Origin of the sequence: Methylobacterium sp. GXS13 (assembly GCF_001455965.1) — a bacterium.
GTDB lineage: Bacteria > Pseudomonadota > Alphaproteobacteria > Rhizobiales > Beijerinckiaceae > Methylobacterium.
On sequence record NZ_LKKO01000042.1, the window covers coordinates 1 to 54,612 of the forward strand.

General features: G+C 67.2%; 50 protein-coding genes, 1 tRNA gene and 5 pseudogenes. 25 read left to right on the forward strand and 31 right to left on the reverse strand.

Going from position 1 to position 54,612, the window contains the following annotated elements; translation table 11 throughout:
- Together AO398_RS15805 and AO398_RS15810 are read right to left on the reverse strand one after the other, a co-directional pair.
- Window positions 1–397: pseudogene (locus AO398_RS15805) on the reverse strand (peptidoglycan-binding protein); the annotation flags it as partial.
- 27 nt (window positions 398–424) lie between these two features.
- The gene (locus AO398_RS15810) at window positions 425–2,299 is read right to left on the reverse strand and encodes a PAS domain-containing sensor histidine kinase (RefSeq protein WP_058193083.1); all 1,875 of its coding nucleotides are present in this window, start codon (window positions 2,297–2,299) and stop codon (window positions 425–427) included.
- A gap of 263 nt (window positions 2,300–2,562) precedes the next feature.
- On the opposite strand from AO398_RS15810, the gene AO398_RS15815 reads away from it, so the two are divergent.
- The gene (locus AO398_RS15815; protein WP_058193084.1) at window positions 2,563–2,877 is read left to right on the forward strand and encodes a hypothetical protein; all 315 of its coding nucleotides are present in this window, start codon (window positions 2,563–2,565) and stop codon (window positions 2,875–2,877) included.
- Between the two features lie 62 nt (window positions 2,878–2,939).
- Here AO398_RS15815 and AO398_RS15820 read toward each other — a convergent pair whose 3' ends face one another.
- The 4 genes from AO398_RS15820 to AO398_RS15835 form a co-directional block, all read right to left on the reverse strand.
- Window positions 2,940–4,070, reverse strand: coding sequence for a hypothetical protein (locus AO398_RS15820; protein ID WP_058193085.1), 1,131 nt, complete (start codon window positions 4,068–4,070; stop codon window positions 2,940–2,942).
- Between the two features lie 119 nt (window positions 4,071–4,189).
- Window positions 4,190–4,543, reverse strand: coding sequence for a hypothetical protein (locus AO398_RS15825; RefSeq protein WP_058193086.1), 354 nt, complete (start codon window positions 4,541–4,543; stop codon window positions 4,190–4,192).
- A 71-nt stretch (window positions 4,544–4,614) separates the two neighbouring features.
- Window positions 4,615–5,076: a GNAT family N-acetyltransferase gene (locus AO398_RS15830; protein WP_058193087.1), complete on the reverse strand. Its 462-nt coding sequence runs from the start codon at window positions 5,074–5,076 to the stop codon at window positions 4,615–4,617.
- 73 nt (window positions 5,077–5,149) lie between these two features.
- Window positions 5,150–5,677, reverse strand: a complete 528-nt coding sequence (locus tag AO398_RS15835) for a hypothetical protein (protein ID WP_058193119.1) — start codon at window positions 5,675–5,677, stop codon at window positions 5,150–5,152.
- A gap of 198 nt (window positions 5,678–5,875) precedes the next feature.
- Between AO398_RS15835 and AO398_RS15840 the strand changes: the two genes are divergently transcribed.
- The gene (locus AO398_RS15840) at window positions 5,876–6,061 is read left to right on the forward strand and encodes a hypothetical protein (RefSeq protein ID WP_058193088.1); all 186 of its coding nucleotides are present in this window, start codon (window positions 5,876–5,878) and stop codon (window positions 6,059–6,061) included.
- Between the two features lie 125 nt (window positions 6,062–6,186).
- Here the strand turns inward: AO398_RS15840 and AO398_RS15845 are convergent, their stop codons facing one another.
- Window positions 6,187–6,693, reverse strand: coding sequence for a MucR family transcriptional regulator (locus tag AO398_RS15845; protein ID WP_058193089.1), 507 nt, complete (start codon window positions 6,691–6,693; stop codon window positions 6,187–6,189).
- A gap of 370 nt (window positions 6,694–7,063) precedes the next feature.
- Here AO398_RS15845 and AO398_RS15850 point away from each other — a divergent pair, with 370 nt between their 5' ends.
- Window positions 7,064–7,474: a PaaI family thioesterase gene (locus AO398_RS15850; protein WP_201025780.1), complete on the forward strand. Its 411-nt coding sequence runs from the start codon at window positions 7,064–7,066 to the stop codon at window positions 7,472–7,474.
- A 54-nt stretch (window positions 7,475–7,528) separates the two neighbouring features.
- Here AO398_RS15850 and AO398_RS15855 read toward each other — a convergent pair whose 3' ends face one another.
- Window positions 7,529–8,233: a glutathione S-transferase N-terminal domain-containing protein gene (locus AO398_RS15855; protein WP_058193091.1), complete on the reverse strand. Its 705-nt coding sequence runs from the start codon at window positions 8,231–8,233 to the stop codon at window positions 7,529–7,531.
- A 157-nt stretch (window positions 8,234–8,390) separates the two neighbouring features.
- On the opposite strand from AO398_RS15855, the gene hemF reads away from it, so the two are divergent.
- The 6 genes and pseudogenes from hemF (at window position 8,391) to AO398_RS15880 (ending at window position 13,003) form a co-directional block, all read left to right on the forward strand.
- Window positions 8,391–9,323 (forward strand): oxygen-dependent coproporphyrinogen oxidase, encoded by a 933-nt coding sequence (gene hemF, locus AO398_RS15860; protein ID WP_082643296.1) that lies wholly within the window; start codon window positions 8,391–8,393, stop codon window positions 9,321–9,323.
- Entirely contained in the window at window positions 9,320–10,438 is a 1,119-nt protein-coding gene (locus AO398_RS15865) for an AAA family ATPase (RefSeq protein ID WP_058193092.1), read from the forward strand. The genes hemF and AO398_RS15865 overlap by 4 nt, the downstream gene beginning before the upstream one ends.
- Before the next feature lie 80 nt (window positions 10,439–10,518).
- Window positions 10,519–10,608, forward strand: a tRNA-Ser gene (locus AO398_RS15870).
- An 88-nt stretch (window positions 10,609–10,696) separates the two neighbouring features.
- A pseudogene (locus AO398_RS29825) lies at window positions 10,697–10,888 on the forward strand (DUF6538 domain-containing protein); the annotation flags it as partial.
- A 264-nt stretch (window positions 10,889–11,152) separates the two neighbouring features.
- Entirely contained in the window at window positions 11,153–12,031 is an 879-nt protein-coding gene (locus AO398_RS15875) for a hypothetical protein (RefSeq protein ID WP_244498794.1), read from the forward strand.
- A 177-nt stretch (window positions 12,032–12,208) separates the two neighbouring features.
- Window positions 12,209–13,003 (forward strand): hypothetical protein, encoded by a 795-nt coding sequence (locus AO398_RS15880; RefSeq protein ID WP_058193094.1) that lies wholly within the window; start codon window positions 12,209–12,211, stop codon window positions 13,001–13,003.
- 332 nt (window positions 13,004–13,335) lie between these two features.
- On the opposite strand, the gene AO398_RS15885 is transcribed toward AO398_RS15880, so the two are convergent.
- The 6 genes and pseudogenes from AO398_RS15885 to AO398_RS15910 all read right to left on the reverse strand — a co-directional run bounded on the left by AO398_RS15885 (window position 13,336) and on the right by AO398_RS15910 (window position 18,799).
- The gene (locus tag AO398_RS15885) at window positions 13,336–13,683 is read right to left on the reverse strand and encodes a hypothetical protein (RefSeq protein WP_058193095.1); all 348 of its coding nucleotides are present in this window, start codon (window positions 13,681–13,683) and stop codon (window positions 13,336–13,338) included.
- Between the two features lie 512 nt (window positions 13,684–14,195).
- Window positions 14,196–14,603, reverse strand: coding sequence for a cupin domain-containing protein (locus AO398_RS15890; protein WP_058193096.1), 408 nt, complete (start codon window positions 14,601–14,603; stop codon window positions 14,196–14,198).
- Window positions 14,604–14,816: 213 nt separating this feature from the next.
- Window positions 14,817–15,117, reverse strand: a pseudogene (locus AO398_RS15895) (transposase); the annotation flags it as partial.
- A gap of 85 nt (window positions 15,118–15,202) precedes the next feature.
- The gene (locus tag AO398_RS15900; RefSeq protein WP_160329334.1) at window positions 15,203–17,236 is read right to left on the reverse strand and encodes a diguanylate cyclase; all 2,034 of its coding nucleotides are present in this window, start codon (window positions 17,234–17,236) and stop codon (window positions 15,203–15,205) included.
- Between the two features lie 477 nt (window positions 17,237–17,713).
- Complete coding sequence (locus tag AO398_RS15905) at window positions 17,714–18,085, reverse strand: hypothetical protein (RefSeq protein WP_058193098.1); 372 nt, start codon at window positions 18,083–18,085, stop codon at window positions 17,714–17,716.
- 57 nt (window positions 18,086–18,142) lie between these two features.
- The gene (locus AO398_RS15910) at window positions 18,143–18,799 is read right to left on the reverse strand and encodes a hypothetical protein (RefSeq protein WP_058193099.1); all 657 of its coding nucleotides are present in this window, start codon (window positions 18,797–18,799) and stop codon (window positions 18,143–18,145) included.
- A gap of 169 nt (window positions 18,800–18,968) precedes the next feature.
- Between AO398_RS15910 and AO398_RS15915 the strand changes: the two genes are divergently transcribed.
- From AO398_RS15915 to AO398_RS15925, 3 genes are all read left to right on the forward strand, one after another.
- Window positions 18,969–19,697, forward strand: a complete 729-nt coding sequence (locus AO398_RS15915) for a response regulator transcription factor (RefSeq protein WP_058193100.1) — start codon at window positions 18,969–18,971, stop codon at window positions 19,695–19,697.
- Window positions 19,694–21,064: a HAMP domain-containing sensor histidine kinase gene (locus tag AO398_RS15920; protein WP_244498795.1), complete on the forward strand. Its 1,371-nt coding sequence runs from the start codon at window positions 19,694–19,696 to the stop codon at window positions 21,062–21,064. Before AO398_RS15915 ends, AO398_RS15920 begins: the two co-directional genes overlap by 4 nt.
- 171 nt (window positions 21,065–21,235) lie before the next feature.
- Entirely contained in the window at window positions 21,236–21,499 is a 264-nt protein-coding gene (locus AO398_RS15925) for a hypothetical protein (protein WP_058193101.1), read from the forward strand.
- 350 nt (window positions 21,500–21,849) lie between these two features.
- Here AO398_RS15925 and AO398_RS15930 read toward each other — a convergent pair whose 3' ends face one another.
- The gene (locus tag AO398_RS15930) at window positions 21,850–22,740 is read right to left on the reverse strand and encodes a LysR family transcriptional regulator (protein ID WP_152997541.1); all 891 of its coding nucleotides are present in this window, start codon (window positions 22,738–22,740) and stop codon (window positions 21,850–21,852) included.
- Between the two features lie 90 nt (window positions 22,741–22,830).
- Here AO398_RS15930 and AO398_RS15935 point away from each other — a divergent pair, with 90 nt between their 5' ends.
- Window positions 22,831–23,769 carry an NAD-dependent epimerase/dehydratase family protein gene (locus AO398_RS15935; RefSeq protein WP_058193102.1) on the forward strand — a complete coding sequence of 313 codons (939 nt, stop codon included), beginning with the start codon at window positions 22,831–22,833 and terminating at the stop codon, window positions 23,767–23,769.
- 293 nt (window positions 23,770–24,062) lie between these two features.
- Here AO398_RS15935 and AO398_RS15940 read toward each other — a convergent pair whose 3' ends face one another.
- Window positions 24,063–24,752: an MBL fold metallo-hydrolase gene (locus AO398_RS15940; protein ID WP_160329335.1), complete on the reverse strand. Its 690-nt coding sequence runs from the start codon at window positions 24,750–24,752 to the stop codon at window positions 24,063–24,065.
- A gap of 112 nt (window positions 24,753–24,864) precedes the next feature.
- On the opposite strand from AO398_RS15940, the gene AO398_RS15945 reads away from it, so the two are divergent.
- On the forward strand, window positions 24,865–25,512 hold the full coding sequence (locus tag AO398_RS15945) for a TetR/AcrR family transcriptional regulator (protein WP_058193104.1): 648 nt from the start codon (window positions 24,865–24,867) through the stop codon (window positions 25,510–25,512).
- 423 nt (window positions 25,513–25,935) lie between these two features.
- Here AO398_RS15945 and AO398_RS15950 read toward each other — a convergent pair whose 3' ends face one another.
- Together AO398_RS15950 and AO398_RS15955 are read right to left on the reverse strand one after the other, a co-directional pair.
- Window positions 25,936–27,513, reverse strand: a complete 1,578-nt coding sequence (locus AO398_RS15950; RefSeq protein ID WP_058193105.1) for an MDR family MFS transporter — start codon at window positions 27,511–27,513, stop codon at window positions 25,936–25,938.
- Entirely contained in the window at window positions 27,510–28,595 is a 1,086-nt protein-coding gene (locus tag AO398_RS15955) for an HlyD family secretion protein (RefSeq protein WP_244498796.1), read from the reverse strand. Before AO398_RS15955 ends, AO398_RS15950 begins: the two co-directional genes overlap by 4 nt.
- A gap of 207 nt (window positions 28,596–28,802) precedes the next feature.
- On the opposite strand from AO398_RS15955, the gene AO398_RS15960 reads away from it, so the two are divergent.
- Window positions 28,803–29,483 (forward strand): TetR/AcrR family transcriptional regulator, encoded by a 681-nt coding sequence (locus tag AO398_RS15960; RefSeq protein ID WP_082643299.1) that lies wholly within the window; start codon window positions 28,803–28,805, stop codon window positions 29,481–29,483.
- A 270-nt stretch (window positions 29,484–29,753) separates the two neighbouring features.
- Here the strand turns inward: AO398_RS15960 and AO398_RS15965 are convergent, their stop codons facing one another.
- Genes AO398_RS15965 through modA form a run of 3 tightly spaced genes read right to left on the reverse strand, consistent with a single transcriptional unit; the run spans window position 29,754 to window position 31,292 of the window.
- The gene (locus AO398_RS15965) at window positions 29,754–30,263 is read right to left on the reverse strand and encodes a hypothetical protein (RefSeq protein WP_058193107.1); all 510 of its coding nucleotides are present in this window, start codon (window positions 30,261–30,263) and stop codon (window positions 29,754–29,756) included.
- Between the two features lie 2 nt (window positions 30,264–30,265).
- Window positions 30,266–30,475 carry a molybdopterin-binding protein gene (locus AO398_RS15970; RefSeq protein WP_058193108.1) on the reverse strand — a complete coding sequence of 70 codons (210 nt, stop codon included), beginning with the start codon at window positions 30,473–30,475 and terminating at the stop codon, window positions 30,266–30,268.
- 37 nt (window positions 30,476–30,512) lie between these two features.
- Window positions 30,513–31,292: a molybdate ABC transporter substrate-binding protein gene (modA, locus tag AO398_RS15975; RefSeq protein WP_058193109.1), complete on the reverse strand. Its 780-nt coding sequence runs from the start codon at window positions 31,290–31,292 to the stop codon at window positions 30,513–30,515.
- 145 nt (window positions 31,293–31,437) lie between these two features.
- Here modA and AO398_RS15980 point away from each other — a divergent pair, with 145 nt between their 5' ends.
- Entirely contained in the window at window positions 31,438–31,806 is a 369-nt protein-coding gene (locus tag AO398_RS15980) for a winged helix-turn-helix domain-containing protein (RefSeq protein WP_058193110.1), read from the forward strand.
- Between the two features lie 246 nt (window positions 31,807–32,052).
- On the opposite strand, the gene AO398_RS15985 is transcribed toward AO398_RS15980, so the two are convergent.
- Window positions 32,053–33,345: a DUF2254 domain-containing protein gene (locus tag AO398_RS15985; RefSeq protein ID WP_058193124.1), complete on the reverse strand. Its 1,293-nt coding sequence runs from the start codon at window positions 33,343–33,345 to the stop codon at window positions 32,053–32,055.
- Window positions 33,346–33,428: 83 nt separating this feature from the next.
- Between AO398_RS15985 and AO398_RS15990 the strand changes: the two are divergent.
- From AO398_RS15990 to AO398_RS27560, 3 genes and pseudogenes are all read left to right on the forward strand, one after another.
- Window positions 33,429–34,683, forward strand: a pseudogene (locus AO398_RS15990) (sodium:proton antiporter).
- Window positions 34,684–35,125: 442 nt separating this feature from the next.
- Entirely contained in the window at window positions 35,126–35,323 is a 198-nt protein-coding gene (locus tag AO398_RS27555) for a type II toxin-antitoxin system ParD family antitoxin (protein ID WP_082643305.1), read from the forward strand.
- Between the two features lie 7 nt (window positions 35,324–35,330).
- Entirely contained in the window at window positions 35,331–38,135 is a 2,805-nt protein-coding gene (locus tag AO398_RS27560; protein ID WP_152997542.1) for a GAF domain-containing protein, read from the forward strand.
- Between the two features lie 349 nt (window positions 38,136–38,484).
- Here AO398_RS27560 and AO398_RS16000 read toward each other — a convergent pair whose 3' ends face one another.
- The 3 genes from AO398_RS16000 to AO398_RS27570 form a co-directional block, all read right to left on the reverse strand.
- The gene (locus AO398_RS16000; protein ID WP_244498797.1) at window positions 38,485–40,593 is read right to left on the reverse strand and encodes an ATP-binding protein; all 2,109 of its coding nucleotides are present in this window, start codon (window positions 40,591–40,593) and stop codon (window positions 38,485–38,487) included.
- Window positions 40,580–40,801, reverse strand: a complete 222-nt coding sequence (locus tag AO398_RS27565) for a type II toxin-antitoxin system ParD family antitoxin (protein WP_082643301.1) — start codon at window positions 40,799–40,801, stop codon at window positions 40,580–40,582. The genes AO398_RS16000 and AO398_RS27565 overlap by 14 nt, the downstream gene beginning before the upstream one ends.
- A gap of 312 nt (window positions 40,802–41,113) precedes the next feature.
- Window positions 41,114–41,359, reverse strand: coding sequence for a DUF1289 domain-containing protein (locus tag AO398_RS27570; RefSeq protein ID WP_348272364.1), 246 nt, complete (start codon window positions 41,357–41,359; stop codon window positions 41,114–41,116).
- 41 nt (window positions 41,360–41,400) lie between these two features.
- Between AO398_RS27570 and AO398_RS16005 the strand changes: the two genes are divergently transcribed.
- Both AO398_RS16005 and AO398_RS16010 read left to right on the forward strand, forming a co-directional pair.
- Entirely contained in the window at window positions 41,401–41,679 is a 279-nt protein-coding gene (locus AO398_RS16005; RefSeq protein WP_058193111.1) for a metal/formaldehyde-sensitive transcriptional repressor, read from the forward strand.
- A gap of 15 nt (window positions 41,680–41,694) precedes the next feature.
- Window positions 41,695–42,819: a nickel/cobalt efflux transporter gene (locus AO398_RS16010; protein ID WP_058193112.1), complete on the forward strand. Its 1,125-nt coding sequence runs from the start codon at window positions 41,695–41,697 to the stop codon at window positions 42,817–42,819.
- A gap of 310 nt (window positions 42,820–43,129) precedes the next feature.
- Here the strand turns inward: AO398_RS16010 and AO398_RS16015 are convergent, their stop codons facing one another.
- From AO398_RS16015 to AO398_RS16025, 3 genes are all read right to left on the reverse strand, one after another.
- The gene (locus AO398_RS16015) at window positions 43,130–43,504 is read right to left on the reverse strand and encodes a response regulator (RefSeq protein WP_280139132.1); all 375 of its coding nucleotides are present in this window, start codon (window positions 43,502–43,504) and stop codon (window positions 43,130–43,132) included.
- 10 nt (window positions 43,505–43,514) lie between these two features.
- Window positions 43,515–46,019, reverse strand: a complete 2,505-nt coding sequence (locus AO398_RS16020; RefSeq protein ID WP_058193113.1) for a GAF domain-containing protein — start codon at window positions 46,017–46,019, stop codon at window positions 43,515–43,517.
- A gap of 337 nt (window positions 46,020–46,356) precedes the next feature.
- Complete coding sequence (locus AO398_RS16025) at window positions 46,357–49,104, reverse strand: PAS domain-containing protein (protein ID WP_058193114.1); 2,748 nt, start codon at window positions 49,102–49,104, stop codon at window positions 46,357–46,359.
- Window positions 49,105–49,326: 222 nt separating this feature from the next.
- Between AO398_RS16025 and AO398_RS28360 the strand changes: the two genes are divergently transcribed.
- Together AO398_RS28360 and AO398_RS16030 are read left to right on the forward strand one after the other, a co-directional pair.
- A complete protein-coding gene (locus AO398_RS28360; protein WP_201025781.1) occupies window positions 49,327–49,488 on the forward strand; it encodes a YqaE/Pmp3 family membrane protein in 162 nt (53 codons plus the stop codon).
- Window positions 49,489–49,634: 146 nt separating this feature from the next.
- Window positions 49,635–49,817 carry a hypothetical protein gene (locus AO398_RS16030; RefSeq protein WP_348272365.1) on the forward strand — a complete coding sequence of 61 codons (183 nt, stop codon included), beginning with the start codon at window positions 49,635–49,637 and terminating at the stop codon, window positions 49,815–49,817.
- Between the two features lie 8 nt (window positions 49,818–49,825).
- Here AO398_RS16030 and AO398_RS16035 read toward each other — a convergent pair whose 3' ends face one another.
- Both AO398_RS16035 and AO398_RS16040 read right to left on the reverse strand, forming a co-directional pair.
- Window positions 49,826–51,994 (reverse strand): ATP-binding protein, encoded by a 2,169-nt coding sequence (locus AO398_RS16035; protein WP_058193115.1) that lies wholly within the window; start codon window positions 51,992–51,994, stop codon window positions 49,826–49,828.
- Between the two features lie 214 nt (window positions 51,995–52,208).
- Window positions 52,209–52,640, reverse strand: coding sequence for a response regulator (locus tag AO398_RS16040; RefSeq protein WP_058193116.1), 432 nt, complete (start codon window positions 52,638–52,640; stop codon window positions 52,209–52,211).
- A 109-nt stretch (window positions 52,641–52,749) separates the two neighbouring features.
- On the opposite strand from AO398_RS16040, the gene AO398_RS16045 reads away from it, so the two are divergent.
- Both AO398_RS16045 and AO398_RS16050 read left to right on the forward strand, forming a co-directional pair.
- Window positions 52,750–53,001: a hypothetical protein gene (locus tag AO398_RS16045; protein ID WP_244498798.1), complete on the forward strand. Its 252-nt coding sequence runs from the start codon at window positions 52,750–52,752 to the stop codon at window positions 52,999–53,001.
- 247 nt (window positions 53,002–53,248) lie between these two features.
- A complete protein-coding gene (locus AO398_RS16050) occupies window positions 53,249–53,923 on the forward strand; it encodes a hypothetical protein (RefSeq protein WP_058193117.1) in 675 nt (224 codons plus the stop codon).
- Window positions 53,924–53,939: 16 nt separating this feature from the next.
- On the opposite strand, the pseudogene AO398_RS28825 reads toward AO398_RS16050, so the two are convergent.
- Window positions 53,940–54,612 (reverse strand): annotated as a pseudogene (locus AO398_RS28825) (hypothetical protein); the annotation flags it as partial.

Sequence of the window (54,612 nt, forward strand, 5' to 3'; positions counted from 1 at the left end):
GGGCCGACCGGGCGTGCGGGGCCCGGGCGGCCTCCTGGGCGGCGGCGCTCCGAGCGGGCTGCGGCGGTTCCTTGACGACAGCCCGGATCGCCTCCGTCGCAGCCGCTGCCGCCTCCCGGGGGGCGGGGGCCTTCTGGGTCGCGACCTTGGGCAGGATCGGCGCCGGATGGCGGCCGGACTGGTGTCCCAGCGCGTTGAAGCAGATGAAGCCCGCCGCGCCCACGGCCACGACGCTGCTCAGCACCGTGCCCGGGCTGTTCCGGCAGGAGGCGCCCGTGGCCTTCACCGCACCGACCAGCACGCCGCGCCAATCGCTCGGGGCGGCGGCACGGCGCGGCGCCGGACGGCGGGCGGAGCGTGCCTCGCCCGGGACGGTGATCTCGCGGTAGCCTGACATCGTGTCTCCTTCTCGCGGATCGATGGTTCACCCGGCCCGGCGCAGGGTCGGCTCCGGGGCGGCCGGCTCGGCGTCGAACAGGCCGAGCGGCAGGCGCACCACCGAGCGGCGCGGGGGAGCGGCGCCCCGCACGGCGGTGCGGATCGGGGCGGGGCCGGCGGCGGCCGCCGGATCCCGGCAGACCAGGGGCAGCGTGACGGTCACGACGGTGCCGGCCTGGGGGGCGCTCTCGATCAGCATGGCGCCGCCATGCAGGCCGACCAAGCCCTGCACCACCGAGAGGCCGAGGCCGGTCCCCTCGTGCTGGCGCTTGTAGCCGCCGCTGCCGGCCTGGAAGAACGGCGTGCCGAGCTTGGGCAGGTCGATCTCCCCGACGCCCACGCCGGTATCGGCGACGACGATGTCCAGCCCGTCCGGGCTCGGGCGCAGGGACAGGTCGACCCGGCCGCCCCGCGGGGTGAACTTCACGGCGTTCGAGATCAGGTTGATCAGCACCTGACGGCAGGCGGTCGGATCGGCCGTGATCTCGATCGGGCCCGGAACGGTTGCCAACAGGGTCACCCCGGCCGCCTCGGCCTTGAGGCGCATCAGGTCGCAGCAGGACCGGACCAGGGCAGCGGCGTCGAATGTCTCCGGGGCGTAGTCGAAATTGCCGCTCTGGATCCGGCTCATGTCGAGCAGCGTGTTGACGACCCCCAGGAGGTGGTGGCCGGAGGCGCCGATGATCCCGGCATATTCCCGCGCCTGGTCCGGGCTGAGGCTGATCGCGCCTTCGCCCGCCAGCACTTCGGAGAAGCCGATGATCGCGTTGAGCGGCGTGCGCAGCTCGTGGGTGACGTTGGCCAGGAACCGGCCCTTGATCGCATCGGCGCGCTCGGCTTCGGCGCGGGCGCGCTCCAGCTCCTCAGCGTGGCGGTGGTGCTCGGTCATGTCGCGGGTCACGGCCACGACCGTCATGGCTGCGTCGTGCGGGCCGTGCGCGATCCGGTGGGCGCGCATCTCGGCATGGATCAGGCGGGCGCCGTCGGGCCGGCCGGCGGCGGGCTCGACATGGAGGCGCAGGGGCAGGGTGGCGGGCCGCCCGGTCGCGGCGACGTCGCTCACCGCCTTGAGGAAGGCCGGCCGGTCGGCGACGTGGACCCGCTCCAGCAGCCCGTGGCCGCGCAGCTGCGCCGCGTCGCTGCCGACCAGGCGGCTTGCCGAGACCGAGGCCTCCAGCACCCGGCCGTTGCGGTCGTGCCAGGTCACGAGGTCGTCGATCGCCGAGAGCAGCAGCCGGTCGCGGGCCTCGTTGTCGCGCAGCCGCTCGCGCCAGGTGCCCTCGTTGCGCATGTGCTCCAGAGCCTGGGCGGCGACATGGCCGATCGCCGTGATCGCGAAGACCGGCAGGGCGACGCTGGCGGAGATATCCATCATCGGGACGGTCCCGGCCCAGGAGCCGAGGGAGACGACGCCGAGGACGCCGAGCACGGCGAGGAACGCGGCGGCGAACGTGGCGCGCATCGAGCCAGAGACCAGAGCCTCCAGGGGGATCGCAACCAGCCAGACCGCAGCCGGGGAGGCGGCGCCGCCGGTGAGGCCCGCGAGGCAGACCACCAGCCCGGTCAGGCCCGCCGATGAGATCGCGTGCGCCACCCAGAGGGAGCCGGTGCGGGCGAGCAGCACGGCGGCCAGCACCGGCAGCAACAGGCTCGCGATCGCCAGAACTTCGATACCCGATGGGACCCCGCGCCAGACGAGATAAGGCGGGAGCGCCGCCATCATCACCATGCCGGTGGCGAGGCGGGACACCAGGAAACGCTCATGCCGGAACCGCACGCTCGCATCGTCGGCCACGGATTCGTGGACCAGACCCGCGAGGCGGTCGTCGAGCAGAGAAGTCAGGGCTTTTTTAACAGGCAAGGCTCACACGCGCCGCGGTGAATGCCAATCGACATTTCCCGCGCCTCCGGCTCGACTTCAAAACGACTACCGGACAGTCGCAGGGGCGGCTTAAACGAGTGTTGCGGGACTTGGCCGAATGCGCGGGATGCTTTCCGTAAGGTAACCAGCGGCCCCTGCGCGGGCTTCGTTCACCATGGCGCGCGAAAACCCGACGCGGTTGAGGTGGAGTTCACGAAAACCGGCGGATTTTCACGGGCGAGACCCGTGAAGGAGCTTGTCCGATGACCTTCCTGCTGCGCGCCGCGCTGGTGATCGGCGCGCTCTCGTACCTGGCGCTGCTGCGCAACGGCACCGATCCGGCTGCGGAAACCCGGAAGCTCACGGGATCGGCGGTGGCGGGCGCCAAGGCGGCGCTGCCGCCCGCTCTCGAGGCGGTTCCTGTCGAGACCCGCGACCGGGCCGTGCGTGCCGTGCTGGCCCGGGGCCTGATGGCGGAACTGAGCCGCCCCGCGGGCGTGGACGAGCCCGCGTCGAACGACACGCTGGAAGCCGCCGACCGGCAGCCTGCCTGGCATGGTCCGGCCGAGCCGCGCTGATCCCACGCAAAACCCTGGGTTTCCAAAGGGCTCGGCCCTTTTGAATCCCTGACTTTCGTGCCTCAGCCGGCGTCGCCGCCGGTTGCCCGGAAGGCGCGCATCGGCAGGGGCGGGCGCTGGACGCCGGCGCGCTCGGGACCCTGGCGCAGCTTGGCCTCCGGGCCGTGCAGAGGCTGGTGGGCCTCGCTCCGTCCGCGCTCGGCCAGGGGCGTGTCGAGGATCGCCGCGATGAGGTCGCGGGAGGCCGGCCGGCTTACGGTCCGGAACAGGCGCACCAGCCCGGCCACCCGCTCGGCGGAGCGCGCCACGCCCTGGTTCAGCGTGAGGAAGATGTAGACTGCCTCCTCCTCGTGCAGGCCGGCGGCGCGCAGGCCCAGCGTCAGCAGGTCGTAGCGCGCACCCGGGTCGGTGACCACGGAGAGGAAGTCGTGCGCCACGCCGAGGCCGTCGGCCAGGGCCGCGATGAAGGTCGGGACGTCCTGCGAAGCCGAGAGGCCGGTCAGAGTCTCGCCGAGGCCGCGCGGCGGGGGCGGGCAGGGGTCCAGCGCCGCGGTCGCCTCGACGGTCCGGCCGATCACCTCGCGGCGGATCGGGTCGGCATGGAGATAGAGGGGCACGAGGTCGGCGGCCGAGACGTCGGGGCGGGCGAGCAGCAGGTGCGCCAGTTCGGCGACGCTGCGGCCGCGGTTCACGAGCCGGGCGAGCGCTGCCCCGCGCAGCGTGATCCCGACATTCGCGGCCAGGGCGAGGTCGATCTCCGGTCGCCCCTCGCGGGAGAGTTCGTCCACCGCCTCGCGGCTCAGCCCGACCCGCGCAGCGATGCGGGCGGCGATGTCGGAGCCATCGGCCAGCGCGGCCTCGATCAGGCGGTGGCTCAGCACGGGGGCGAGTGTCACCACCGTATCGCGGACGCCGCCGCCCCGCATGGCGAGCGCCTCCAGCACGGCGGCCGGCGTGTCCGGGAAGGCGGCGAGCTTGGTGGCGACGACCTGAGCGGTCTCGTCGTCCACCCGGGGGATCAGGCCGCAGGCGAGGGACTCGAAGATCTCGATCTGGGCCCGATCCCGGCCGGGTGACCGAACGAAGAGATCGGTCTGCACCCGGAGGATTACCGGCTTGAGATCGAGATTCTCGATCCGTGACAATTCGAGGAGCCCGGACAGGTCCGGCGGAGCATCGACGGATGGGGGCATGAGGATCGGGTTACGCAAGACTGCAGTAAGCTCACGCTAACCGCATCGACGTGAATCGACCTTTAAGCCGCCCTCATCGGAGCCGTGTCGTCCTGCACCATCCCGGGACCTTTCTGGGCTCAGTGCAGCAGCCAGAGCGACAAGGTCAGCACCGCTGCGATCGCCACGATCGCGCTGGCAAAGGCTGATGTGATCCACGGGGTGCGCTGCTGCATGATGCCGGCCGCGGCCTTCTCCGAGGGCGCGCGCTCGTTCTGCCGCGCGAGGCGGACTTCCTGCGAGGTCGGCGGTGTCCCTCCGGCTTCCTCGCAGGTGCCGAGGGGGGCAGCCCCGACATCGACGTGAGGGGCCTTGTCGCCAGTCCGGCCGCTGTCGATGTCACCCTTGAGCTGGGCCGAGGTCGGGCTGTTGGAATCCGGCGGCGGATCGGCCTGCAGGTTCCCGGGGGACGGTGGGGTCTCGGATCGCAGCATCGGTGGAACTCCAGTATTGCCGGGTCAACGCCCGATCCTGGTCGCCGGCTGTGCCCATGATGTCGCGGATCTCAAGTCTCCGCCGATCCTCGCTTCAGCAAAGGACGGGTGAGGATCTGCCCGTCGCCCATGAAACCGGCCGCGGCGGCGAAGGCGTGCAGCACCTCCTGCCCGGGGCCGATGTTCAGGAGCATCCGCTCGCAGCCGGCCTGCCGGGCCGCCCGCGCCGCCGCCTTCAACAGCACCCGGCCGATACCCCGGCGCCGGGATTCCGTCGCCACAACGAGGGTCGTGATCAGGCCCAGGGCCTTTGCTGCCTCGAGGGTGCGGACGGGCGCGAGCGCGATCAGCCCGCTCGGTGGCCCCCATTCCACCGCCACGAGCGCCGTGCCGCCGCTGCCCTGAAGGGCGTCGAGCCGGGCGGCGAGATCCGCCGCGCCGATCGCGATGCCGGCCTCACCCAGCAGCTCCGCGAGGCCCGGCGCGTCGGGTCCCGCGGCGGCGCGGATCTCCAGCCCGTAGCGATTGCCCAATCCCTGCTCCCGTACCGTGCTGCCGGGCGGTCAACGCGGGCCGGCGCGATCGGTCGCCTCCGGTCGATCGGCGTCAGACCCGCCGCCAGCCCGGCTGCGACGGGTCAACCAGCGCGTAGTTCACCGGTGCCATGCCGCAGATCGCGATCACGGCCGGCTCGCTGCCATCGCGGACCACGCCGTCATAATGTGGCGTGCCCGCCACCCGGCGCACGAAGCTGCCGGCCTTCACGGGCACGCAGGCCGCTGGGTCGAAATCCGGTCCGCTGTTGCACCACCTCGTGCCGGACAGGATCATGCAGAACCGGTCCGTCGTGTAGGTGTGCGGCGCGCTCATGTAGCCCGGCCACCAGCGGATCAGGGTATAGTAGAGGCCGGTGCCGTTGATGTCGCCGGTGAGCGTGCAGCGGTCGGCGCTGCGCTCGGGATAGCCTTTCGTCGGCATCCACGGGAGCGCGTCGGGCGACAGGATGATGGTCTGCTCGGGGTTGAGCGGGCTGGCCTGCGCGGCCGCGCCCAGAAGGAGCGGAAGGGCTCCGAACAGCGAAGCCGCCAGCAGGTCGCGGCGGCTCGCCTCCGCGCCGGGTTGCGTGTCCGTCATCGCAGGTTCCATCCCTCACGCAGCGGATCGTGGCGTCCGTCCGCACGGCGTCACCGTTCCATCTTTCCGCCGGCGCCTGAAGGCCGGGGGCTTTCCGGTTGGTGCATCCTGTCACCGCGCACGCGGCATCGCGCGTGGAACGGGCGCCGGGCCGGCGGTTTTGATCGACAGACGCGATGTCGACGGGGAGGGCGCAGTATGGCGGGCCGGGTGCCGGACCAGACCACGGACAAGCAGGGCGGCGATGCGCCCGGGGAGGGCGGGCCGCCGCCATACCCCGGTCGGCAGCCCGAGGCCGACAAGACCCAGAAGAGCGAGTCCGAAAAGGCCGAGACGGAGGAGGCAGCGGGGGACGTGGCAGACGATCTCGCGGATTTCGCCTGATCGACGCGACGGACAACCCATCCCGCGAAGATTGGGACAATCCGAAAACGATCCGGGCGGCACGCTGCGCGCGAGCCGCCCGGATCGTTAGTCTCAGTGCGGCGCCAATCCTGGGCCGCGCGCGATCAGGCCGTTTCCTTGGCCTTGCGCGGACGGCTGGCCTTCTTCGGCTTCTCGACGGGCTCCTCCTCGGGCTCCGGCGCCGGGGCGGCGGCCGACTTGCGGCGCTGCTGGCCGAGGCCGAGGCTGCGGGCGAGCTCCGAACGCTGAGCCGAGTAGCTGGCAGCGGTCGACGGATAGTCCCGCGGCAGCCCGAAACGCTCGCGATACTGCTCAATGGTCAGGCCGTTGCGCGACAAGTGGCGCTTCAGGGTCTTGTAGGGCTTGCCGTCGATGAACGAGATCAGCGCATCCGGGGTCACCGACTTGCGGATCTGGGCCGGCGTCGGCTTGTCGGCCGTCTCAGTGACGGTCGCCGCCGGAGCGGAGAGCTTCGCCAGAGCCGCGTGAACGCCGGCCAAGAGTGCCGGTAATTCGCTGATCGGGACTGAATTGTTCGAGACATACGCGGACACGATGTCCGAAGCCTGCTCGATAAAGGTCTGCTGCTGATCTGTCGCGATATCGTCCATCGATGATTCCCTCTATCCCACGCTGGGGCACGGTTCTATCGTCTGTGCAGCAAAATCAAGTCGTCGTCGAGATTTTCTTTGCACAATGCGTCGGTCATGAACACGCATATTACTCAAGCCGTCGGTGCAGCTGCAATCGTCGCCTGAGCAAACCGATAGCGGCGCACCCCACTTGGACGGGATCCGGTCCTTGCGGACCGCACACGTTACGCCATTGGCCATCACCAATCCGGCTGCTTGGTCTGCGAAAAGCCCTGGCCGGTCTCGTTACGAACCAGAAACACGTCGGTTCGGGCGCGATCCGTCGCACGGACTTAGATACTGTTCGCGCGATGACGATGTCGGCGGGACGAGATCTGGGGAGATGGGCGTGGATCGATCATCGGAGCAGGGCACGGTTTTCGGAGCCCACATCCCGTTTGTGAATCATTGCGGGATCGAGGCCCTGGACGTGCGAGAGGGCCGGACCCGGCTGCGCCTCGCCCTGCGGCCGGAACACGCCAACAATCTCGGGATCGCGCATGGCGGCGTCATCTGCACCCTGCTGGATGTCGCCCTCGGCACGGCCGCCCGCCTCAAGGCCGGGCGGCCGGTGGTGACCCTCGACATGCAGACCCGGTTCCTCGCCCCGGGGCGGGGCATCCTGATCGCCGAGGGCCGCGTCACCCGGGCCGGGCGCTCGGTGATCTTCTGCGAGGCCGAGATCCGCGACGCGGAGGGCGATCTGGTCGCGAGCGCCACCGGCCTGCTCAAGCCTGTGAGCGAGAGCGCCCTGGGCTGATGCGCGCCCCGGTTCGGCGAACGCACGCGCCGAACCGGGGCGCCGAGAGCCGTCCTACGCGCTCTTGAGGTGGTCGAGTTCCGTCAGACCGCTGCCGCCATCGGCATAGGCCGCCTTGAAGCTCGCCCGCGCCTGCCAGCGCCGCCACAGGGCGTCGAGCTGCTCGAACCGTTCGTCGAGCGGGGTGGCGCAGACCGGAAATTTCGAGAACGCGATCGCCGTGCAGAGCGTGATGTCGGCAAAGGTCGGCTCATCGCCGCCGAGCATCCACGAGCGGCCGTCCGCCAGGTGGCGGTCGACCAGCGCGGCGTGCCCCAGCGCCTCCTTGCGGCAATGCTCGCCCCATTGCGGGTTGTGCGTCAGCTCCAGCTTCGGCCCGAGCCCCTGGTGCAGCACGTGGAACATCGTGGTGATCCGGTAGAGGATGTGCACCCAGATCCGGTTGTCCCACATCGTGTCGAGCCCCTGCTCCAGAGGCGTCTCGCCGGTGAGGCGGCGGCCCGGATGGGCCGCGTCGAGGTAGCGCACGATCGCGGCCGTCTCGGACAGCACGGTCCCGTCAGCGAGCAGGAGGGTCGGCGTCTCGCCCCAGGGGTTCATCTTGAGATGGCGCCATTGCCGCTGCTCGCCGCCCGGCGCCATGTCGTAGATCACCTCGTCGAACAGGTGGGCGATGCCCTTCTCATGCGCGAACAGACGCAGGCGCTGCGGGTTCGGGAAGGCGGAGGGCGAGGTGAAGAGGCGGAGCGTATCGGCCATGGGCTCGGACTGTCCTGACGGTTCGAGGGTGCGCGCCGCACGGGCGCGGGACCGGTTGATCTAGGGCGACAACGCCGTGGCGACGCAGGGCGATGCAGAAGGCCGAATTCAGGCCCGGCGATTGACGCCTCATCGGCGCAGTGGGAAAGCCTACGGCATGACGATGCCGGACGACGCCCGCGCGGCGCTGACTGCCCCCCTGTCCGAGGCCGACGTGACGGCCATGAAATCCGAGGCCGCGGCCTGGTTCGCGACCCTGCGCGACCGTATCCTCGCGGCCTTCGAGACCCTGGAGGCCGAAGCCGAGGGGCCGTTCCATCCGGATGCCCCCCCCGGGCCCGGGACCTTCGTGAAGACGCCCTGGGACCGCACCGACCATACCGGCCAGCCCGGCGGCGGCGGGGTCATGGCGATGCTGAAGGGCCGGGTCTTCGAGAAGGCCGGGGTGCACATCTCCACCGTCCACGGCGAGTTCGCCCCGGAATTCCGCGCCCAGATGCCCGGAGCCGCCGAGGATCCGCGCTTCTTCGCCACCGGCATCTCGCTGATCGCCCATCCGTGGAACCCGCATGTGCCGACGGTGCACATGAACACCCGCTTCGTCGTGACTACGAAGGCGTGGTTCGGCGGCGGCGCCGACCTCACGCCGGTGCTGGTGCGGCGGCGCAACCAGGACGACCCGGACAGCCGCCACTTCCACGCCTGCCTGGGGCGCGCCTGCGCGGCCCACGGGGTCGATCATGCCCGCTACAAGGCCTGGTGCGACGAATACTTCCACCTCAAGCATCGCAACGAGCCCCGCGGCATCGGCGGCATTTTTTATGATTATCGCTGGACCGGCGACGCGCAGGCGGACTTAGCCTTCACGCGCGATGTCGGCGGCGCCTTCTTGGAGGCGTATCCAAAGATCGTCCGCGACAATGTCGGGACCGCCTGGACCGAGGCCGACCGCGAGGAGCAGCAGGTCCGGCGCGGTCGCTACGTCGAGTTCAACCTGCTCTACGATCGCGGCACGATCTTCGGGCTGAAGACCGGCGGCAACGTCGCCTCGATCCTGTCGTCGCTGCCGCCCACCGTGCGCTGGCCGTGAGTGCCGGGCTGCCCTCGGCTTACGCGCCGCAGCAGGACGCGGCGCTGAAGGCCATCGCCGCTTGGCGGAAGGCGGGCGGAAGCCAGGTGTTCCGGCTGTTCGGCTATGCCGGCACCGGCAAGACCACGCTCGCCCGCCGCATCGCCGAGGATGTCGACGGCACGGTGGTGTACGGCGCCTTCACCGGCAAGGCGGCCTCGGTGATGCGCCAGAAGGGCTGCTACGACGCCGCCACGATCCACTCGCTGATCTACCGCACCAAGGAGGCGGAGGAGGGCGGCCCGACCTTCACGCTGAACCGATCCGGCCCGGCCGCGAAGGCCGACCTGATCATCATCGACGAATGCTCGATGGTCGATTCCGACCTCGGCAACGACCTCCTGTCCTTCGACCGTCCGGTGCTGGTGTTGGGCGATCCGGCGCAGCTGCCGCCGGTGCGCGGCGGCGGCTTCTTCACCGAGGCCGAGCCTGACGTGATGCTCACGGAGGTGCATCGCCAGGCTAAGGACGACCCGATCGTCCGCATGGCCATGACCGTGCGCGAGGGGGGGCGGCTGGAGATCGGCACCTACGGCCAGAGCCGCATCGTCTCCCGCCGCACGCTGGACCCGGCCGAGGTGCTGGAATGCGACCAGGTCCTGGTCGGCCTCAACAAGACCCGCCGCCTCTACAACAACCGGCTCCGTGAACTCGCCGGCCACACCGACCCGATGCCGGCGGTGGGCGAGAAGCTGGTGTGCCTGCGCAACGACCGGGTGAAGGGCCTGCTCAACGGCTCGACCTGGACGGTGCAAGCCCTGCGCGCGCCGCCGCGCCCGGACCTGGTCCGCCTCGATGTCGTCCCCGAGGACGATCCGGCGCTCCGCCGACGGGCCACCGACATCAAGGTGCTGCGCGCGATGATCTCGGGCACGGACGAGGAGATCCCGCTGTTCCTGCGCCGGGAGACCGACGAATTCACCTACGGCTACGCGCTGACGGTGCACAAGGCGCAAGGCTCGCAATGGGACCGCGTGACCCTGTTCGACGAATCCTACGCCTTCCGCGAGCACCGCGCCCGCTGGCTCTACACCGGCCTCACCCGGGCGGCGCAGGCCATCACGATCGTGGTCTGATCGACTCTCGGCGCATCGACATCGCTTGTGAAGCCCGACCGCGCGTGCTAGGCACCGCCCGTCTCATCGAGGCACCTTGCGGAGAGGTGGCAGAGCGGTTGAATGCACCGCACTCGAAATGCGGCATGCCTGCAAGGGCATCGGGGGTTCGAATCCCCCCCTCTCCGCCAGAATTGCCTAACTCATTGATTTTGTTAGATGATTTTTCCCCTAGGGGGTGTTTTGCCGTCGTAGTTGTACACACGGGTGGTACACACGATGGTTCTTGCGCTCGCTCGACCTTGGCGCCATCCCAAGACTGGAACGTACTGGTTCCGGCGGCGGGTGCCGAAGGAACTGCGCCCGCTCGTCGGAAGGAGCGAGGAGCGTAGGAGCCTCCGGACGAAGGAGCCGGAGTTGGCTCGGACGCGATACCTTCAGGCAGCCGTCGAGATCGACGAGCGCTGGGGACTCCTGAGGCGATCGGCGGCGGCCCTCGCCGCCCTCGCGCCTCCGCCCGGCGATGTGCTCGAATGCGGATCGGACGATCCCGTCAGCGAACTCCGGCCAAAGTTTCGTTCCTTCGAAGGAGCGCCCGATCGGATCGTAACCGCTCCTTCGATCGTCCCTGCTCCGGCGCCCTTGACGACGGGATCCGTGCCCTGGCGTTCGATCTTCGACACCTACGCGGCCGAGGCGAAGCTCGCTCCGTCCACGATCAAGCGTTGGACGGGGGTGCTGGCCGCCCTCGAGGAGGCGGTGGATACCGACGACCTCGCCCTGGTGACGCGCGGAGACTTGATCGCCTGGAAGCGCGATCTGCTCGCCGCCGGCCGCGATCCGCGAACCGTCCGAGATGCCTACATCGCCGCGCCGAAGGCACTCATGAACTGGGCTGTGGCCAACGGTCTTCTGGACACCAATCCCGCTGCCGGGGTCGTCGTCGCGGTGCCGGACAAGCTCCGGCTTCGCGACCGGGACTTCACCGACCTCGAGGCGCGGACGATCCTACGCGCCTCGCTGGATCCTCCGGAGCCCAGACTGTCGCGACAGCATGCTGCCGCACGGCGTTGGATACCCTGGTTGTGCGCGTACGGCGGCGCCCGCGTCAACGAGATGACGCAGCTTCGCGGTTGCGACGTGCGCGTCGAGGGCGTTGCTTTGGTGATCCGCATCACGCCGGAAGCAGGAAGCGTGAAGAGCGGGAAATGGCGCGACGTCCCTATACACCCGCACCTCGTCGAGCAGGGCTTCCTCGAATTCGTCCACGGTTGCGGATCCGGTCCCCTCTTCTACGACCCGGCACGCGGCCGGAACGGGCAGGCCGCGCACCCGATCTACAAGAAGGTCGGTGAGCGTTTGGCCGCCTGGGTCCGCTCGATCGGAGTGGACGACATCGGCGTGGACCCGAATCACGGCTGGCGACATCGCTTCAAGACCGTCGCACGGCGGGTCGGGATCGATCCATCGGTGATCGACGCGATCCAAGGGCACGCTCCGCGCACCGAAGGCGAGCGATACGGGCGTTACCCCACCGACCTGATGTACGAGGCGATCTGCCGGATGCCGCGGTATGACGTCGGATCGGACGCGGCGACCCTAAGGAGGTCATGAGGTTTCACGTCCGAACGGGAGCGCAGGTCGTGTAGCCTCGACGTCGACGTGAAAATCCGTCCGAGCAGCCGAACCGGATTCCGTACCGCTCGCCCCGCCTGTATGGCGGAGTTCCTGGGTTCGCGTGGGGGCCTCGCTTCGAGAGCCGCCGCGCGCGAAGTGGTCTTGGAAGTGGGGATGGCGTCGAGAACCTTCGAAGACCTCGTCGGGATCTTCCCCGAACTCGGGCGCGAAGGCGCACGCGAGGAATGCCGGCAAAATCCGCTACCGCGGTACCTGAAGGCGTCGACCGATGCCGCTGAGAGCGGATACGATTTGGCCCTCCGCGAGGCTCTCGATGCGTGGGTCAAGAACAACGCGAAGCTCGTACCTTATCTGACGGACCGCGTGAAGCTCGGGGAAGACCGCGCCCGCCAAGCCTTCGTGGTCCGGAGGGGCAGGGAACTCGAGGGCATCTTCGAATCGGAGGGCGAACTTGCCGAGGCCGTATCGAGCTTCGTCGACCTCTACGAGATGTACGCCCGTCAGATACTCGCAGGTTTCGAGAATCCCTGCTTTCCGGGACGCGGGCATGTGATTGCCCGCGGTTTCGCATTGCCCAAGGAAGCGTTCGAAACCTATTGGGCCGTCGGCGAGACAATCCGTTTCGACGTACCGACGGCGTTCACGCTGAACACCAACCTCGTCCCCCTGCATTTTGCCTGGAAGCAGTTCACCCAGGACAAACCAGACGGTGACCCCGGCGAATTCGCAGCGGTGATCCTGGGGGTCGAGATCCAGTCGCACGACGATTGCCCTCTGCTGTGGACCTCGTTCTTTGAAGCGGCGTTGCCTGGAATGGACTTTCGATGGCAGCAGGAAGTGATCACGCCTCCGAATTTCGAAATCTCGATCAAGTCGCAGGAGCGGTTGTCCGTCGATGGCGCTCTGCATCGCCTGACGGCGCATGGAACACGGCTACGAAACGCTTGATCCGGGATGTCCGCCGGAAGGTAGCCCAGTCAGGATTCATCATCGGCTATTCGGATTTCAGTGTTGAAACTCTTTTCGGAGGGTCGGCGGGGCCGACGCCTCCCGCACCGGGGCAAGCCGTTGCCCCGACGACCTCGCGGGACGGCCGTCGCCGCCCCCGCCCGATGGAAGGCAAGCCTCCCGTCACCCCGGCGGCCGGCGAGTGAACCCCGCTCGCCGCCGCTGACCGAGCCTTCCGGCTTGACCGCGCATGCGCCTCATGCGCCGCTTTCCACTCGGCAGGTCGGCGAGCAGCTTCTCGGCCCGACGTTGATCACCGCCGGGGGCGGCCTTCAGCTCGTGGATCCCCCGGGCAGTTCCACGAGGAGGATGCGCTTGCGCGCGATCTGGCGTTCCTGGGCCTGGATGCGGGTGCGCAGATCCTCGACCTGAACCTTGGCCAGCTCCGCCACGGCGCGATGCTTGGCCTGGACCTGCCGAAGGATGTGGTCGAGGTTCTTGGCCGAGATGCCGGCCGGTCGCCACATCGTCCTTGCGAGCGTCCTCGCATCCTCGCCGCGTGCGAGCGCCGCGTCGACTCGGCGAGCGACGGACGAGAACAGATCCGCCGCTGCCGCGAGTGCGGGCTGGTCCCCGTCGAGGCGGGTCTGGAAAGTGCGGGTCGGGCTCGGCGCCTCCATAAGCCAATTGACGCTGAACGGAAAGGGAACGATCTATCCTGAATGAACGGTCGCGATCACGCCATTTTTACATCGGAATCCGAACAGTCCACCATCGACGCCTGCTTCCGAGGTACGTTTGCAGTCAACTGCGTCCGTCGAGAACACCATCGGTCGGGCATAGGTGTCAGCGACGCGTGGTGTAGCTCCGGTCCAGCGAGGGCCCGGGCGGTCCAAGGGCGGACCACGATCGGGCATACGTCGTACAGCGACGACGGGCACTTCGATTGAACGGAAGCTGTCTCCCTTGGCATAAGACCGTTCCCATGTGTCTGTCATCTGGAAGCTTACGGGCAGGTGACCAATCAACCCGCCGTTTACGGGCGCCCACCGGCTGAACCGGATTTGGCCGGAAACGGAACGACCGCTTCGGAGGAGGCCGGCTGTAAAACCGGACTGGCTCCTACCGACCCATGCCGGGCATATGGGAGCCCGCTAGCGCTTCTCGAAAGCAGACGCGATAGATCCACTGCTCAAGGGCGCGCGAGAGTGGTCATATGCCGTAGGTCGTCTGCCGGGGGATCGTAGGCTTTGGCAAAGTTTTGCGGCGGGGTTGTCACCGCAAGGTAGATCAAAGGTCCTAAGCCCGTGTTCTCCACCCCATGGACCTCGCCCGCTGGGGTACGAATGATATCGCCCGGATGAATGCTCTCGGAGCGATCATCGGCCAGCAGCAATAAGCCTTCGCCCTGCTCGACAATCCATATTTGCTCGGCGTGCGCATGCGCGTGCCGCTTTGACACTGCGCCGGGCACCATCGTGACGAGCGTGATCGTCACCTGAGCGTCAGGCGAGTTGTTTGACCAAATCAACTGTTGAGACTGAATACCGGTCTTGGTGAGGATGGCGCAGTCAGCCACGCGCAGTCTCTGAATGGCCATTCGGCGCTCCAAGCCCTGGTAGGTTCAGGCTAAGCCACAGGAAGGACTAGGGGGAAGGGGAGTTCGGGATTGTGAACGATCTCCGCCCCTACGTCCGCCCCGCCAGCACGACTCTGGGAAGCCAAGCGGCCCAAAATCATCCCGAGCGGACGTTCCGCGACCGACCCAACCCGGCCATGTGAGCAGCCCTCAGCCATTTCCAAAAGCAGCCATTAGGTGGCCGGCGACCTCACGACGAACGGCGGGCCTCACCACTTTCGTTTGAGCACGTCCTGCAGCATCGAGCGGTCCATCGTCAGGTCAGCGACCAGCCGCTTAAGCTTGCTGTTCTCGTCTTCCTGCTGCTTCAGCCGCCGGATCTCCGGCACGCCCATGCCGACGAACTGCTTCTTCCAGCGGTAGAACGTCGGCTCAGACACGCCCATCTTCCGGCAGACCTCGTCCACCGTCGCACCGTTCTCCGCCTGACGTAGGGCAAAGCGATCTGCTCGTTCGTGAAGCGTTTGCGAGGCATGGCATCCACCCTCCTTCAGGGTTCAGGATGCCCGAAAAACTTGCGCTCGGCCTGGACCAGTTTGCTGGGTCAGGGTCAATCCACGTCATGCGGCACGATCGGACATGGTGAAGATCGTATCGGGACCCCCACGAGCCTGCTTATCGTTCCGCGTCCCCGCGAGGCACCATGTTCCCCGACCCATCGCCTTGGCGCGATAGAGCGCGGCATCCCCGTCCAGCAGAAGTCGCTCGACGGACTGGTCCGAGCCGTCGACGGGGGCAATTCCGATGCTCGTGCCGATCGAAAGATCGATGCCTTTGATCGTGAAGGTCTCCCGCAACGCAGCCACGATCCGCTCGGCCAGGGCGATCGCAGAGATGGGCTGCGGTCCCGCCGCTCTGCGCCCGTCGGCGCCGCAGACCACGGCGAACTCGTCCCCGCCGAGGCGGGCGAGCAGATCCCCCTCGTCCACGACGCGACGCAGACGATCGGCTACGGCCTTCAGCAGGGCGTCGCCGCAGGGATGGCCGTGGACGTCGTTGACCTGCTTGAAGCCGTCGAGATCGAGCAGGAGCAGCGCCCCGTGCCGATCCCGATCGGGCGAGGCAAGCAGGCGCCGCACGGTGTCGTCGAACAGCACCCGGTTCGGCAGCCCGGTCAGGGCGTCGTGGTGCGCCATATGCGAGATCAGGGCCTCGGCACGCCGCCGCTCCGTCTCGTCCTCGAACGTGCACACGAGATCGCCGGCACCGACGGGTTCGACCGCGACGCCGAGGATCCGTCCGTCCGGAAGCGGGCAGGTCAGCTTCGCGGGCGTGCCGGCCGTCGCAGCCGCGCCGAGCGCCGCCGCGAAGGTCGCCGTCGGCCCGTCGGGTGTACGATCACGGATATGGGCGCGAAGGCCGTCCAGGGTCGCTCCCTCGCGCCGGAACGCCTCCGGCAGTTCGAAGAGCGTGGCCATCCGCGCGTTGAGGAACAGGACCCGTCCCGCGGCGTCGAAGACGCAGAGCCCCTGGCCCATGCCGTCGAGCGCGCTCCCGAATCGGGCATACTCGTCCTTGATGCGGCGATCCGCTTCCGCCTCCACCTCCGCCGCCCGCAACGCGGCCTCGGAGCCGGCCAAGAGTGCCCGATCCCGGATCTGGCGCGCGTTGGTCGCGAGCAGCAGCAGGAGCGCCCCAGTCAGCATGACGACGGCGACGCCAAGACCCAGCGTCTGCCGGCGCCATCCGGTCAGCGTCGCCTCGACGGTGCGGCTCGCGCCGACGATCAGCGGGAAGTGGTCGAGGGGACGGATCGCGATGTAGCGGTCGCGGCCGTCGATCGGCGTCGTCATCCTGGACACGCCGGATCCCTCGGGATCGCCCGGAGAGCGCCGGAGGCCCGGCACGGGTGGGACGACGCGGCCGATCGCACCGGGCGGCGAGGGATGCCGGGCCAGCATGGTGAGGTCGTCGGACACCATCGAGATCACGTCCGCCGCCATCGGCGACACGTTGGCGTAGAGGCGCTCGAAATACCGCATGTCGACGGCGGCCAGGACGTAGCCGGTCGCCGAGCCGCCGGCGGCCGCGATCCCGCGGGCGACGTACAGGGTCATCGCCACGCCGTCTTCCGTCCTCGTCGGCTCGACGACCGTCGATCGGTCGGCCGGGGTCGCGGCGAGGCGACGGAAGAATGGACGTTCGGATACGTCACGATCCAAGGCCGGCCACCGGCTGGACGCGTTCAGGACGGCGCCCTGCCGGTCCACGATCGCCATGGCGACGACCTGGGGGAGGGCGGACGCGATGGCGTCGAGGCGCTCGCGCACGACGGTCGTCGCCGCAGATGCGTCGAGCCGGTCCACGTCATCGTCCCCGGCGCGCATCCCGGCGAGGCGTTCCGCCAAGCCGTCCTCGGCCACCTCCACGGCCATGAGGATCCGGTCTGCCTGCTCCGCCAGGAGCGTTGTCAGGCCCCGGAGGTCGCGTTCGGTGTTCTCGATCGTGCCGTCGCGCAGATCCTTCGCGAGAAGGCAGGCTGCGAGGACTAGGCCGAGAACGAGCGCCGACCCCAGGACGGCGATCGATCGCGGATTCCGCAGGGCCCCTCGCCCTGCCCCGAGAAGCCTCCGCAGCGGGCCCGGCGATCGCATCGAAGAGGACAACCACCGCTCCGCAACGAGCAGATCCCCGCGGATCAGGCGCGGAACTGCGGATCGGCCCATCGCCGACGATATCGGAGGACCATCATGACACACGGTCCTTGAGAACGGGTGAACCCGGATAGGGCATTTAGGCGGATCAGACGGCCGGCCGCCGGCCCGGGTCGTCGCCGACGGGCTCCGCCGCCCGCCGCATCGTCATGCCGTCACGTTAGCGCTGTCGCCGGCGGTCACGGCGTAGCTCGTGCCGCTGAGCGGTGCCGAGCTTCGTCAGGGCGGCGTGAACGGTCCCTGGGGCCGTATCCGCTTCGATGCACCTACCTCCCGAAAGCGGACCGGCCGAAATCCACCCTGACCCGCCCACTCGCTTCCGACTAACTCCGACTATTCGCCCCTCCGTCTCCTTAAGAACGTGGATCAGCCTCCGTCCCTCACCTCAAATGCCGTTCGTCATCAGGATGCCCGGGCTTACGGCCTGAGGCCCAGACAAAGACGGAAGCTTTCACCGCTACCGTAGGTAAGGTCGGTGTAGCGATCCGGCCCATCGACGCGGATGGCGGAGCGTTCGGTGGCCCGCTCTACCTTGGGGCCGCCGAACTGACGGCAATCCTGCTCAATCTCGAATACGTTTCCCTTCTTAGACAACACCCGGCTCCGGCAGTCATTCGCCTTCGAACTGCCCAGGCCGCCGCCGTCGTACGTGCGCAGGGCGACGTTAGGCGGGTCCTTGCAGTCGGTGTCCACGCTGACATAGGCGCCGTGGCGCAGCGGCAGGGTGTCCGCAAGCGCGGGACCGGTGCACAGAAGCAAGACGCAGGCGGCGACGTTTCGAACGGTCATCGGTCATTTCCTCGCGGGTCAGGATGGCACGGATCAGCCGTAGCCTAGGGGCGTGGCTCAGGCTCCGATGGGACCCAGCAACCGGCTGAGGAAGCGGTAGTAGACCGGCTGCTTCTGCCGGAGCTCGTCGCGCGTGAAGGGCTCGCGCGCCAGCTTGCCGTGCAGGTAGACGCTCGCCGTCATCGCGAAGAACTCGCCCTGGTTCTTCAGGAGGTAGGCGCCTGCCGGGTAGAACCCGCCGTCCTTGGCGCGCCCGTAGAACGTCAGGATGTCCGGATTATTCCGCCCACCCGGCATCTTCCGGAAGTGGTAGACGTGCATGTACTCGTGCAGCAGGATCGGGCGGTTGTCGTTCGGATCAGCCACTGCGATGGTGACGCTGTCGCCACCGCTGTAGTGGCTGCCCTCGCCGGAGCCAGACCGAACGACGATTGGGAAGCGACGGAGGAAGGCCTTCGTGCCTTCGTTGAGGCTCGTCGCCTCCACGATATCGACCTGATGCTCGGCCGCTTGGCGCAACTGGCGGATCTCGGCGTTCGGAACGTCCTGGCCCATCTCGATCCGATAGCCGCGATAACTTTCGCCACCGTCGTCAAAGTGGAGCGCCCCGGCGGTCGCTTGCCGCGGGGCCGCGTGCGCCGGCCCACCCTGAATCGCGAATGTCCCGGCCACCGCCAGGGCCGACACGACGTGCCAGATCGGGGATGTCGCCATGCTGATCTCGCCTCCGTTCCTCTCGCCCCGGGGAAGGGCCGGCTTCGATACGGGCGACCATCGCGCTCGGCCCGTTCCGCGATGTGACGGGATACCGGGGGCATGTAACGATGTGTAACGACGTCGGTTTTCGCGTTGCCGCTCCGCCCTGCCGACCTATCCTCGGGGCATGACCGACGCCGCCACCATCGCCATCGTCGAGGACGACGACGACATCCGCTGCCAACTCGCGAGCTACCTGGAAGACGAGGGTTTCCGCGTGGTCTCCCTCGAAGGGGGCGCCGGCCTCGACCGCCTCATCGCGACGGGTCCGAGGCCGAACCTCATTGTGCTCGACTGGATGCTTCCGGGTAAGGACGGGCTGTCGATCTGCCGGCGCCTTCGCGAGGCGGGAGGGCCCCCGGTCGTCATGCTGACCGCCAAGGACGAGGACATCGACCGGGTGCTGGGGCTTGAGATGGGCGCCGACGACTACGTGTCGAAGCCCTTCAGCTCCCGCGTGCTCCTGGCCCGCATCCGTGCCGTGCAGCGCCGGGCGAACGGCGCGCCGGCCGCCGCGGAGGCCGCCGCGGAGCGGCTCGCCGTCGCCGACCTCGTGGTCGATCTCGCGGGCCGAGCCGTCACCCATGGCGAGCCGGCGAGGGAAGTCCCGCTCACCAGCGCCGAGTACGACCTCCTGCACTGCTTCGTCACCCGACCGCAGCGGGTGCTTTCCCGCGACCAGCTCCTCGACTGGACCCGCGGCCGCACCGCCGACGCCTTCGATCGCACCATCGACGTGCAGGTGAGCCGCCTCCGGCACAAGCTCGACGACGCCGGGAGCACGGCGTCGTCCCTGATCAAGACCGTCCGCAATGCCGGCTACATCCTCGCGGCGCCGGTGAAGGCCGCCCCATGATGGCCCGCGTCGGCCTGCTCGGGCGGATCATGCTGGTCCTCCTTGGGGCGCTCTCGCTGCTGGTCATGGCGACCTTCGGCATCGACCAGTGGCAGCGCGGCCAGGAACGCTCGCCCTACGGCTCGCGCTTCCCCCGCCTCGACCAGGCGGCGGGCATCATGGCCCTGATGAAGGACGCCGACCCAGGGCAGAGGCCGGCCATTCTCCGGGCGGTGAGCGGTGAAGCCCTCAAGGCCGAGATCGTCGACGCCCCGCCGGACGAGACCGCGTTGATCCGCGAGCCGGTCCTCGAAGCGCGCCTCAGTCGTCTGTCCGGCGGCGAGCCCTACGGCATCCGGGCCTTCACCACGACCGACAAGCTCTACCGGGGCAACGGCCCGGTGGATGCCGGCAACCGGCATCAATCCATAGGCAGCCTCGCCCAGGCGACCTACCGGCTGCCGGACGGGCGCATCCTGGTCGTCTCCGCCATCACGCGGCACCGCTCGCTCATGCCATGGCTGCTCGGCCAGCCGCTGAGCCTGTGGGTGGCCGTGCTGGGCGTGGCCGTGGCCGGCCTCGTAACCGTCGGCGCGCGGCACGAGCTCGCTCCCCTGCGCCGCCTCACCGAGGCGGTCTCCCGGTTCGACGGCCGCGCGGCGGAGCCGTCCCTCGCGAGCCAAGGCGCCCTGGAGATCCGGCGCCTCGCCCAGGCCATGCAGGCGATGCAGGAGCGCATCGTCGGGCTGATGGGCGAGCGTTCGATGCTGATCGGCGCCATCTCGCACGACCTCAAGACCTACCTGACGCGCATGCGGCTGCGGGCGGAGCGCGTGGCCGAGCCGGAGAGGCGGGACCAGCTCCTGGAGGATCTCGACGCTATGACCGCGTTGATCGAGACCTCGCTGGGCTTTGCACGGGGCACCGCCGCCGAGGTCGGTCGCGCCCCGGTTGACCTCGCCGACATCGTGGCGGTCGAGGTGGCCGAACATGCCGCGCAGGGCGCGCACATCAGCCTGTCGGGCGAGGAGGTGGCGGACGCCACCGTGGCCGGCGACGCCGTCGCCCTGCGCCGGGTGGTGGCCAACCTGATCGGCAACGCCGTCAAGTTCGGGCGCTCCTCCGTCGCCGTCGCGGTGCGCTGGGCCGGGACGGCCTGCGAGGTCGTGGTCGAGGACGACGGCCCCGGCATCCCGGAGGACGAACGGTCGGCGGTGTTCAGCCCGTACTACCGGGTCGAGCGCTCGAGGAATCGGCGCACCGGCGGGATCGGGCTTGGCCTCGCCATCGCCCGCCAGATCGCCGAGGCGCACGGCGGCACCATCGTCGCCGAGGCCGCCTCGTCCGGTGGGGCCCGGCTCGTGATGACGCTGCCCGCCCTCGCGTGACGCCGGGCAACGCTTCGAGAGCGGCCGTTACACGACGATAAGATCCGGCGAGGACCCGTCACACCCGGGATCATCGCGGGAGCGAACCTCCCCTCGACCCGATGCGGCCCCTCCGCCGCCGGGACGGGTCGGCATCGAGCCGTCCCGGTCCATTCGAGAAGGAGATCCCCGATGGTGAAGATCCTCGCCCCCGCCGTGTTGTTGGCCACCCTCGTGGTGCCCGCCACGGCCATGCCGCTGGTCCAAGACGCGGTGTCCGATGGGTCGGACGGAGCGCAGATCATCCAGGTCTACGGCGGCTGCGGTCCCTACGCCCACCGCGGTCCCTACGGCGGCTGCCGGACGGGCGGGCAGTGGGGCGGGTACGTCCGCGGCGCGTCCTGCCCGGCCGGCTTCCACATCGGCCCTTACGGCCGCCGCTGCTGGCCGAACTGATCCATCCATCCCCCAGACCCATCGCGTCCGGCCTCACGCCGGACGCCCAAGGAGCGCGTCATGATCCGCAAGCTCATCGTACCCCTCGCCCTGGCGTCGGGCGTGCTGTTCACCGCAGCCGCCGCGGAGGCCCGCGACGGGTGCGGCCCCGGCTTCCACCGCGGCTAAGGGCGCCCCGCGTCGCCGGACGACGGCCTCGACGCGGCACCGATGGCCGCGGACGGGCGGTTTCGAGCAGGCCATCGATGCCCATGCGCTCGAAGAACCGCTGCTGCAGCGTCTCCGTCATCCGGCCCAGGCATGGCTGCGGGATCTCCTGGCGTCCTCGCCTCCCAGCGATCGAGGACGGCCTATCGAGAGCAGTAGGCCTGGAAGACCTCGACGAGGTGATTGAACAGGGCGTCGATGCGGGCGCTGCGCCGCACGTCCTCGTGCGCCACGATCCAGGTGTCGAGGTCGAACACGACGCGGTCCGGCAGGACGCGCACGAGATCCCGTTCGCCGACCGGCACCTGCACCACGCCGATTCCGAGGCCGGCGCGCACCGCTGCGAGTTGCGCGGGATGGCTGTCGCTGCGCAAGGCGATGGGCAGAGGCCCGCCCGCCTCCCGGCTCAAGGTATCCATGATCGCGACGTAGGCCGGCATGCGGTCGGGCCCGACCAGCGCGTGCCGGGTGAGGTCCGCGACGGTCTCGGGGATACCGTTCAGGTCGCGATAGCCCGGCGATGCGAAGAACCCGAGCGGGATGCTGCCGACATGCCGCGCGACGAGCGAGTTTTGGCTCGGCCTCGCCATGCGCACGGCCACGTCCGCCTCCTGGCCGGGCAGGTCGGTGTTGGCGTTGGTGAGGACCAGCTCGACCGTCAGGCGCGGGTGGCGCTCGCGCAAGGCCGCCAGCATCGGAGGCACGACCTCGATACCGACGAAGTCCGAGACGCTGAGGCGGACCGGGCCGGCGACCTCGGACGCCGCACCCTCGGCCTCGCGCCGGAACGCCTCGGACGCATGGGCCATCCGCCGGACATGCCCGGCCAAGCCCACTGCCTGGGGTGTCGGCGCCAGCCCGTTCACACCGCGGATGAAGAGCGGCTGCCCGATGGCCCGCTCCAGCGCCTCGATCCGGTGGCGGACGGTGGGCTGGGTGAGGCCGAGGGTTCGCGCCGCGGCCGAGAGGCTGCCGGTGTCGAGCACCGCCAGGAAGGCGCGCTGGTCATCCCAGGCGAAGGTCGCATCACTCATCGAATTTCGATAGGCAGACCGTCAAGACTCGTCAATTTCCTCGGACTTCCGTTCGGCGCATCACCAAGCGACGAACAGAGGGACTTGGCGATGAAAACGGCTTTGGTGCTTGGGGCGACCGGCGGTGTCGGCGGTGCGGTGACCCGGGCGATGCTGGCACGCGGTTGGCGCGTCGTCGCGCTCGTGCGGGATCCGGCTCGGGCGGCGGCCGCCTGGGGCGCCTCGGTCGCGCCGGATTGGCGGGCCGGTGACGCCATGGACCGGGCGGACGTCGTTCGCGCGGCGCAGGGGACGGGCGTCATCCTCCACGCGGTGAACCCGCCTGGGTACCGCAAGTGGGACCGGCTGGTCCTGCCGATGCTTGACAACACGCTGGCGGCGGCGCGGGACGCCGGTGCCCGGATCGTCCTGCCCGGCACGGTCTACAACTACGACCCGACCCACGCCCCGGTGATCGACGAGGCGACCCCGCAGCATCCACGCGGGCGCAAGGGCGCGATCCGCGTCGAGATGGAGCGGCGCCTGACGGAGGCCGCCCCGGAGGTGAGGAGCCTCATCGTGCGAGCCGGTGACTTCTTCGGTCCGGGGGCGGGACAGAGTTGGTTTGCGCAGGCCCTGGCAAAGCCACCACTGACGCGTATCGTCAATCCCGGCACGCGGGGCGTCGGCCATGCCTGGGCGTACCTGCCCGACCTCGCCGAGACCGTCCTGCGCCTACTCGAACTGCCTCCGGAACGGCTGATGCCGAACGAGCGGCTCCAGTTCCCCGGCCACTATGACGCCGACGGCGGCGAAATGGTCGCCGCGGTCCGCCGCGCCTCGGGCCGCCCGGACCTGCAGGAGCGCCGCTTCCCCTGGATCATGATGCAAGCGCTTTCACCGTTCGGCGGGTTCCCCCGGGAGGTCATGGAGGTCCGCCCGTACTGGGCGCACGCGATGCGCCTCGACGGAAATCGTCTAACGGAACTCCTCGGTGATGGGCCGTGCACTTCGCTGGATGCTGCGGTCATCGCCGCATTAAGATCTTGAGCGGTTCGAGATGCAGGCCTCACCTTTTGTCTCAGTCGGTTCGTTTCAAGGCCGCATGCTCTGGCGGCGAACCATCTACGCTGGAGGACCCTTACTTTCGGTCAGATTAAGCCCACTCGTGGGGCGTCCGCTTTATCCAGTCTGCGCTAAAAAGCGGAAGGGCGGAAAACCACCCTAAGCTGCCAGCCCGCTTCCGACCCAAGTAAGTCGTACCGCTGATCATCGGAGCGGCCGGAAAGCGGTCATGGGCCCGCTCCCCATCCCTATGGCCTACGTTGATCTGTGCACGCCTGTCAGCGTCGCGCGACGAAGCGACGAAGCTTGCCGGGGGCATCCTTCGTGATGGCCTTGCCGTGCCCGAACGCGACGGCCTGGAAGTCGAGCGCTGCGAGCTTGCGTTGGCTGGCTCGCCCTTCCGCCTCGTTCTCGAACGCGATCGGGTCGCTCACACCCAGGATGTTGATGAACGTATCGCCGCCGAGCAGGAGCCGTCCGCCTCGCCACATCAGAGCGACCTGTCCGGCGCAATGACCGGGTACGTGTATCGCGTGCAAGCCACCCAAGATCGGCAGCGTCTCACCATCAGCGATGTGCTGGTCGATCGGGAACGGCTGCATGCGCTCGTTCTGATCCCAAACAAGCTTGTACATCAGCGCGTGCACGAGGCCGGGCGCAGGGGCCATCGGCCGGAACGGGCCGCCGCTTTCCGCCAGGGGAGCGTCGGCGGCATGCATATAGGTCCGTGCACCCGTCGCGCGGATGATGGCGGCCGCGCTCCCGATGTGATCGGGATGCCCATGCGTGAAGACGAGGTGCTTCAGGTCTGAGGGACGCCGACCGAGTTTGCTGATCGCGTCGAAGACGATCTGCTCCTTGCCGGGGAAGCCCGCGTCGATCAGGGCCAGTTCCTTACCTTGACGCAGCAGGATGGCGTTGCCGTTGCCCAGCGCCAACAGCCAAGCATCCTCGACGATCTGCTGCATGATCATGACCTCTGCGTCTTGCCCTAGACGGGATGCGCTCCCGCGAGGATCGTGTTACCATTGGCAACATACGCTCAATGTTACCACCGTCAACACACCGCACGAGGTTCTCGTGAACACATCCGCGTCAGCCGCCCCGTACCACCACGGCGATCTGCGCCGTGCCCTTCTCGACAGCGCCACGGCGATCCTGACGGAAACGGGCCGATGGGACTTCTCGCTGCGCGAGGTCGCCCGCCGCGCCGGGGTGAGCCATGCGGCGTCCTACCGGCATTTCACGGATAAGGAAGCGCTGATCGCCGCGGTGGCGCTCACGGGTTACGAGACGCTGCATACCCGCATGACCGCGGCGATCGATGAGGCCACGGGTGCGGTCGGGACCCTGCGTGCCATCGGGCAAGCCTACATCGGGTTTGGCGTGGCGAACCCCGCCCTCTACCGGCTGATGTTCGGTCAAGCTTTACCCAGCATCGAGGGCCTTCCGCCCGCGGTCTTGGCTGTTCTGACCGAGGCGCGTGCTGTGCTGCGGGGCGTGATCCTGGCCGGTGCACGCGCGGGCGCATTCGCGATCGACCCGGAGGATGAGCAGGAGGTCTCGGTGGCGGTCGTCACCGCATGGTCGCTCGTTCACGGGTTCACCCTGCTGACAATCGATCGTGTGGTGGACCGCGAGGTTCGCCCCCAGGTGATCGACGCCTTAGCGGCCCGCGTGGCCGAGCGCCTGATCATCGGCCTGTTGCCGACACAAGGTAGAAAATAGGTTTGATGCCGGTTCGCCCGCGGATCGGGATCGCCCCAGCGCAGGCACGCGGTGATGTCCGCGTTAGCGTATGCGACGCCGGAAACCAGACAGTCTCCTATCCACCCAACCCAGCCGTTCAGAGGCGCTGGCGAACGCGACCAAAGCTGACCGAAAGCAGAATATCCGCTTCAGAGAAGGTCGATCGGAAAAGCGGCCATGCTGCTTACGACCCATGTCAGACGCCCGAACCGCCGTTGGCGCCTCCCCAAAGCGGCCGTTCCTCGTCAGTCCGGCAGTTTCGTCTCAGCGTGGGAGGCGGACTTCAATGGCTCGTAGAGAAGGTTGCGGCCGGCCTACGCAAGAGGGGGTTTAATGCGGAGACCGGCCGTCCATCATGCGGTCGACGACGAGCGGACCGCAAGATCTATTTGAGCCGTGGGGTCAGTGGGCCTCGATGGGGCCCGTCGTCCGCTGCGGCTTCTTCAGGATGGCGACCACGGCGAGGCTCAGCACGAGGCTGACGCCGACGAGGTAGAAGCCATCGGCATAGGCCATGACGTAGGCCTCGCGGCGGACCTGGGCCGCCAGCATGCCGAGGGCGGCTCCCTTAGCGGCGGCCTGGTCGGCGATGTGCCCGTGCAGGCCGGCAGCCAGGGCGGCGATCCGATCCTGGGTGCGCGTGGCGTTCACGGTGATCGCCTCGGCCAGCACCGCGAAGTGCATGTGCTCGCGCCGGTCGATCATCGTCGACAGCATCGCGATGCCAATCGAGCCGCCGAGGTTGCGCATCATGTTCGACAGGGCCGAAGCGTCGGCGGTGTCGCGTGGGCTCAGGCCGACGGTGGAGAGCTGCGAGAGCGGGATCGTGAACAGCGGCTGGCCGATGGCGCGCAGGAGCTGCGGCAGGATCAGCTGATCGGCCCCAACGTCGTGGGTCAAGCCAACGTTGATCCAGCAACTCGCGATGAAGAATAGCGTGCCCGCGACGACGAGCAGCCTCGCGTCGAGGGTCCGCATCAGCAGGGGCATCATCGGGAATAGGACGAGCTGCGGCAGGCCCGACCACATCACCACGTAGCCGATCTGCTGGGCGTTGTAGCCCTGGATCTGCGCGCAGTAGACTGGGATGATGTAGATCGATCCAAACGAGACCGCGCCAAGCACCGTCATCAGCACGCAGGCCCCGCCGACCGAGCGGTTTGCCAGCACTCGCAGGTTGATGAATGGGCGCTCGGCCATCAGCTCTCGCACGATGAAGCCGGTGATGCCGGCGGCGGCCAGGAGGCTGACCTGGACGATGACGGGGGACCCGAACCAGTCCTTCCGCTGACCCTCCTCCAGCACGTAGGTCAGGGCCGGCAGGCCGGTGGCCATCAGGCCGATGCCGATCCAGTCGCCCTTCAGGAGCTCAGCCCAGCGTGCCGGGACGTTGTCGAAGGCCCCGAGCTGGATCCCGGCGGCGAGCGGACCGAAGATCAGGTTTAGGTAGAAGATGTAGTGCCAGGACAGGTTGTCGGTGAGCCAGCCGCCCACCGTCGGGCCGATAGCTGGCGCGAAGGTCGCGGTTAGCCCGAACAACGCGATGCCGATCGGCTGCTGGCTCTTCGACAGGCGGGTGCGCACGATGACGATGGCGGTCGGGATCAGCACGCCGCCGGTGAAGCCCTGGCCGGCGCGAAACAGGATCATCTGCGAGAGCGAGGTCGAGAGCGCGCAGGCGAGCGAGAAGGCGGTGAACAGCATCGTGTTCACGGACAGATAGCGGCGCAGGCCGATCACCGACGAGAGCCAGCCGGTGAGCGGGATCACGATGATCTCGGCCATCAGGTAGGCGGTCGATATCCAGCTGCCTTCCTCGGTCGAGGCGCCGAGCGCCCCCTGAATGTCGGCGAGCGATGCGTTGGTGATCTGAATGTCGAGGATGGCGGTGAACGCGCCGAGGATCGCGCCAAACACCGCGAGCCAGTCGCGTGCGCTCGCCTTGACCTCGGGCCTGCCCGCGGCCGGCACGACGCTCATTGGGGGAGAGCCTCGCTGACGAGGGCTTGGGCGGGTCGATGACTGCGGGGCTTCACCGGCTCGACGGCGTCATGGATATGAACGGTGGCTTCGACCGAGAGACCCGGGCGCAGGCGGCCAAGCATCGGATCGGCCTCGTCGAGGGCGACCCGCACGGGCACGCGCTGCACAACCTTGGTGAAGTTGCCGGTGGCGTTCTCGGGCGGCAGCAGGGCGAACTGCGCGCCGGTGCCGGGTGAGAAACTCTCGATCCGCCCCTCGAACTCGTGGTCGCCCAGCGCGTCGACGGTGAAGGTCGCGCGCTGGCCCTCCAGCATCTGCCCGGTCTGGGTCTCCTTGAAATTCGCTACGAGGTAGATGTCGCGACCCATCGGCACCACGGTTAGCAGGCCGGTACCGGCCGATACGAACTGGCCGACGCGCAGCGAGCGGTCGCCGACCGTGCCGTCGATGGGCGCGACGATGGTTGTGTAGCTGAGGTTGAGCTGGGCCTGCTCCACTTTTGCCTGCGCGGCCTCAAGACTCGCGCGGGCACTGCCCTCCAGTGCCCTCAGGCTGTCGACCTGCTTCTTGGCCGCCTCAAGGGAGGCGACGGACTTGTCGTGCGCCGCTCGCTTCTGGCGCAGGTCGGAGTCCGCCTGCTGCTGGCGCTGTGCCGTGCCCGAGCCGGTCTGCAGCAGGTTCTGGTAGCGGGTATATTCCTTGCCGGCGAAGTCGAGCGCCGCATCGGTGTTCTCGACCTCCGCCTTAGCCGAGGCGACCTGCGCCTGCTGCTGCAGGATGGCGGCGGCGGTCCCCAGCAGCTGGGCACGGCTCTTCCCGACCTCGGCCTCGGCTTGCTTGAGCATCACCCGGTACTCGCGGTCGTCGAGGCGCGCGATCACGTCGCCGGCCTTCACCGGCTGGTTGTCCCCGACCAGCACCTCGGCGACGTGGCCAGCGATGCGCGGTGCGACCGTCACCTTGTCGGCCTGTAGGTAGGCGTCCTCGGTGGTCTCCAGGAAACGGCCGACGGTCCACCAGTGCCAGCCGTAGGTCCCGCCCCCACCCAGGGCGGCAAGGAGTAGGACCGGGACGATCACGCGCGCCTTTCGACGCTTTGGCGCCGGCCCGGCGGTCCGGCCCCCCGGGGAGGCCAGCGCGGGACCGCCAGCAGCGATTGTGGTAGCGGTCGAGGTTCCGGTCTGGGGAAGGTCGCTGGGTCGAGCGTCCATGATGGTGGCCAACATCAATACGATACGGTAAGGTATCGATATATGACGGCATGAGGCATGACAAGGAGCACGACGATGGCAGCGACCGCCGAGCCCGAGTCGACGGCGAAGCGTGGTACAGGCGGTCGACCGACGCGCGAGGAAGCCGCTCGGCGCGAGGCACGCATCGTGGAGGTCGCCACCCGGCTGTTCATTGAGCGCGGCTTCGACGGCACCTCCATCGACGCGGTGGCGGAAGCCGCCGGCGTCAGCAAGCCGACTCTCTATTCCCGGTATCAGGACAAGCGTGCCCTGTTCGAAGCGGTCTTGCAGGATCGGATCCGCGAATGGCTCGCGCCCCTCTCGGCGGCGGCCGAGATGCAGGCGCTTCGAGCGACGCCGAAGGATGCCGCGACGGTGCTAGACGAGTTGAGCCGCAACCTCTTAGTCCGCGCCCAAGCTCCCGAGACCACGGCCTTGACCCGCTGCATCACCGCGCAGGCCCTGCAGTTCCCGGATCTTGCGCGGCTCGCCTACGAGGAGGGTTGGCTCCGCGGTGTCAGGACGGTCGGTCGCCTCCTCGGAGCCATGGCCGAGCAGGGACAAATTACGATCGACGACCCGGAGATCGCTGCCGACCTGTTCCTGAACCTCGTGATGGGACGCAGTTCGAAGCAGGCGCTGTACGGCATCGAGGTGGATGTGGAGGTCCAGGAGAAGCGCCGACGCGCGGCCGTCGCCCTCTTCCTCGCCGGCGTGCGTCCCAATCCTGCTTGAAGAGCGAGACCGTTATCTTGTTTTAAGCGGTGGATCGCCGTGCTGCCCCATCGAACCGCCCGCAACCGGCCATTCCCGGCTTTTGCACAAAGTCGGGACCGGGCACGTGGACAACGACCGCTTCTATTCATTGCCGAGCCAAAACGGACAGGCGGCTATCCACCCAACCCAGTTGCGGGGACCTCCGTCAGCGCCGCCCGAAAGCGGTCGTTAGTCGGTCAGCCGGCGGCTTCGGCTAAGGGTATCAAGCTGCTGTCTAAGGGCATTCGGCTACTCTGCTTTGAGGAGGCCGAGCTTGATCTGTGGGCGCGCTGCACGGCTGATCTCGATCGTCGCCGGGCCGGCATTGAGAGCGAAACGCACGCTCTTGCGCACATCGGGGCAGCCCACCTTGCCGCTGTGAGCCGTAGGCTTCAGGGTCGAGCGGCCGTCTTGGCTGACGTCGATCCAGGCCTCATCCGAGAGTGTCACCTGATAGGTGCCCGCAGCAGGCACCGTGGCAGTCACGAAGCCTGAGAACGTATCAGGCTTTGCCGGTCTCTCGGACGGGACGGGTAGCGCAATCTCCGAAGCAGGCTTCAGGGTCAGCTGCGCCGCGCCAGCCTCGCTCGGCAGAGCCGAACCGGACGCCAGAGCGGACAGTTTCGGCGCCGCGAAGGCGGTCTGCTCCCGCGCTATCGACCATGCGAAGCTCGCACAGGCCGGGGCGTCCGCGGCCTTGGCCGAACTGATCGAGATGGCTGCCAAACCGACAGCGAGGATGGCGCGGGAGATGATCATCGTCAGTCGACCGCAATCATGACGTCGGAGGCCTTCACCACCGCGTAGGCCTGACCACCAACCACAAGCTTCAGGCTGTCGACCGCCTCGTTGGTGATGGAGGAGGTGACCACCTGGCCAGGGCTGATCTCGATCTTGACGTGCGCTGTGGTGGCGCCCTTGTCGACCGACATAACCGTACCCTTGATGACGTTGCGTGCGCTGATCTTCACGAGGTTCGCCTTCCTGCTAAGCCCGCTACGGGGCCGGTCACTGCTTGCCGCCGTCGATGACGCTGAAGCCCTGGGCCTCGAAGAAGGGCTTGGCCGCCGTACTCTGGAGGTAGTCCAGAAAGCGCTGCGCACCCTCGCCCTTCGCATCCGTGGTGACGGCGAACGGGTACATGACCGGCGGGTGACTGTCCGCAGGGAACACGCCCACGACCTTCACACCAGGATCGGAGCGAGCGTCGCTCTCGTAGACGACACCGAGCGGGACCTCGCCGCGTGAGACCAGCAACAGTGCGGCCCGAACGTTATCGCTCGGTGCGAGGCGGGGCTGGACCGCACCCCAGAGGCCGAGCTTCTCGAAGGCGACCTTGGCGTACTTGCCGATCGGCACCGAGTTGACCTCGCCGGTGGCGAGCCGACCGTCCGAGCCCAGCGCCTTTACGAACGCCTCCGGGGTGAAGGCGACTGCGCTTTCCTTAGCGTCACGTGGTGCGATCAGGACAAGGCGGTTGCCGAGCAAGTTCACCCGGGTGTTCGAACGGATGAGGTTCTTTTTGGCGAGGTAGTCCATCCATTCGATGTCGGCCGAGGCGAACAGGTCGGCGGGCGCACCGGCCTCGATCTGCCGGGCAAGAGCGGAGGATGCCGCGTAGCTCGCTCTGATCGCGATCCCAGATTGCGCCGTGAATGCCTTGCCGGCATCGTCGAGGGCATTCTTGAGACTGGCTGCCCCGAACACGGTCGCGGTATCAGCAGCCTGCGCTACACCGGCGGCGAGAAACAGGGCGGCAGCGATGCTGGTACGGATCAGGCTGCGCATGCTCGAAGCGGTCCTCAACGACGAATGTGTCGGAAGCGCTATATCAACTCGTGCATACCGCTGGAAGCCACTGATCGGATTGCACCTGCAAGTGCTGGATCAGTCGGCGCGTCAGTCTGTGACATGAGGCGAGAGAGAAAGCCCGATGGCAAGCCTGAGCATCCGCATCGACGTTGGACCCGGCAACCGCATCGGTCCGGGCAAGGTGCAACTCCTGGAGATGATCGCCGAGCACGGATCTATCTCCGCGGCTGGGCGAGCGCTGGGGATGTCCTACCGACGGGCGTGGACACTGATCGAAGCGATGAACACCGGCTTCGGGCAGCCGGTGGTCGAGGCGCAAATCGGCGGCAAGGCGGGTGGTGGTGCACGTCTGTCGACCCTTGGGGTCGATCTCGTCGCGCATTACCGTGCCATCGAGCGTGCGGCTGATCGAGCTGCCGCACCTTTCCTGGACCGGATCGTCATCCCTGGCCGAAACAAGGACGTCGATCCGCCCACCACTTCACACTAGTCGAACCCGAATTTTATAAGCGCCTGCTGTATTTGAATGAGCATAGCGATTGCCGAGACCTCGATGGATGGGAGTGGAGACGACGTCCGCTTCCATGCATTGTCGCCCCAGAGCAGACTGACAGAAATCCACCCCGAGCGGCCCTTCCGGTAGCGACCCAACCCAGCCACTGAGAGGCCCCCGCCGACATCCCCCAAAGCAGACACGCTGCGGCAATCTTCTGCACATCCCCGACAAGGGGGCGTACTAGGTGCCGACTAGGTCGGCGCCGCCGAACCGACTGTAGCGGTCCTCCAGGTCGGCGAGGTCGGACGGATCCGCCACGTCGCGGCGGGCCGCGGCAATGATGAGACTGGCATGCCGGTAAAGCTCCGCCGTCCGGTCGGGCCGCCTCTCGACCTCGGCGACGCGGGCAAGGACGTCGAGCATCCGACCGAGCACGTGGACCGAGCCGGCTGCGTTCTGCCGGATCATGTGGAACATGGCATCACACAGCCCGTCGTAGTCCGTTACTGGATGGACGAGCACGGCGTGGCCATCCCGGAGCGTCACCCCGGTCGGCAGATGCCGCGGCGCGATCCGGCATAAGGCGTCGCCGAGATGGTCCACCACACTGCCGGCGGTGAACGGGTCGTTGATGCCGGGCGAAAGAGCCCGGACCGCGATCTCGACCAACTGCCGCACCGAGTATTCTGGGTCCTGGAGCGCGGCAGGGCGGTGGCCGAGCGTCACCGCGTCGAGGATGGCGGCCTCGGCCCCCTCAACCGGCGCGGACAATAACGCGATGGGGATGCCGCTCGGTACGTAGTCGCCGGACCGCACCCGCAGGGTGACCGCTATCCCGTGCCCGTGGGCCCAGTCCGCCAAGGCGTCCTCGTCTATGGCTTGCACGTAGCCGCCCCCGGTCGCAGCCGCGGCCCGTCCAACCGGCGCGCCGTCGGGACAGGCGGCCCCGGGTTCGTCCCGGGTATGGGCCGCGATGGCCCGGCAGAGGTCCTGCTGGACGGCGTCGACCACGGTCTCGATGTTGATGCTGGTGGCGATGTGGTGGACGAACCAGACCAGCGTGCCGACCGCGACCAGCGCTAGGACCAGGGCGCCGGTGATGGCGAGGTGCGGGACGAACGGGTCCTCCTCCACCGTCCGCACCGTGCGCAAGACCATCAGCGCGTAGGCGAAGGTGCCAAGGAAGATGCCGAGCACCGTCTGATTGCGGCCGTCGCGGATGAAGTTGCGCAGGAGCCGGGGGCCCATCTGGCCGGAGGCCAGGGTCAGGGCGGCGATGGTGATTGAGAAGGTTGTGCCCGCGACCCCAATGTTCGAGGAGGCGATGGCGCTGAGCAGCGCCCGCGCGCCCTCGGCCCCGCCGGAATAGCCCCAGTTCGTGTCCAGCGAGGAGGGGTCGAAGCCGGCGACGTGGGCTGTTTCCAGCCAGACCCCGAACTGGGCCAGCAGGATGCAGCCGAGGACGACGAGGGCCGGCCGAAGCCAGAACATGTCGCCGAGGATCTCAAGCCAGGCTTTGACGCGTACTTTCATCGTTGCGGACTGCCCCCTTCCGAGCCCGGCAACGACCAGCACGATGGGGCGTTCCGGATGACCGCAGGCGGGAAGGACGGCCATTGATCTCTATCTTCGACCTCGCAGCCATGCTGCTGACGTTGTCGGCGTTGTTCGGCTGGCTGAACCGGCGCTTCCTGCGCATGCCACACAGCATCGGCCTGCTCGTGATGGGGCTACTCGCCTCGCTCGCGCTGGTGCTCGTCGACGTCGCCTTCCCGGCGCAGCATCTCTATCAGGACCTGATGGGCGTCCTTGACCAAGTCGATTTCACCGGCGTGGTCATGAACGGCATGCTGGCGTTCCTACTGTTCGCCGGCGCAATGAACCTCGACCTCCGGGCGCTTCGGGAGCGGTCCGTGGCGGTGGCGACCCTCGCGTTGCTCGGGACGGTCATCTCCACCGCCCTGGTCGGCGGGGCGTTCTGGGCGGCGGGACAGGCGCTAGGCACCCCGCTGCCGCTGGGCTGGGCTCTCGTGTTCGGCGCGCTGATCAGCCCGACCGATCCTGTCGCAGTGCTGGCTACCCTGAAGAACGTCGAGGTGCCGGAAGCCCTTGAAGTCGAGATGCAGGGCGAGGCGCTGTTCAACGACGGCGTCGGCATCGTGTTGTTCACGGTGCTCGTCGCCTTCGCCTCCGGCAAGGGCGGTGAGGCGACGAGCACGGGCGGGATTGCGACGCTCCTCCTCCACGAGGCCGGGGGAGGCATGCTGCTTGGCGTCGTCACCGGCTACGTCGCCTACCGGGCGATGAAGGCTATCGACGACTTCCCCGTGGAGGTGCTGATCACCCTGGCCCTCGTGACAGGGACCTACGCCATCGCGCAGAAGCTCGGGGCGAGCGGCCCCCTCGCGGTGGTGGCTGCCGGGCTTCTCATCGGCGAGCGCGCCCCGCGCTACGCGATGAGCGATAACACCCAGAAGTACGTCTCGACCCTATGGGACGCTCGTCGATGAGGTGCTGAACTCGGTCTTGTTCCTTCTGATCGGCCTGGAAGTGCTCGTCCTGCGTTTCCAGGTCTCCGGGCTGGCCCTGGCAGCCTGCGCAGTGCCCATTGTGCTCGTCGCTCGCCTCGTGGCGGTCACGACGCCTGTCCTCTTGTTCCGCTGGGGAGGCAACCTCTCGCTTGGCAACGTGCCGTTCCTGACCTGGGCGGGCGTGCGCGGCGGCATCTCGGTGGCGCTGGCCCTTTCGATCCCGGAGAGCGAGGCCAAGCCCGCGATCCTGGCGGCGACCTACGCCGTGGTGTTGTTCACCATCATCGTGCAGGGGTCGACCCTCGGCCTCGTAGCGCGGCAGACCCTTCGAGCGAGCTAACCGTCACTGAACTTCACTGAGCCAATGCGAACTGACAGTGACGGACGAAATTACGAGAGGTCTGTTGGGAAGTGTAAGCGGCTGGCAACAACGTCCGCTTGGATGCATTGCGAGCCGAAAAGCGGACCTACAGAATTCCGCCCCGAGCAGCCATCTCGCTCCCGACCCAACCTAGCTGCCCAGACCGCTGGCGGCGCTGCTCCAGAGCGGCAATTGATGAGCCCTCCAGCAACTTCGGCTCGGGGTGGGAAGCGGACCTCAGGTGCGCCGTCATCAGCAGACCTCGGCAGGAGGCAGAGGTTCATTCTCGATGACGTGAAACCCCACCAACTGGCTATCGAAGCGCCGGTGAGGACGACTGAACTCATCCCGCTAGCGTCCAAGCGCCACACAGAGGTTGTCAACCTTTGACATGCCAGCGTGGCTTGTTAGGTGCATGCTCATGTCGACCACACCGACCCGTAACTTCTCTCTGACGCCAGAACTCGATGGCTTCATCCGCGATCTCGTGGCCTCAGGTCGTTACAGCAATGCCAGCGAGGCGGTCCGCGCGGGTCTGCGCCTGCTGATCGAGCATGAGCAGATGATGAAGCGCGGGCGCAGCAGACAAGTGTCGACACCCGCCCAGCCTCGCCCCTGAGGCATCGGTGACCGCTTCTCCGCATCCGCTCACGCCAAGGGCGCTACCCTCGTTCCCCGCCGCCGGTGGAGATGTCGCTGCGGCGATCCGGGCACACGATTGGTCGCCGTTTCCGCTCGGATCGCCGCACGCTTGGCCCACCGCCCTGCGCCTCGCCATCGAGCTGATCCTCGCTTCTCCCGAAAGCATGTTCCTGGCATGGGGGCCGGAGCTGCTGTTCTTCCATAACGACACATACAGCCCGATCCTCGGCCCACGTCGCGCTCACGCCCTCGGCGTACCGATCGCCGACCTCTGGCCTGACGTCTGGGACCAAGTCCGACCCATTGCCGAGAGCGCGCTGGCGGGGGAAGCCAGTCGGTTCGACGACCTGCCCCTGACCATGGCGCGCTATGGCTACACGGAGCAGACGTGGTGGTCGTTCTCCTACTCGCCGTTGCGGGACGAGAGCGGGGCCGTCGTCGGGTTGTTCTGCGTCACCAACGAGACCACGCGGCAGGTTCTGGAGAACCGGCGGCAGGCGTTCAACTCGGTGCTCGACGATGCTCTGCGCGGCCTAAGCGATCCCGTCGAAGTTCAGGCAGCGGCCTGCTCGACACTGGGCACGCATCTCGGTGTCGGCTGTGTCGGCTATGCCGAAGCGATCGACGAGACCGGTGAGCGCACGTACATCCAACGGGACTGGACCGCCCCCGGCTTCGTAAGCGCGGCGGGGCTTCACGTGCTCGACGAGTACGGGGCAGCCGTCAGCGCTCATCTGCGGGCTGGCCGCACGGTCCGCATTGACGATACGGCTACCGATCCAGCCGCCGGTCCGGATACGGCATCGGCCTATGCTGCCATCGGAACGCGAGCGTTTCTGAACACGCCTCTGGTCAAAGAGGGTCGGCTCGTCGCCCTGCTCTATGCGCTCAGCGGCACAGTGCGCCGCTGGACCGACGATGAGGTCCGGCTCATCGAGGAGGTGGCCGAACGGACCTGGGCAGCGGTCGAGCGGGCGCGCTCCGAGGTGGCGTTGCGCGAGGAGCGGCGGACGCTGGAGACCCTTAACCGGGTCGGGACGGTCTTGGCCGCCGAACTCAACCTCGAACGTGTGGTCCAGATGGTCACCGACGCAGGGGTCGAGCTGACTGGGGCACAGTTCGGGGCGTTCTTCTACAACGTGCTCGATCCGAAGGGGGAGAGCTACATGCTCTACACCCTCTCAGGCGTCGACCGCTCCGAGTTCGACAAGTTCCCGATGCCGCGCAACACTTCCGTCTTCGCCCCGACCTTCGGCGGTGAGGGCGTGCTGCGTTCAGACGACATCCTGACCGATCATCGCTACGGCAAGAACGCGCCGCATCGTGGCATGCCCAAGGGGCATCTACCCGTGCGCAGCTACCTCGCGGTGCCGGTCGTCTCACGCTCCGGGGAGGTACTGGGCGGCCTGTTCTTCGGGCACCCTGAGACAGCGCGGTTCCAGTCCCGGCACGAGCACCTCATGACGGCCGTTGCGGCACAGGCGGCCATCGCCATCGACAACGCGCGGCTGTTCAAGGCCGCACAGCACGACCTGGAAGAGCGTCGTGTAGCCGAGGCGCGCTTGCGGGACCTCAACGACACCCTCGAACAGCGTATCGCGACGGCCATGGTCGAGCGAGCGGCCGTCGAGGAGGCCCTACGCCAGTCGCAGAAGCTGGAGGCGATCGGCCAGCTCACCGGCGGCGTCGCCCACGACTTCAACAACCTGCTGACGGTCATTAAGTCGTCGACCGACCTGCTCAAGCGACCGGATTTGCCCGAGGCGCGCCGCCTCCGCTACGTGGCCGCGATCTCGGACACCACTGACCGCGCCGCCAAGCTCACGGGCCAGTTGCTCGCCTTCGCCCGGCGCCAGGCCCTCAAGCCGGAGGTCTTCGACGTCGGCAAAAGCGTCGCCGCCATCGGCGACATGCTCGGCACCCTGACTGGTTCTCGCATCCGGGTGGCGACGCAATTGCCGGCGGAGGCCGTCTACGTCGACGCCGACCCGAGCCAGTTCGATACCGCAATCGTCAACATGGCGATCAACGCCCGTGATGCGATGGCCGGTGAGGGCGTGCTGGCCATCGTAGTCGAAGCAGTGTCGGGCATCCCGGCCCTGCGGGCCCACGCACCCGTGCCGGGAGACTTCGTGTCCGTATCTATCACGGACACGGGTTCGGGGATCGCCGCCACTGACGTCGACCGGATCTTCGAGCCATTCTTCACGACGAAGGCCCTTGGACAGGGGACGGGCCTCGGCCTCAGCCAAGTGTTTGGCTTCGCCAAGCAGTCCGGGGGCGAGGTCACGGTGACGAGTGTGGTCGGGCAAGGCACGACCTTCACGCTGTACCTCCCTCGCGCCGGACAGGATCAGCGACCGATGGCGTCCGAGCCTGAGCCGGCGGCGCTCGTTGAGGGCCACGGTACGCGTGTGCTGGTCGTCGAGGACAACGTAGAGGTCGGCAGCTTCGCGACCCAGTCGCTGGCCGAACTAGGCTACCGGACGGTCTGGGCGGCCAACGCCGATGAGGCGCTAGCCGAGTTGTCCAAGGAGGCGGCCAGGTTCGATGTGGTGTTCTCGGACGTGATGATGCCCGGCATGAACGGGATCGAACTCGGGCAAGAGATCCGGAAGCTGTACCACGACCTGCCGGTGGTGCTGACCTCGGGCTATAGCCACGTCTTGGCTCAGAACGGCACCTACGGGTTCGAGCTGCTGCATAAGCCGTATTCGGTCGAGCAGCTTTCACGCGTGCTGCGCAAGGTCGCGACGTGGCAGAGGCGTAAGCGCATTCTCGCTGGCTGATCGCTTTCCGTCAGCTCGCAATCGACCCGGTACGCCCGCGCGTCTCGGCCATACATGCAATCCTGGATACCGGCGGAGACAAACGATCAGTTCACGGGCCGGGTCGTACTTAAACCCAGTGCCCCACGCCCAGGTGCTGCCACGAAGCGGGCGTTCCGAATGTCTCAAAAGGGTCGGTAGAAGCCTGTCCGCTTTTCCGACCGATTTTCTCCGAAGCGGACAGGCAGCTTCCGGCCAGCTGCGGCTGTCCTAAATGGTTCTTCGGGCGTCTGCGTAGGGTGGTCAGCGGAAGTTCGACAATCGTTCAACGAATGTCCGGAACACGGACACAGCAGACGATTACGGGGCTCTACACGTTCATGATGCGCTTGCGGCGTTGCCACGCCGCGACCTTGCTCAGAAGACGCGACAGGTTCTCGATCGAGTAGGGTTTGTGCAGGAGCTCGAACCCGTAGGTGCCGTTCTGCGCGAGCACGTGGCTGTAGCCCGAGGCCAGCAGGACCGGCAGATCAGGGTGCTGACGGCGGATCTCGTGGGCGAGGTCGATCCCGGTCATGCCCGGCATCACCACGTCCGTGAACACCACGTCGAAGCGGTCGGCATCCTGTTGTAACTCGACCAGCGCCTCCTCGGCGTTCGTTGCTAGCACGGTCACGTAACCAAGGTCCCGCAGGCTCTGAACCGCGAAGGTGCCCACCTCCGCATTGTCCTCCACCACGAGCACGCAGATGCCGTGACCGTCCATCGGGACCTCGGGTTCGAAGGCGACCGTTACCTGTCCCATCGTCTCGACGCTCGGCAGGTACAGGGTGAACGTAGTGCCTTTGCCAACCACACTCGCGACCGCGATCTCGCCACCGGATTGCTTGGCGAAGCCGAACACCTGCGACAGGCCAAGCCCTGTGCCCTGTCCCACGCCCTTGGTCGTAAAGAACGGCTCGAAGATGTGGTCCAGGCGTTCCTCAGGGATGCCGGAGCCGGTGTCGATGATGGACACGGCGATGAACGCCCCAACCACCGCCGCGTGCGCTCGGACGGCTGGCATCTGATCGACGGCCTCGACCCGGATCGTCAGTTGCCCTGCGCCGTTCATCGAGTCGCGTGCATTCACGACCATGTTTACCAGCGCGGTGTCGAACTGGCTGTGGTCGGCATTTATGAAGCGGGGATCGGCCGGAAGCTGCGTAATGATGCGGATACGTGAGCCGGTGAGCGTGCCCATCATGTCGCTGATCGCCCGCACGCTCTCGGCAGCGTCGAACACCTCGGGCTTGAGGGCCTGCCGCCGGGCAAAGGCGAGAAGTTGACCTGTGAGCTTGGCAGCGCGGTCAACCGTATCGGAAATTGCCGCGACGTAACGAAGACGGCGCTCCTCGGCGAGATCGAGGCGCTTGAGCAGGTCGGTGGACGACTTAATGACCGTCAGCAGGTTGTTGAAGTCGTGGGCGACGCCGCCGGTGAGCTGGCCGATGGCTTCAAGTTTCTGTGACTGACGTAGGGCTTCCTCCGCCAGCATGAGTTCCTTGGTGCGCTCGGCCACCCGTTGTTCGAGGGTCTCGTTGAGTTCGCGCAACGCAACCGTCGCGCGGTTCTGTACGGTGACATCATAACCGCCAGCGAAGATGCCGGTGACCACGCCGTCATCGTTGCGGATCGGCTGGTACAGAAGATCGATGAAGCGGTCTTCGTCCTCGCTGCCGAGGCGGATCGGGATACCACTGGCTAAGAACGGCTCGCCCGTCGCGTAGACTCCATCAAGCAACTCGAAGAAGCCCTGTCCCACGAGGTCTGGGAACACGTCTCGCACCTCGCGACCGAGGAAGCTGCGCGGACCCGCTATCGTCACGTAGGCTTCATTGACGTACTCGTAGACGTGGGTGGGACCATTCAGGATCGCGACGAAGCCGGGCATCTGCCTGAAGACTTGCCGCTGCCGCTCGTCCCGCTCGCGCAGCCTTCGCTCGGCGTTAACTTGCGACGTAACATCCATGGCGTTGACGAACACGCCTGCGACCGCGCCGCCCTCGCCGCGCACGGGTGCAAAGCTGTAGAACCAGTAGGTCTCCTCCATGCGCCCATGGCGCCTCATCAGCAGCCGTTGCCGGTCTGTTGCGTACCCTTGCCCGGTCTCGATGACACGTTCGAGCTGGGGTTCGAGCACGGGCCAGATCTCGGACCAGACCTCGCGAAGCGGTTGGCCTAGCGCCTGCGGATGGCGCTCGGCGAGAGCGGGAGCGTAGGCGTCGTTGTAGATTAGGACGAACTCAGAGCCCCAGTAGAGGGCACTGACGATCGACGAGTTTAGGCAGACTGACAGGGTGGAGCGCAGGGACTGCGGCCACGATGACGGTTCGCCAAGTGGTGTAGCCGCCCAGTCGTGGACGCGGATGCGCGCACCCATCTCACCACCCTCGCTGAGGAAGTCGAGGCTACCCGACATCGGATCAGGCACGGTCATGAGGAGGAGGAGTCCGCTGCGCCATCGCTTGCCGGGAGGTCGGGGCCTTACCCAACTCGGCTCGCTCAAACTCGCGTAGGGCAGCCCGCACGACCTCGCTGACGCTGCTGTAGCGGCCAGTGGCTACACACCCTTGCAGGAACGCCCGCAGTTCCGGGGGCACGGAGATGGTGATGGTTTCGCGCACAGCCATGCTTGGCCCTAGCATCGCCTTACAGTGTCTTACAGTTACATATGTTTGATCCGGTTGCGGTCTTTATGCCGTCCGCTTCATCGCAGGAGCGGACGTTGGACAGTGCCTACGCCAGTGTCTGAGTAGGGTCGTGAGTGGGCGCGGTGGTGATGTCCGCCCTTATGCATGGCCGCCCGAAAGCGGAATGGCGGTAATCCACCCGGAACGGTCATTCCGGAAGCGACCCAACTTGGCCGCCCGGCTCACCAGGGAGGCATCCCGCAAGCCGTCATCCGTCGGCCATCCGGCAACTTCGGCTCGGGGTGGATGTCGGTCATTTGCCGCCTATCAGTGAGGCGACTGCTTCGCGGGTAAGAACCTGCATTGCTCGACCCGACGCGGTAACTCACGCAGCAGGGCGGAGCGCCGATAGGGTGAGAGCTTCCGCCACGCCTTGATCTCCGGGACGGTCCGACCGCAGCCCACGCACCAACCCGTACGCCCGTCCCACCGACACACCCCAATGCAGGGGTCATCTTTCTTCATGATACGAGGCCCCTCCGCCCCCAAGGCGATACCCACACTCGACATCATATAGGGTACCCCCCTATATGACCTAACTGGAAGGACCGTCGATGTCCCACACCGTCAAGGACAAGACCAAGCTGCTGGCGCGCGTGCGCCGGATCAAAGGACAGGCCGAAGCCGTCGAGCGAGCCCTGGAGGCCGAGATCGGCTGCACGGACGTGCTGATGCTGGTCGCCTCGATGCGTGGAGCCATCAACGGCCTGACCGCCGAGCTGATGGAGGATCACATCCGCCATCACGTCGTGAACCCAGCCACCGAGACCGATCCTGACCGCGCTCGGGGCGCGACCGAGCTGATCGAGGTGGTTCGTACCTACCTCAAATAACGAGGGGTCTGCCCCATGACGCCGTTGACCGAGCTGCTTCAGCAGGGGACCGCACACGCCTGGCTGTTCGTCCCGTCCGCGATCCTGTTGGGGGCACTACACGGCCTCGAACCCGGTCACTCGAAGACGATGATGGCGGCGTTCATCATCGCGGTGCGAGGCACGGTCACGCAGGCGGTGCTACTGGGGCTGGCGGCGACCCTCTCACACACGGCAGTGGTGTGGGTGATCGCGCTGGGCGGCCAGTACCTCGGACAGCAGTGGGGCGGCGAGACCAGCGAGCCGTACTTCCAGCTCGCTTCCGCCGTCATCATCGTCGGCATTGCGCTTTGGATGCTCTGGCGGACGTGGCGCGAGCAGCACGCCGAGCGTCAACATCACCACCACGATGAGGCGCAGCTCGTGACCGCCCGCGATGGCGTGTTCAAGCTGGAAGTGTTCGAGGACGGCGTGCCACCCCGTTGGCGTCTGGGCCGGGTCAAGGGCGTGCTGCCCCCACCGCAGCGCGTCAGCCTTGAGACCATTCGACCAGATGGCGTCCGTGAAACCTACTCCTTCGCGAACGGGGGCGACTTCTTGGAGAGCATGGAGGAGATCCCGGAGCCGCATGCCTTCACGGCGAGGCTGGACCTGGTTGGGTCGGCCGGCACGGAGATCCACGAAGTCGCGTTCGAGGAACACGACCACGATCACGACCACATGAACCTGGGCGAAGAAGACGATGCCCATGCGCGAGCCCATGCCGACGACATCCGGCGGCGGTTCGCGGGCAGGCAGGTGACGACGGGACAGATCGTGGCGTTCGGCCTGACGGGCGGTCTGGTCCCCTGTCCGGCGGCGATTACGGTGCTGCTGCTCTGCATCCAGCTCAAGCAGCTCAGCCTAGGGTTCGTGCTGGTGGTGTGCTTCAGCATCGGGCTGGCGATCACCATGGTGTCGGCCGGCGTGATCGCGGCGTTGAGCGTCAAGCACATCGCCAGCCGCTGGTCCGGGTTCAGCAGCTTCGCGCGGCAGGCACCCTATGCCTCGGCGGCGCTGATCGTACTGGTTGGCCTCTACACCGGCTGGCTCGGCTACCAGGGTATCCAACACGGCCCGGTTGAACATGCGACCGAGGCACCCGCTGTACAACGCTCCTGATTTTGCGAATGGCGGCTTATGCGTCGAGAACGGGCGGAACACCGATGTCCGCTTCGATACCTGCGCCGCTCGGAAGCGGACAGGCAGGAAACCACCCGTTGCGGACGTTTGGGGCGGGTACCAAGCGTCAGATTCCCACCATTAGACCGGAGCGCGCAGACCTATTGTCAGATCTATCAGCTTTGTCAGGGTGGGGTACGACGGCTGGAAAGAGCAGGCATGTTGGGATGTCTGGTCCGAAATGCGCCTGACAATAGAAGCGATAGCGACAGAAGGGTCGGTCACCCCACGTCGGCGTCGTACCCTAGTCTTACGCCGCCAATTCGAGAAGAGCCGCCGTCACCTCGTCGCGACGGTACGGCTTCTCGAAGAAGCGGCCGCGCACGGGAAAGTCGTGCGCGCCTGGACGAACCTTGCCAGACGTCATGACGATCTCGACCGGGGGCCAGCGATCGCGGATCGCGCGGGCGAGCTTCAGGCCGTCCATGCCGACCCCGAGATCGATATCGGAGAAGACGATGCGGATGTCGGGGCGAGCTTCCAGCAGCCGCACCGCGTCGTCCGCACTGGAGGCCTCCACGGCCTCGAAACCGGCATCCTCGACGAGATCAAGGGCCATCATGCGCATGATCGGCTCATCCTCGATCACGAGCACGACGGGTCGTGTCGTCTCTTCAAAAGCCACGGCGCTGTCCTCAACCCTGCTGCAGCTGGACGAGCGGCGCGCGCATCGTCGCCCCGAAACCTGAGGAGGGGTAACGGAGCGCGACGCCGCCGGATCCCGCCAATCCCATCTGGATCAGCCGCGAGCCGAATCCGCCGCGCCTGGGTTGCACCGGCGCAACAGGTGCGGGACCGCCGCGCTCGGTCCAATCGAGTACGAGCTCTCGGGTGTCGCCTTCATCGTCGATGCGCCACGTCATCACGACATGCCCCTCTGGGACGGACAGCGCCCCGTATTTGGCGGCGTTCGTCGCGAGCTCATGCAGCAGCAGCGAGAGCGAGAGTGTCGCCCTCGGGCCCAGATCGATCGCAGGTCCCTCAAGGGTGACGCGATCGCCATGTCCTGCGGCGCTTAAGACCGCTTGGGCGACGTCCCGGAGCGGAGCCGCAGTCCACGTCCGGTGGAGCAACACGTTGTGGGCGGTCGAGAGCGCATGGATGCGGCGCTCGAAAGCCTCGACCGGGGCGCGATCGGGCACGTTCCTCAACGTCTGCATGGCGATCGACAGCACCATCGCCAGCATGTTCTTCAGGCGGTGGGAGATCTCCTCATTGAGAATGCGCTGGTCTTCCTCGGCGCGCACCCGTGCGACGCCGGCCTCCAGGCGCTCGGCGACGTTGCGCAAAAAGCCCAGCGTTTCCTCCGACCATCGGTGAGGCTTGTCGTCGTGGACGATGAACACGGCGACCGAACGGCCACGGTCGCGGACCGGCATATTGACGATCGCGCCGATGCCGATGTCGAGCAGCGGCTGAGGATCGTGACGGGTGCGCGGATCCGTTCGCACGTCCTCGATGACGAGCGCCTCGCCGCGACGGAGGTCCTCGCGGATGTTGCCGTAATCGGCGAACCGGTGCCGGCCGGCGATGCTGACGGTCCCGGGGGCCGTCCAGTCCTTCTCGATGTTGACACATTCCATCGCCGCGTCGACGCGTCCAAAGCCGGTGCGCGTCACCCCGAGGGTGGTGCCGACGATCTCGGATGCAGCAAGGATCATCTCGGGGATCGCTGTGAGGTCGCGCAAGCGATCGCCGAGTGTGAGCAGAGCCACGCGTCGGGCGTCGGCCTGAACCCGGTCCGTCATCTCGAGGAACGTGACGGCAAACCGATCCGCACCGACGGCGAAGGCCCGACCCTCGTACCAGCGGTCGAGCGTTTCGACGCGGCGCAGGAACTCCCGCGGTTCACCGGTCTCCACCACCTGCGCGAAGTCGGCGACCCAATCGTCCTCGACACCGGGCAGGACCTCGCGGATCGTGCGTCCGATGACGCTGTTGCTCTTGACGCCGACGAGTTCCCCCCATGCGTGGTTCACCTCGACATAGCGCCAGTCGATGATCCGTCCGGCGTGGCGGACGACCTCGCCGACGAGGAAGCCTTCGCTCAGGCGCTCGAACAGGCTGCGCCAGTAGGCCCCCGTTTCGGCGAGTGCCTCCTCGCCGTCGAGGCGCTCGTGGACGGCCGCCATCAGGCGGGCGAGCGTCTCGAAGAAGGATAGCGTTTCGCGGTCGAAGGCTGGCATCCGTGTGGAGACGAAGGCGATGACGGCCTGCAATTCACCCCGGCTGACTACGGGAAAACCGGCATACGCAGTGAGCCCGTGACTGCGGGCGGTCTCCCATCGTGGATCAACCCCGGCCTGGAGATCTTCGAGGATCAACGGCTGGCGGGTCTCGGCGACGAGGCCACAGATCGGCGTTCCAAACGGCAGGCGCTTCAGATCCTCACGTGCCTCCGGGGCGACGTTGACCGCATGGGTCAAGCGCAGGTGTCGACGGTCGGGCGTCACATCGTAGAGGCAGGCGCGGTCGAACCCGAGCGCCTCAGCTCCGTCGCGCAGGATTGGTTCGAGGACGGCCGCGGGATTGTCTGCGGTGAGGAGGGCCGACGAGGCGGCAGCGACGACGTCGAGGCGCTGGGCTCGCCGCAACGCCCCCGCCTGGAACGCGACGATCTGATCGCGCTCGCTCACCGCGCGCCGCATCTGCAACTGGGTGCCGACCTGGGCCGCCAACGCACGCAAGTCGTCCTGCTGCTCCGGTGTCAGCCCCTGAGGGCGCGGGACCGTATCGATGACGCACAGCGAGCCGAGCACCTGTCCCTCTGGCGTGCGCAGCGGCGCGCCGGCGTAGAAGCGGATGAATGGCTCACCCGTCACCAGGGGGTTTGCGGAGGTGCGCAGGTCGCGGGTGAGGTCGGGTATGATCAGCAGGTCGGGCTCGGCGAGAGCGAACTTGCAGACCGAACTGTCAAGATCGGTCTCGCAGGCGGGGAAATTGACCCGCGCCTTGAACCATTGTCGGTCGGCGGCGACGAAGCTGACGAGGCCGACAGGGGTCTGGCAGAGCCGGGTCGCCAAACGCACGATGTCGTCATAGGCGGCCTCGGGAGGGGTATCGAGAATGCCGGTGGCATTCAGCGCCGCGAGGCGGAGGTCGGCGGCGATGCGGAGATCGAACGTCGTGTGCGTGTTCACGCCGGGACCTCCTCCGGCGCGAGCAAGGGGGCGGGCGCACTTTCGGGTTCCAGGGCGACGAGGGTCCCAGACGGGCTGAACCGTGCCCCCAGAGCCTGAAAGTGCGGTGCGTTCAGAACCGCTCCGAGGCGGCGGGGCATCGTCGGCTCGGTTGGCGGCCGGGTGCAAAGGCGCAGAGTGTCATCCAAGGGCGGCGAGGCGTTCGGTGGCATAGGCGAGATGCGTGCAGGTCGATGTCTGCCCATAGGGTAGTGAGACTGTTTCGTCCGTTCGGGAGTGGACACGTTTTGATGAAAACCCGCCTGTGAGCGTATCAGACCGCACTGTCGGCGGTATTTCACCCTCTCAGCCTCGCGCGCCGCCTTCGGGTCACGCGCCTCAGAATTCGAGACAGCTGGTCGGCCGAGTACGGCTTGTGCAGCAGTTCGAACCCATGGGCGTCGTTCTCAGCGAGCACGTGGCTGTAGCCGGACGCCAGCAGAACCGGCATCGCGGGCAGGCGCTGTCGCAGTTCCTGGGCGAGTGCGATCCCGCCCATGCCCGGCATGACCACGTCCGAGAAAACGGCCTCGAACCCGCCCCCGTCGGCTCCGAGGCGTTCGAGCGCGGTCTCGGCGTTGGTCACCCACTCGGTCCGATAGCCGAGGTCTTCCAGGATCTGCGTGGCGAACCGTCCGACCTCGAGGTTGTCTTCGACCACGAGAATGCGCTGGCCGGTCCCAACCGGGGCCGGTCCCGTATCCTCCTCGTCGCGCTCGTCGTCGCGCTCGGCCTGAACCTCCGGCAGGTAGAGCGAGAACGTCGTACCCTGGCCGACCGTACTGGCGACCTCGACGTCGCCACCGGATTGCTTCGCGAAGCCGAACACCTGGCTAAGTCCGAGCCCGGTCCCCTTGCCGACGTCCTTAGTCGTGAAGAACGGCTCGAAGATCCGTGCGAGATCCGCCTCGGGGATCCCGCAGCCTGTATCGGTCAGGACGACCTTGGCGAAGGGCCCAGGGCCGCCGCCATGGCCGCGGATCGCGGGCATCGACGCGCCGCAGACGAGGCGCAAGATAAGCGCGCCTTCGCCGTCCATCGCGTCCCTGGCATTGACCGCAAGATTGACTAGCGCCGTTTCGAACTGAGCCACGTCAACGCGCACGAAGCACGGATCGTCCGGCACATCGACCGTCACCCGGACGCGCGCGCCGGTCACCGTATCGAGCATGTCCGCGAGGCTCCGTAGGCGCTCACCGACATTCAAAACTTCGGGCTTGAGCGCCTGTCGCCGGGCGAAGGCGAGGAGCTGTCCCGTCAGCTTGGCGGCGCGATCCACCGTGTCGGAGACGGCGTCCATGTACCGGGCGCGCCGGGCGTCTGGCAGATCGGGGCGGCGCAGGAAATCGACGGACGAGCGGATGATCGTCAGCATGTTGTTGAAGTCGTGCGCGACGCCGCCGGTCAGCTGGCCGACCGCCTCCATCTTCTGGGACTGGCGCAGGGCTTCCTCGGCCTGTCGCAGCGCCTCGCCTTGACGCTTTGCCGCCGTGACGTCGCGGACGGACGCGTAGATCAGTCCGTCGCGTGGCACCGCGTTCCAAGACAGCCACATATAGTTGCCGTCCTTGTGACGGTAGCGGTTTTCGAACGTGAATTGCGCCTCGCCGCGAAGCAATCCGCCGGCGGCCGTCTCGGTCGCGCCGACATCGTCGGGATGGACGAACTCGAGAAACGGCCGCGCCTTCAATTCGGCCTCGGTCCAGCCCAGCGTCGCGGCCCATGCGGGATTGAGGCTGACGAAGTACCCCTCGAAGTTGGCGACACAGAGTAGGTCGGACGACGCCTGCCAGATCTGATCGCGCTCGGCCGTCCGGGCGGCGACCTGTCGAGCGAGGTTGGCCTCCGTCTGCTTGCGGGCGGTCACGTCCTGCACGAAGACGTGGTAGCCGTCGACGCGCCCGTGGGTGCGGCGAGGCAGGTAGCGGATCTCGGCGATCCGGGGGCTCCCGTCCCGATGCGGCCAGTCCATCTCGAAGGCGACCGCTTCGCCGGCCAGCGCACGCTCCATGAAAGGCCAGCGCAGCGCATAGCCCTCGGCCGTGATGAGGCTTTTGACGTCTTGCCCGATGACCTCATGGGCGGGTTTGAAGAACCAGTCCTCGTAGGCCTTGTTGGCGAAGCGGTAGATCTGATCGTCGCCGATGAAGGCGATGAGAACCGGCAGCGCGTCCGTGATCAGGCGCAAGTCGCGCTCACCCGCCTCGGCGCGCTGCTCGATCTGGCGGCGGTCGGTGATGTCCGAGAAGAAGATCGCGACCCGATGCGCGTCAGGCTCGCCGGTCCGCAAGGCCCGCACGTCGAACCAGCGACCGAAGACCTCGGCGTAATGCTCGAGATGCGCGGGCTCACCGGTCAGGGCGACATGCCCGTAGGTGTCGAACCACTGCTGCTCCAAGTTGGGCGCGAACGCGCTGACCCATTGCCCGACGACGTCGGCCCCGGTCTGCTGAACGAAGGCCGGATTGGCCTCGACGATCCGATAGTCGATGGCCCGTGTGCCTTCGAACTTCATCTCGATGATGCAGAATCCGACTTCGATACTCTCGAACAGGGTTCGGTATCGCGCTTCGCTCTCGCGGAGCGCGGCCTCGGCGACGGTCTGATCGGTGACGTCGTGTCCCTCCACGAAGATGCCGGTGACGGCACCGTCGGCGTCGCGCACGGGTTGATAGACGAAGTCGAGATACCGTTCGGAGGCCTGGCCGTCCGGCCCGATCCGGACCTCGAACCGAGCGCGGGACGCTCTGTGGGCTCGACCCGTCCGCAAAACGTCATCGAGCAGGTCGACATAGCCCTGCGAGACCGCCTCCGGCAGCACCTCGGCGACGGCGCGGCCGGTGATATCGCGGCCTGCGACGATCAACCGGTAGGCGGCATTGGCCAGCGTGAACCGGTGCTCGGGACCGCTCAACAGCGCGATGAATCCCGGGGCCTGCTCGAACATCTCGGCGACGGAGGTCGACTGCGCGCGCAGACGCCGGACTTCGGCTTCGAGTTCATCGCGAGATAAGGTGTCCAGTGGCAGTGCAGCCGAGCTTTGCATGGGGTCCGAACTAGCTCGGCATTCCGTCGCGGCGAGAGGGTGCGCTGCGCCGTTTGCCACGACAGACGGCGTGAAGCGGCGTGAGCCCCTTGGCGCGGTCAATCTGTCTCGGTCCACCGCTGCACTATAGCCGGTGGCGGCGAGCGGACCGAATGTGATCGACGCATCTGGAACGATCCGATTGCGACCGGGTTCGGTCGCAGTTCTGGAGACCGACACCCCATGGTTATGATCCTCATCTGCATCCTCGCGCCATGGCTCGCGATGTTCCTGCGCGGGAAGGTGATCCAGGGCATTCTGTGCATCCTTCTGCACATCACTCTGATCGGCTGGATCCCGGCGACGATCTGGGCCCTGGTGGTCACGCGGAAGGAAGCCGCCTGACGCGCGTTGTTCTTCCGGACTTTAGGATCGGAGAACACACCATGCGCGTGCGTCGGAGATCACCAGGCAAGACCGCATCCCTGGTCACCATGGGCACCGAACTCGCGATGCTCGGCGTCGAGGCGTAGATCGTCATCGGTCAGCGGATGGCGATGTTCATGCTCGGCGGCCCGAAGGCGCGCAAAGAAGGGCGGCTGATGGTGACCGAGAAGGTCAAAGCCGTCGGCGAAGCTGCGGCGACGATCGCCCTTGGGGGCACGCCAAACAAGGTCGTCCGCGGCTACCGGCGGAAGGTACAAGCCAATCACCGGCGACTGAGCAAAGGCTGAGCGACGCTTCAGCCGTTCAGAATGCGTCGTCGCCGCTGCCACGTCGCGGCTTTGCGCAGGATACGCGAGAGCTGCTCGACCGAGTACGGCTTGTGCAGCAGCTCGAACCCGTAGGTGCCGTTCTGCGCCAGCACGTGGCTGTACCCTGAGGTCAGCACCACCGGCAGGTCGTGGTACCGCTTGCGGATCTCCTGTCCGAGTTCGATCCCCGTCATGCCCGGCATAACGACGTCCGAGAATACCACGTCGAACCGACCAGCATCCTTGGCCAATTCCGCGAGGGCTTGAGGCCCATCGGTCGCCCACACTGTGGTGTAACCGAGTTCCTGCAACGCTTGCGCCGCGAACGCGCCGACATCGGTGTTGTCCTCGACGAGCAACACACAGGTGCCGTGGCCGTCGACCAGCGGCTCGATCTCGCTCGCTACGACCGCCACGCGGCTCATCCCGGCGACCCGCGGCAGGTACAGCGTGAACGTCGAGCCTTTGCCAGGCGTGCTGGCGACCCGGATCTCGCCGCCAGACTGCTTGGCGAATCCGAACACCTGGGACAGGCCAAGCCCCGTGCCGTGGCCGACGCCCTTCGTCGTGAAGAAGGGCTCGAAAATCCGTTCCAGATCGCTCACTACGATACCGGTGCCGGTGTCAGTGATCTCCACCGCGACGAACCCATCAGCAGGGGCAGACGATGAATTAGCCCCCGGGATGCCAGCGCTCGGTCCAACGGTGACCGTCAGCGTCCCTTCGCCGGACATGGCATCGCGTGCGTTGACCGCCATGTTGACCAGGGCGGTGTCGAATTGGCTCGGGTCGGCGTCGACGAAGCACGGCTCGTCGGGCACGCGGACTGCGATCCGGATGCGTGCACCCGTCAGCGTGCCGATCATCTCGGTAATGGCGGCCACACTCTGGCCGACGTCGAACACCTCCGGCTTAAGCGATTGCCGCCGTGAGAATGCCAACAGCTGCCCAGTCAGTTTGGCGGCCCGCTCGGCAGTGGTGGCGATGGCCTCGACGTAGCGGAGGCGGCGAGGTTCCGGCAGGTTCGGACGACGCAGCAGCTCGCTCGAGGAGCGGATCACGGTGAGCAGGTTGTTGAAGTCGTGGGCGACGCCGCCGGTCAATTGACCGATCGCCTCCATCTTCTGCGACTGGCGTAGCGCATCCTCGGCCTTCAGGCGTTCGCGCGTTTCCGTGTCGAGCGCCTCGACCCGTCCGGCGAGATCGCGTTCCAGCACGGTCCGCGCCTGCGTGAGGATGGCGTTGCGACTTCGCCGCTCGCGATCGAGATCGTTCTGGACGCGCCCGTCCCGCAAGATCAGCAGGATCAGCACCGCGACGGTGAGCGAGACTAGGAGGGCCATGGCCATGCCGGGCCCGACTTTCTGGGCGTCGGTGGCGCGCAGAAGGAAGGCTCCGAGGACGGGGATGAGCAACGTCACGACGAGTTGCCGCCGCGTCGGCCAGCCGCCCGCCAGGGTGGAGGCGATCACCGCTGCCGTCCCGCGATCCGGTCGGACGACGATCGCCGCGAGGGCGAGCAGGAACAGGGCCGTGGCCGTGTGCAGGGCGATCGTATTGAACGGGTTGAACGCGTAAAGATCGCGCACGCCATAGGCGTAGCCGATCAGGGCCAGGCCGCTAATCAAGCCGGCCAGCCCGGCGCAGGCGTCGCCGACGGCCGTCGATTGAACGTGTGCCCGAGCACTGAGGAGAACGCTGACTGCGATGAGCATCAGGCCCGTCGCCGTGGCGATGGACGTTCGCCCGGCGAGAGCGGGATCGTAGCCGAACAGATGCGCCGCCAGCGGCGCGCTGATGCTGTCCGCGCCCGTAATTGTATGGCTAAAGAGGATCGTCAGGGAGAGAGCCAGAACCAGCGTGGATGAGAGGCTGGCGAGCCGCCGCCATCCTAGGCTGCTCGCGCTCACGGCGATGGCTGATAGGATCAGGCCGGTCGCGGTGAGCACCGACATCGCCTGGAGCGTGGGGTGCAGCGTCGTCAGGATCGGCCGGTGCAGGGCGTACCCGCCGAGAACCGCAACGCCGACGAGCATCACTACGGTGCTCGATCCCTGAACGAAGCCGATGAACCCGCGTGCGGCTGTGCCGCTGATCGGATTGACCGCATGGGGAGGCCCCCAGTCGAAGCTCGCGGGCGCGCTGCGGTCGATCATCGGGCGTTGATAGCACCGAAGCGCGGAGATCCGACGAATTAAATGTTTGCGCTACCGGGCGTGACCTCGTGATTCACGCACGGTTTCGACAAACGCAATTCGTCGCACGTTCCCCAAATGTTCAAGGTATTGGGATTGCTGGACCGCATTGCCTTACGTGAAACGCGATCGTGTCCCTGTTGCGGGCATCGAGTGAGGCGTCGAACGAATGGGGCTAGCCGGGATGGCGGGGCGATGTCCGCCGGAGTTGTGGCGGATGTTTCTCGTCCGGCATCGTCTTGCGGACGTGATGGTGGACGACTTCGGCGCTGAAGGGCTTGGCGATGAACGTCGCGCCCTCGGGTAGATCGTCAGGGCCGGGTTTGGCCTCACCGGAGGCGACTACGATGGCCACGTGCGGAAAGCGCTCGGCCGTCCGACGTGCTAGGGCGAACCCGTCCCAATCGCCCGGCATGTGCACGTCGGTGAACAGCAGGTGGATGTCGCGGTGGTGCCGGTCGAGGACGGCGAGCGCGTCAGCGACGTTCATCGCCTCGAACACGCGAAACCCTGCGTCCTCCAGAATCAGGACGGCATCTATCAGGATCAAGGTGTCATCGTCGACAACGAGGGCGCAGAGCGGGTCGGGAAGGGCCTGGTCTGTCACGCGCGACGGGTCCGAGCAGGGGCGAAGGGAACCCGGTCGCACGAATCGGTGCGGAACGGGATGCGAGCGCTCTACGTTTCAGAGCCAGATTTGATCCTGGAGATTTAGCATGCGCGCGCTGACCGCCGTTTCCATCCTCGCCTTGACCGCCCTGGCCGGCGTTGGACAGGCCGAGGCCAAGGGCTGCATCAAGGGTGCCGTCGTCGGAGGCCTTGCCGGCCACATGGTCGGCCATGGCATCGCCGGTGCGGCCGCGGGCTGCGCAGTCGGGCGTCACCAGGCCAACAAGGCGACGACCACGAACACGGTGCCAGCTTCGACCGGTCCGGCGACCACGACCACGACGTCGCGCTCGTACTGACCGTTCGATCGGTCTCGTCGATCGGAAAAGGCCCCGGCGTATTGCCGGGGCTTTTTCTATTGGGTCGCCACCACCGACCGATTGTCAGGATTGTCAGTTGTGTCGGATCGCCCCGCGATCTGGGGTACGATGATCGGGCATTGGGGGTTGTTTGGTCCCGAGCATCTGCGCGTTTCGAGCCAAACATAATCCTGTCGCATCCGGTCGCTCATCTGTGCGTAGCGGCCGATACATCGGGACGTCACAGATGGCACAGCAGAACGGCATGCGCAGCGCAGGCATCTCGGTGGTCACCGCCGTGATAGCGATCGCACTGGGTGCACCGGGTCGTGCTGCCGATGAGCCATCGGTATGTCGGCTGGACCAATCGGGTGCACCCTATTCGTTGACGTTGACGACGAGCGCGGGCGACCTGGTCGTCGATGCGGAGCGCCAGGGCGATACGATCCGTATCGCTGGGCGGTGGGCCTCGGGCCGTACGTATCATCTCGACCGTCGCAACGGCTTCGACACCTACTACCAGAGTGGAAGCCGATCGATCGAGACGGTCTTTCCCGAAGGCCTCACCAACGTGTCGATTGCGGCTGGTAGGCCGGGCGAGTACGGCGCGACCAGCACACTCCTGAGGGATGGCAAGGTGACCGAGGTCCTGCGCCCGGTCACGAAGGCCACGTATCTCGGCGAGGAGCCTGTGCGCGTCGGCGCGTGTACGTTCCCGACCGTCCACATCGTCGAGGAGCCGTCGGACGCCAAGCCGACCGATCCGGTCGTGACGACGCAGCGATGGTTCTCGCCCGGCCTGAACATGAACCTGCGCATGATCTCGGATCGGCGTGAAAGCGACGGCACGTCGAAGCGCGTGTTCTCATCGGAGGCGGTGGCGATCGCCGAGCGGCCGGCGGGCAGCGACCGGGCACGCTGACGGGATACGCGTCGGCTCATCGTCCGCTGGGCCATGTCGTGGCCGAGCCGCTCGCCAACGCGCTGACGACATCGGTCAGAACGTCCAGTCCGACTGCGATATCTGCAGGGTCGACGATCCCACCCGGCCCCCAACCGATGCCATCCCGGCACCGGATCAGCACCGATCCGATCGGTGCCAGCACAGCCAGATTGATGGCGTCGGTCGTCGCGCCCTGGGCCAGCCGCACGACGGGGTGGCCGGACGCTTCCACGGCGCGTTCGAACAGGCAGACGATGCCGGGATCACAGCGAGTGGCATCGGGATCGACGCTGTGTTCGATGCCGATCTCCAGCTGACGACGTCGCGCGACGTCCCGGAACGCCGTATCGAGCTCGTCGATGGCCGCACGCCGCGCGGCATCGTCGGAGGAATGGACGAGAACCCCGAAGGTCGTGGAGCCCGTGACTACGAAGGCCGGAGCCGGCTCGACGTCGAGGCGTACGACCGTCACCGTGACGTTCTCGCGGGCGAGCCCGATGCCTTCGGCAGCGAGGATGCACGCGGCTGTCCCGGCGAGCGCGTCCCGTCGGCCCGACATCGGGACCGTCGCGGCGCTGGCGGCCTGTCCCGTCAGCGTGACCCGCAGGATCGCGGACGCCGACAAAGCCTGGACGACGCCGACCGGTGATCCCGACTGTTCCAGTACG

Coding starts and splice junctions, on each gene's coding strand:
- AO398_RS16035 (WP_058193115.1), bottom strand. CDS start 51,994: ATGATCGACCGCAGCGCGCCCGCGAGCTTCGACTGGGGGCCTCCCCAT.
- AO398_RS15835 (WP_058193119.1), bottom strand. CDS start 5,677: ATGACGGACACGCAACCCGGCGCGGAGGCGAGCCGCCGCGACCTGCTG.
- AO398_RS15925 (WP_058193101.1), top strand. CDS start 21,236: ATGGTGAAGATCCTCGCCCCCGCCGTGTTGTTGGCCACCCTCGTGGTG.
- AO398_RS15880 (WP_058193094.1), top strand. CDS start 12,209: ATGGCGTCGAGAACCTTCGAAGACCTCGTCGGGATCTTCCCCGAACTC.
- AO398_RS15930 (WP_152997541.1), bottom strand. CDS start 22,740: ATGAGTGATGCGACCTTCGCCTGGGATGACCAGCGCGCCTTCCTGGCG.
- AO398_RS15980 (WP_058193110.1), top strand. CDS start 31,438: ATGGCAAGCCTGAGCATCCGCATCGACGTTGGACCCGGCAACCGCATC.
- AO398_RS27565 (WP_082643301.1), bottom strand. CDS start 40,801: ATGCTAGGGCCAAGCATGGCTGTGCGCGAAACCATCACCATCTCCGTG.
- AO398_RS15820 (WP_058193085.1), bottom strand. CDS start 4,070: ATGCCCCCATCCGTCGATGCTCCGCCGGACCTGTCCGGGCTCCTCGAA.
- AO398_RS15940 (WP_160329335.1), bottom strand. CDS start 24,752: ATGCAGCAGATCGTCGAGGATGCTTGGCTGTTGGCGCTGGGCAACGGC.
- AO398_RS16025 (WP_058193114.1), bottom strand. CDS start 49,104: ATGCAAAGCTCGGCTGCACTGCCACTGGACACCTTATCTCGCGATGAA.
- AO398_RS15855 (WP_058193091.1), bottom strand. CDS start 8,233: ATGGCCGATACGCTCCGCCTCTTCACCTCGCCCTCCGCCTTCCCGAAC.
- AO398_RS16050 (WP_058193117.1), top strand. CDS start 53,249: ATGGCACAGCAGAACGGCATGCGCAGCGCAGGCATCTCGGTGGTCACC.
- AO398_RS15960 (WP_082643299.1), top strand. CDS start 28,803: ATGGCAGCGACCGCCGAGCCCGAGTCGACGGCGAAGCGTGGTACAGGC.
- AO398_RS16030 (WP_348272365.1), top strand. CDS start 49,635: ATGGCGATGTTCATGCTCGGCGGCCCGAAGGCGCGCAAAGAAGGGCGG.
- AO398_RS15985 (WP_058193124.1), bottom strand. CDS start 33,345: ATGAAAGTACGCGTCAAAGCCTGGCTTGAGATCCTCGGCGACATGTTC.
- AO398_RS15905 (WP_058193098.1), bottom strand. CDS start 18,085: ATGACCGTTCGAAACGTCGCCGCCTGCGTCTTGCTTCTGTGCACCGGT.
- AO398_RS27570 (WP_348272364.1), bottom strand. CDS start 41,359: ATGATGTCGAGTGTGGGTATCGCCTTGGGGGCGGAGGGGCCTCGTATC.
- AO398_RS28360 (WP_201025781.1), top strand. CDS start 49,327: ATGGTTATGATCCTCATCTGCATCCTCGCGCCATGGCTCGCGATGTTC.
- AO398_RS15920 (WP_244498795.1), top strand. CDS start 19,694: ATGATGGCCCGCGTCGGCCTGCTCGGGCGGATCATGCTGGTCCTCCTT.
- AO398_RS15915 (WP_058193100.1), top strand. CDS start 18,969: ATGACCGACGCCGCCACCATCGCCATCGTCGAGGACGACGACGACATC.
- AO398_RS15900 (WP_160329334.1), bottom strand. CDS start 17,236: ATGCGATCGCCGGGCCCGCTGCGGAGGCTTCTCGGGGCAGGGCGAGGG.
- AO398_RS15840 (WP_058193088.1), top strand. CDS start 5,876: ATGGCGGGCCGGGTGCCGGACCAGACCACGGACAAGCAGGGCGGCGAT.
- AO398_RS27555 (WP_082643305.1), top strand. CDS start 35,126: ATGTCGACCACACCGACCCGTAACTTCTCTCTGACGCCAGAACTCGAT.
- AO398_RS15910 (WP_058193099.1), bottom strand. CDS start 18,799: ATGGCGACATCCCCGATCTGGCACGTCGTGTCGGCCCTGGCGGTGGCC.
- AO398_RS15845 (WP_058193089.1), bottom strand. CDS start 6,693: ATGGACGATATCGCGACAGATCAGCAGCAGACCTTTATCGAGCAGGCT.
- hemF (WP_082643296.1), top strand. CDS start 8,391: ATGACGATGCCGGACGACGCCCGCGCGGCGCTGACTGCCCCCCTGTCC.
- AO398_RS16005 (WP_058193111.1), top strand. CDS start 41,401: ATGTCCCACACCGTCAAGGACAAGACCAAGCTGCTGGCGCGCGTGCGC.
- AO398_RS15950 (WP_058193105.1), bottom strand. CDS start 27,513: ATGAGCGTCGTGCCGGCCGCGGGCAGGCCCGAGGTCAAGGCGAGCGCA.
- AO398_RS15890 (WP_058193096.1), bottom strand. CDS start 14,603: ATGGCCATTCAGAGACTGCGCGTGGCTGACTGCGCCATCCTCACCAAG.
- AO398_RS16000 (WP_244498797.1), bottom strand. CDS start 40,593: ATGACCGTGCCTGATCCGATGTCGGGTAGCCTCGACTTCCTCAGCGAG.
- AO398_RS16045 (WP_244498798.1), top strand. CDS start 52,750: ATGCGCGCGCTGACCGCCGTTTCCATCCTCGCCTTGACCGCCCTGGCC.
- AO398_RS15935 (WP_058193102.1), top strand. CDS start 22,831: ATGAAAACGGCTTTGGTGCTTGGGGCGACCGGCGGTGTCGGCGGTGCG.
- AO398_RS15885 (WP_058193095.1), bottom strand. CDS start 13,683: ATGGAGGCGCCGAGCCCGACCCGCACTTTCCAGACCCGCCTCGACGGG.
- AO398_RS15965 (WP_058193107.1), bottom strand. CDS start 30,263: ATGATCATCTCCCGCGCCATCCTCGCTGTCGGTTTGGCAGCCATCTCG.
- AO398_RS16010 (WP_058193112.1), top strand. CDS start 41,695: ATGACGCCGTTGACCGAGCTGCTTCAGCAGGGGACCGCACACGCCTGG.
- AO398_RS15815 (WP_058193084.1), top strand. CDS start 2,563: ATGACCTTCCTGCTGCGCGCCGCGCTGGTGATCGGCGCGCTCTCGTAC.
- AO398_RS15825 (WP_058193086.1), bottom strand. CDS start 4,543: ATGCTGCGATCCGAGACCCCACCGTCCCCCGGGAACCTGCAGGCCGAT.
- modA (WP_058193109.1), bottom strand. CDS start 31,292: ATGCGCAGCCTGATCCGTACCAGCATCGCTGCCGCCCTGTTTCTCGCC.